The organism is Parvularcula lutaonensis, from assembly GCF_014651915.1.
Taxonomy (GTDB): Bacteria; Pseudomonadota; Alphaproteobacteria; order Caulobacterales; family Parvularculaceae; genus Parvularcula; species Parvularcula lutaonensis.
On sequence record NZ_BMXU01000001.1, the window covers coordinates 226,154 to 283,824 of the forward strand.

The following is a 57,671-nucleotide window of genomic DNA, read 5'->3' on the forward strand; positions in this document are numbered from 1 at the left end:
GTGGCGCGCCAACCGAATGGCAGACGCCTTTTCGCAAAGATGTCAGCGCGTTCGATGCCGAGAGCGGTGGCAGTACTGTTCGCGGCGAGGACGGCACCTGTCTTCGCGTCGGTGACGAAGGCTGCCACCGGAAGCGTCTCCAGATGCGCGTAAGCGCCATGTCCCATACCGCACCATCCCACAGCCGATGGTGGATAATGTCACAGAAAGGTTGCCCAGCCGTTGTCTCAGCATGCGGTCGGCGCGGTGGCCAAGGCGGGTTCCGGCCGCCGGAAGCTGATGGCTTCGGCAATGTGAACGCGCCGCAGGGCATCGGATCCCGAAAGATCGGCGAGGGTGCGGGCGACGCGAAGGATTCTCGTATAACCGCGGGCCGAGAGATTCAGCTGCTCGCAGGCGCGCCGGAGGAGCTGGAGTCCGTCGCCATCAGGCACGGCGATGGCGGCGATCTGTTTCTCATTCAGGTGCGCATTGATGGCGCCGCGCGCCTCCTGCACCTCACGGGCCCTGGCCACGCGGGCGGCGACGGTCGCGGTGTCTTCGCCCTCAGCGGGACTTGCAAGGTCGAGAGCGGAGACCGGCGGGGTTTCGATCGTGATATCCATGCGATCGAGGAAGGGGCCTGAAACGCGCGATTGGTATTTCGGCGCGCAACCCGCGCCGCGAATGCAGTTGGCACCACAGCGGCAGGGGTTCATGGCGGCCACGAGCTGGAAGCGCGCAGGATAGCGGACATGGGCGTTGGCCCTGGCGATGAGGATGTCCCCGGTTTCCAGCGGCTGACGGAGACTGTCTAGGACCTGGGCCGAGAATTCCGGCAGCTCATCGAGGAAGAGGACCCCGCGATGGGCGAGGGACGCCTCACCGGGCTTTGCCCGCATTCCGCCGCCGACCATGGCCGCCATAGAGGCGGAATGGTGCGGTGCACGGAAGGGACGGACCCGGCTGAGGGTGCCGTTCTCGATCAATCCGGCAACGGATTGGATCATCGACACCTCGAGCATCTCTTCGGGGGAGAGGGGCGGCAGGAGGCCGGGCAGGCGGGACGCGAGCATGCTCTTCCCGGAGCCCGGGGGACCGATCATCACCATGTTATGCCCGCCAGCGGCCGCGACTTCGAGGGCGCGGCGGGCGGTTTCCTGCCCCTTGACGTCGGCAAGGTCGGGAATGTCGGAGGGCTGGACCAGCTCCCCCGGCTTCGGTGCGGAGAGCACCTGCGTGCCTTTGAAGTGGTTGGCGAGCTGGATGATGCTGGCAGCAGCGATGATCTGCGCATCGCCGCCGGCCCAGGCCGCTTCGGCGCCGGAGCTTTCCGCGCAGATGAGGCCGAGGTCAAGGCTGTTCGCTGCGACGGCGGCGGGCAGGGCGCCTGTGGTCTTGGCAATCGAACCATCAAGGCCAAGCTCGCCGATCACGGCCATGCCCTCGACAGCGTCGCGAGGGATGGCCCCCATTTCGGCCATCAGGGCGAGGGCGATCGGGAGGTCGAAATGGCTGCCTTCCTTCCTGAGGTCGGCGGGGGCGAGGTTCACGGTGATCCGCTTGGGCGGCAGGCCCAGACCGATGGCCGAGAAGGCGGCGGAGATCCGGTCCTTGGCCTCGCTGACCGATTTGTCCGGCAAGCCGACGATGACAAAGGTGGGCTGGCCGCCGGTCAGGTGCGCCTGCACCGTGACAGGTCGGGCTTCGACGCCTTCAAAGGCGAAGCTGGTGACCTCAGCGACCATGCCGCTCCCTTCGTTCCCGCAAGACGCGTCGCAGGAACGAAAAAAGAACGCAAGGATCTTTTGCAGCTGAAAACAGTATAACTATCAGTCGAATGGCTTGCCGCTTGCAGATATTGCTTGACCATTGCGTCGCGCCGGGGTCGGGCAGGCCGTCATTTGCACCGGGTCGGCTTGCTGCGCGTTCCCATGCGATGTCGATCGCTGTCCCTAGCGTCCGAAGCCTGACAACCGTTCGGCTGTATCCGTGATTGCCTCGTAGTCCCGCGCGACTTCTTCTGCGAGAGCCTCTTCCAGAGGCCGGTTCTCCATCGCAAGTGTGAAAAGGTCCTTATACGCAGCAATGGCACCGGGAGAGTTGGCGGCGATCCGCTTCGCCATGTCGAGAACGGCTGCTTCGAGATCTCCGGCAGTGTTGTAGCTATAGTTGGCAAGGCCCCACGCTGCCGCTTCCCTGCCGGTAAATGTCCGTGCGGTGAAGGATAGCTCGCGAGCACGACGGATGCCGACGGCCGTGGGTAGCATCTGGCTCATCCCCCATGTCGGACGGATGCCGAACTTGGCATGGGTATCGCCGAACCTGGTGTCGTCCGTAGTCAGGATGAAATCGCAGTGGAGTGCGATCTCGAGAGCGCCGGTGAAGCAAGCGCCGTGGACCTGCGCGATGACCGGGACGCTCGTGCGCCTGACGGCTGCTGCGGCTTCGGCGGCGGGGCCATCGAAGACGCCGCCGACCCGACCGTGTTCGAGCGTCGCTTTCTGGAGGACCTTGAGGTCGACGCCGGCGGAGAATGCGCGGCCTGCGCCCTTGAGGATGATGACCCGCGCGGTGTTCGATGCTTCGGCGAGGGCGTTGACGAGCGCTTCGAGCATGGTCGGCGTGAAGGCGTTCATCGCATCGGGGCGATGGAGGGTGATGGTCGTGATACCGTCCTCGGTATCGGTCAGGATTTCACTCATCAGGTCCTCCGTACAGGGTCTAGCTGGTTTCCTTCTCGCACCAGTCCCAGAACATCTCGGCGACGTCATTGCCGCCAAACCGCTTGAGCTCGCGGATGCCGGTCGGGCTGGTGACATTGATTTCGGTCAGCATACCGCCGATTACGTCGATCCCGGTGAGGACGAGACGGCGCTCTTTCAGTGCGGGCGCGATGGTGGCGCAGATTTCAAGGTCGCGCTCGGTGAGCTCGGAAGGCTCGGCCCGTCCGCCGACATGCATGTTGCTTCGTGCTTCGCCATCCGCAGGGACACGGTTGATGGCGCCGACGGGCTCGCCGTCGAGGAGGATGACGCGCTTGTCGCCGCCGCGGACCTCCTTGAGATAGGCTTGCGCGATGATCGGCAGGCTCCGTGGCTGGCCAAGGAACATCTCCAGCAGCGAGCTGAAGTTCTCGTCGTCCGACCGGACACGGAAGACCCCTGCGCCGCCATTGCCATAGAGGGGCTTGAGAATGATGTCCTCGTGCTTGTCGCGGAAGGCGCGAATGGCTTCCTCGTCGGAGGTGACGAGGGTGGGGGGCATCAGCTCCGGATAGTCCATGACGAAGAGCTTCTCCGGCGCGCTTCGGATCTCTGCCGGGTCATTCAGCACCAGGACGTTTTCGGGAAGCTTTTCGAGGATATAGCAGGCGGTCATGTAGACCATGTCGAAGGGTGGGTCCTGGCGGATCAGGACGACGTCCATGCCTGCAAGATCGAGAATCTCCTCCTCGCCAAGGCGCACGTGATCGCCCTGCTCGTCCTTGAGGTCGAACAGGCGCCGGCCACGGGCGCTGACGTGGTTACCGTCAAGTCGCAAATGCTCCGGCTGGTACTCCCACAGGTCGTGGCCGCGCGCCTGTGCCGCGAGGGCAAGGGCGAAAGTGGTGTCCCCGCGGACCGTCAGGCTACGGAACGGATCGGTCTGGATGGCGATTTTCATGGCAGTCTCGCTAGTCGCGCGGTGAGAAGATAAGCCCGAAAAGCGAGCTGGCGACTGCAAGCCACGCGCCGGGCGGCGGCGGGACCTGCAGCACGAGGAAGAAATAGGCGATCGAAGCCGTGGAAAGGAACAAGCCGATCAGCAGCAGGACCCGGACGATCCTGTACATCACCGGGCGCGATCGCTGCGGCGCGGATCCCTGAGATAGATGACGTGGCTGACCACTTCCTTCACGCCGTCGATGGCCTGGGCCTGCCCCGTGACCCGGCGCAGCTCGTTCGGCCCTTGGGCGACGCCGAGGAGGTAGACCGTACCGCGGCTGACGAGCACGCGGTAATTGCCCGCCTTCACGCCTGTGTCGGCGATGAGGGCTGTCTCCAGCTTCTGGTCTATCCAGCCATCCTTCGTTCCTTGCCCGATGCTGGTCTTGGGCAGGACTTGCAGTTCGTTGATGACCTCGCGGACCTGCGGGATCTTGCGGGCTTTTTCTTCAATGATGATGGCGTCGCCTTCGGACCGGACCGTGCCGGTCAGGAGGAGACGGCCTTCGAAGATCGTCATGTCAATGTCGGAGGTATCTGCCTCGCGGTCGAAGAGGAGCTTCGTCTTGAGGTTCACGCTGGCGGCGGAATCATCGAGCCGGTCGCCTAGCGTGCGATTCTGCGCGCAGGCGGCAAGGAGCAGGACAGAAGCGACGAGAGCAATACGGCGCAGCATGGAAGGTTCTCCTTCGGAAGGCGCGCCTAACTTATGGAGCGTCGCCTCGGGTTCCAATGCCTTTTAGCGGAAGGCATCGCGGATATGCCTGATTCCCCGCGGGCTGACGGCAACAATGTCGTAACGCAACGGAAGATCGGTGCGCAGGGCTTTTCGAGCGAGGTAGGCATCGGCGGCCGCGCGGATGCGGGCGGCGTTTCGCGGGGTGACGGCGAGGCGGGCCTCTTCGAGGGTCCTGCGAAGCTTCACCTCGACGAAGACAAGCGTGCCGGCTTTGCGGGTGACGAGGTCGATCTCCCCGCCCCTGGCCACGAATCGCTGGGCGAGGAGCCGGTAGCCCTTCGCCACCAAGAAAAGGGCGGCAAGTGTCTCGGCGAGGCGTCCCGCCTTCTCGGCGCTACGCCTCCTTGAGCTCGAGGGCGCGGGCATAGCACTCCTTCTTGGGCTTGCCGGTGATTTCGGCGGCGGTTTTCGCGGCCTCGCGGACGCTTTCTGTCTTGAGGAGGCGGCGGAGGGTCTCGTCGAGGTCCGGGCCTTCAGCGGCGGAGGCCGGATGGATGATGAGGACGATCTCGCCTTTCGGCGCGGCCTTTTCATACTGCGCTGCGAGTTCGGCAGCGTCGCCTTCGGCGATCTCCTCATGCAGCTTGGTCAGCTCGCGGGCCACGGCCACGGTTCGGGGGCCGAGGGTCTCGGCCAGGGCGGCAAGGGTCGCGGCAAGGCGAGGGCCTGATTCGTAGAGCACGAGGGTTTCGGGGCGGCCTGACAGCTCTTCGAAGAAACTGCGAATCTGTCCGGGTCCTTTGGGCGGGAAACCGAGGAAGGTGAAACGGTCCGTGGGTGCGCCTGCGATGGAGAGAGCGGCCGTCAGGGCGCTCGGTCCGGGCAAGGCGTAGACCTTGTGGCCCGCGTCCCTCGCCTCGCGGACGATGCGGTAACCGGGGTCGGAGATGAGCGGCGTGCCTGCGTCGGACACAAGGACGATGGCAGCCCCCGAAGCGAGTTCGCTGAGGATCTGGGGGCGGACCTCGGCGGCGTTGTGTTCATGGTAGGGGAGAAGCGGCCGCTTGGGAATGCCAAGGACATTCAGTAGCTTGCCCGTGATGCGCGTGTCCTCGCAAAGGATGCGGTCGGCCTGCGCCAGGGCATCGATCACCCGCTTGGTGATGTCCCCCAGATTGCCGATCGGCGTCGCGGCGACATGAAGGCCCGGCTGCAGCTTTTTCTCCATAGGGCTTGGGGCTGCGCGGTTCAGGACGCTTCGTCAACGGCTTTGCCGGTGGTTGGGCAGGAGCGATGCCCGCCCTAGTGTGTTGTGACTGTCGCACAGGCCCGGTATGGCTTCAGGCAGGGAGTTCCTCCGATGATCAATGCGTTGCCCAAATTTTCGTTGAAACAAGCCGGTATTCTCGCCTGCGCGTTCATACTCGCAGCCTGCGAGACACTGCCGACCCGGACGTCAGAACCCGAGGAGCCGCCGGTGGCGACCGACGAACCGGTCGGCCTCGAAGCGCCGGTGACCTTGCCGGACATCGACGAGGACAGGGTCGTGCGCGTCGCGCTGCTGCTGCCTTTCGGCGATTCTTCCGAGAATATTCAGGACCTTGCCGATGCGATGCTGAAAGCCGCCCAGATGGTGGCCTTCGAAAGCGGCAATGACAGCTTCCTGCTCATTCCCGAAGACACCAAGGGCACGCCGGCCGGGGCGCGGGCCGCGGCGCGGAACGCGATCAATGGCGGTGCGGACATCATTCTCGGGCCGCTTCTCGCTTCGAGCGTGCAGGCAGTGTCCCAGGAAGCGCGGCGCCGGGACATCCCGGTGATCGCCTTCTCGACGGACCGGCGCGTGGCAGGGAATGGCACCTACCTGCTGAGCTTCCCGCCGGAGCCGGAGATCGAGCGCGTGACGTCCTACGCTCTCAGCCAGGGCTATGCCCGCTTCGGCCTTCTTGCGCCGCTCAACGAGTATGGCGCGCGGGTGGCGGACGCTTTCCACGAAGAGATCTACGAGGGCGGCGGCACGCTGGTCCATGAGGAGCGCTATGAGCGCAATGCCGATGCCATGCGCGAGCCCGCGCGGCGGCTGGCCCAGTATGCAGCGCCGGCATTTGTCCCCCAATACGTGACGCCGCGTGGTCCGCGCCCCGAGCAACAGGAGGACCGCTATGGTGCCCTGCCTGGATCGCAGCCGGAGCAGCAATACGACCAGTACGGACCGCTGCCGGGTACGCAGGAGCCGGAGGGCCCGCTCAACCGAGCCGACGTCCCGAGCGAGAGCTATGATCCGATTGAAGACGGCTTCCAGGCCGTGCTGCTGCCCGAGTTCGGGCGCCTTCTCCGGGCACTGGCACCGCTTCTTCCGTATAACGACGTCGATGTGCGCCAGATCAAGCTGCTCGGCGTGTCGGCGTGGAACAACCCTGGCCTGATCGGCGAGCCTGCGCTGGCCGGCGGCTGGTTTGCTGCTCCGGACCCCGAGCGTTCCAAGGGCTTCACCGCGCGCTACCGTGCAGCTTACGGCGAGAATCCTCCCCGGCTGGCCTCGCTCGCCTATGACGCGACCCTGATCGCGGCGCGTCTTGCGGAATCGGGCGCTCCGAACCCCTATTCACAGGCGATGCTGACCAACCCGAACGGCTTCATCGGTGCGGACGGCCTGTTCCGCCTGACTGAAGAAGGGGTCGTGGAACGCGGGCTCGCCGTGCTGGAGATCACCCGGAACGGCGTGCGCGTGATCGACCCGGCACCGCTGTCGTTCAAGCCCGATCCGTACGCGCCCCAGTATTGAGCAAGACGCCGGACCTCCCGATCCTCGGGCTTGTCCCGAGGGTCGCAACGCCGGTGGAGCCGGCGGATTTCCCGAAAACGATCCTCCGCTACCGCAATGACCGGGCGGCGGAGGAAGTGGGGCTTTGCGGCCTTTCGGACGACGAATGGATCAGGCATTTCGCGCGCTTCGATCCGCTTCCTGACAATCTCCAGCAGCCTCTCGCCCTCGGCTATCACGGCTATCAGTTCCGGGCGTACAATCCCGATATCGGCGACGGACGCGGCTTCCTGTTCGCGCAGCTTCGCGATGGGCGCGGGCGGCTCATGGACCTTGGCACCAAAGGGTCCGGCCGGACGCCGTATTCCCGCGACGGTGACGGGCGGCTGACGCTGAAAGGCGCGGTGCGCGAGGCGCTGGCGACGGAGATGCTGGAGGCGCTGGGCGTGCCGACGAGCCGTACCCTGAGCTTCGTCGAAACCGGCGAGCAGCTTGCGCGTCACGACGAGCCGTCGCCCACGCGTTCCGCGGTCCTCGTGCGGCTCAACCATGGCCATATCCGCTTCGGCTCGTTCGAGCGGCTGAGATACCTCGGAGATGATGAGGGGCTGAGGCTGCTCCTCGCCTATGCGGTGCGGGAGTTTTATCCCGACCTGGCAGGGGACGATGCGGCAGGCTTCCTGGTTGCCGTGAGCAAGCGGATGGCCGTGATGGCGGCACGCATCATGGCAGCGGGTTTCATCCATGGTGTTCTCAACACGGACAATATGAATGTCACGGGCGAAAGCTTCGATTATGGCCCGTGGAAGTTCGCGCCGACCGTGGAGGCGGGCTACACCGCGGCCTATTTTGACGAAGCGGGGCTCTATGCTTTCGGGCGGCAGCCCGAAGCGATCTACTGGAACCTCGCGGCCCTCGCCGATGCGCTGCGCCCGATCGCGGATGGCGAGCAACTGCGCGCGGCGCTGGGTGTCTATCCTGACGCCTACGGAAATGCCTTTGGCGAGGCGATCCTGAGAAGGCTTGGCGTGAAGGCGACGGAGCCGGAAGCGGACCAGAAATTCGCGAGCGATCTCTTTGTCTGGATGAACAAGGAGAAGCTGCCTTTCGAGCAGGTGTTCTTCGATCTGTTCGGCGGCAGCGCCGGGCAGGGGAAGCGGCTCCGCTCGCCGCTTTCGGCGCGCTACGGGGACCAGGAGATCATCCGTCGCCTCGATGCTTATGAGCCGGACCGACCCGGACGGGTCCAGCACCCAGCGTTCCGCACCGATCCGCCGACGCTGCTTGTCGATGACGTCGAGGCGGTGTGGGAGCCGATCGACCGGTGCGATGACTGGTCGGCTTTCGAGGAGAAGATTGCTGCGATCAGGCGCTATGGCGAGGCGCTTGACCTTCCTGCGGCGCATTGATTGTTGAACCTTCGCGCCCATTTCCCCAGACCGTGCCGATGACAGAAACACAGCTCACCGATCCGCTCGCGCTGGCAGAGGCCCTGATCGCCCGGCCGTCGGTAACGCCTGTGGATGCGGGCGCGCAGGACCTGCTGGAAACCTGGCTGACCAGGCTGGGCTTCGAGGTGCACCGGGTGACCTTTGGTGATGTCCCGAACCTCTATGCCCAGCGCGGTGAGGGGGGCCACAGGCTCTGCTTTGCCGGGCACACCGATGTCGTGCCGCCAGGGCAGATGGAAGCCTGGACGACGCCGCCTTTCGAGCCGTCGGTGGATGGCGGTATGCTGCGCGGGAGGGGGGCGTCGGACATGAAGGGCGCGATTGCCGCCTTCATCGCCGCCGTCGCGAAGACGTCCGACACGCCGCCCCTGGCGCTTCTCATAACCGGGGACGAAGAGGGGCCCGGCATTGATGGCACCAAGAAGATGCTCGGGTGGATGCAAGAGCAGGGCTATTCCTTCGATCACTGCCTCGTCGGGGAGCCGACGAGCCGCGAGGTCCTCGGCGACATGATGAAGATCGGGCGCCGCGGCTCCATGAATGCGACGGTCAGGGTCGAGGGGCGGCAGGGTCACGTGGCCTACCCCCATCGCGCGGACAATCCGCTACCCGCGGCCGCGCGGATCGCCAGTGCACTGACGACGCTGGAGCTCGATCTCGGCTATGAAAGCTTCCAGCCGAGCAATCTCGAGGTGACGGGTTGGGGGTCTGCGGAAACGGCAGAGAATGTCATTCCCGCCGAGGCCTGGGTGCGGTTCAATGTGCGCTTCAATCCGAACTGGACCGGGGAAACGCTTCTGGCGCATCTCGACAGGGTGATTGGCGAAGCTGCAGGCGGCGCGAAGTGGAGCTGGAACCCGCGGGTATCGGGAGAGGCGTTCCTCAACGACGATCCCGCGCTGGCCGGGCTCGTGGCGCGGGCCGTCCGTACCGTGACGGGCCGGGCGCCGGAGCTGTCCACCAGCGGCGGGACATCTGACGCACGGTTCATTGCCAAGGTTGCGCCTTGCGTCGAGTTCGGCCTTTCGGGGGCGACGATGCACCAGGTAGATGAGCAGGTGCCGGTGGCCGATGTCGACAAGCTGGCCGACATCTACGCCGAGATTCTTCGTCTGTATAAGGAAGGTCTGCTGTGATCTCTGGCGGCGATATTGCGAATGGTGTCCGGGCGGCCTTTGCCATGGCACGCGACGAAGAGGGCTGGCAGGACCGCTTCGATTTTTCTGCGGACCAGGTGTTCAAAAGCTTCTGGGCCATCGGATTGTCGCTGCCGGCGATCGTCCTGTCGGCCGAGGTTTCCCGGCAGGTGGCAGCCAGTGCACCGCCGGACCCCTTCACGACGTCGATCGCCTCGATCAGTCCTGCCACGCTGGCCGTCAGCCAGGTGTTGAGCTTCTCGGTCCTCTGGGCGGTCGAGCTCTGGATGCTGATGACGCTGGCCAAGCGTCGCAATATAGGCTGGAAGGTCAGCCCCCTGATCATCTCTTACAACTGGTCGAAGTTCCTGTTCGCGATGGTCGTGGCCCTTCCGCTGGGCGTTTCGATCCTGACCGGGGCCACGGCGCTCGGGACGTTGGGGTCGACCACGGGCCATGCGCTTCTCCTGTTCTTGCGCTGGGGAATTTTCAGGCGGACACTGGACCTGACGCCAATCGGCGTGATCGGGGTCCTGGCGCTTTTGATCCTCGCCTATTTCGTGATGTCGATGCTGTCGACCGGGCTGCTGGTCTTCTTCGGACTGATGGAGCTGCCGCAGGTTTCGTCGTGAACGCTCAGTAGACGGCCTTGACGAAATAGAGGCCCTGCGCCGGCGCGACCGGGCCGCAGCGAGAGCGGTCAGCAGCTTCGAGTGCGTCCTGCACATCGCCTTTTGACCAGCGTCCCGCGCCGACACGCTCCAGCGTGCCGACGATGCTGCGGACCTGGTTGTGCAGGAAGGATGGCGCGCGGAGCCGGAGCTGGATCTCGTCGGCCGAGCGCTCGACGGAGACCTCAGTGAGGGTCTTCACCGGGCTTTTCGATTGGCAGTGGGCCGAGCGAAAGGTCGTGAAGTCGTGAAGGCCGACGAAGACTTCTGCGGCATCAGCCATGGCCCTGTCGTCGAGCGCGTAGGGAACCTGCCAGGCCCTGCCCTGGTCGAGGGCGAGCGGCGCGCGGCGGGCGATAATCCGGTAGAGGTAGTGCCGCTCCTTCGCCGAGAACCGGGCGTGGAAATCGTCCGTCACCGGAGTAGCGGACAGGATCGCGACGGGAGCGGGGCGCATGAGGGCGTTGACCGCGTTCTGGACGGTGAAGCTGGCCACGGGCTTTTCGAGGTCGAGATGGGCGGTCATGCAAAGGGCGTGGACCCCGGCATCGGTCCTGCCTGCGCCGTAGCAGTGGGTTTTGCCGCCCGAGAACTTCGCCGCCGCGTCCTCGATGGTGGCCTGGACCGAGGGGGCGTTTTCCTGTCGCTGCCAGCCCGCGAAAGGCTGGCCGTCATATTCGATCTCGATACGGTGGCGGGTGGAGGGCTCCTCGCTCACGAGAGCACCGTCCCCGGATCGATCTTCGTGCCGCGCAGGAATTCGGCGGCGGGCTGGGCCGCCTTGCCCGAGCGTTGGACGCGCGTGATGAGGACTTCGTTGCCATCACCGCAGGTCACGGCGAGCCCGTGCTCGTCGGCGCCCGTCACAGTGCCCGGCGCGCCAGCGCCGGTACCGCCAAGCTTGCTCATCAGGAGCTTCATGCGGATGTTGCCGAACTCCGTATACGCCCCCGGGAACGGCGAAAGGCCGCGGATCTGGCAGTCGACTTCGTGGGCCGGCTTTTCCCAGTCAATCTTCGCATCCTCGGGCGTGATTTTCTTGGCGTAGGTGACGCCATCCTCGGATTGCGGTGTCGGCGCAATGCCGCCGCGTTCAAGGGCGGCCAGCGTACGGGGCAGGAGTCCTGCGCCGATCGGAGCGAGCTTGTCGTGGAGGGACTGGTAGGTCTCGTCCTCGGCAATCGGAACAGTTTCCGAGAGAAGAATTGGACCGGTGTCGAGGCCGGCCTCCATCTGCATGATCTGGACGCCCGTCACCTTGTCGCCCGCCATGATCGCCCGCTGGATCGGCGCCGCGCCGCGCCAGCGGGGGAGAAGGGAGGCGTGAATATTGAGGCAGCCGTGCTCCGGCAAGTCCAGGATCGCCTGGGGCAGGATCTGCCCATAGGCAACGACGATCGCGACATCGGGCTCCAGGGCTGCGAGGGCTTCGACTTCCGAGGGCGCTTTCATCGTCTCCGGGGTGCGCACTTCGAGGCCGTAGTCCGCAGCGAGCTCTCCGACAGGCGATGGCCGCAGCTTGTGTCCGCGTCCGCGCGGGCGTGGCGGCTGGGTGTAGACCGCGGCGACGTCGTGTCCTGACGCCACAAGCTCGGAGAGCGCCGGGACCGCGAAGTCCGGCGTGCCCATGAAGACAACGCGCAAGGGGAGTTACTCCGCGACAAGGGCAGCCGCGCTGCCCGCTTTTTCCTTCAGCTTCGCCTCGCGCTTCAGGCGCTTGAGGATGCGTTCGCGCTTGAGGCGCGAAAGATGGTCGATGAAGAGAATGCCTTCGAGGTGATCCATCTCGTGCTGGATGCAGGTGGCGAGAAGGCCCTCCGCCTTGAGGGTCTGCGGTTTGCCTTCGTAATCGAGGTACTCGACCGTGCAGGTCGCCGGGCGCTCGAGCTCTTCATAGGCATCAGGCACGGACAGGCACCCCTCTTCATAGGGCGCAGTCTCTTCGGCCGGGTCGATGATCCTAGGATTGACGAAGTAGCGCGGTTGCGGCTCCTCGTCCTTACCGGCGATATCCATCACGATGATCCGGAGCGGTTCCCCGACCTGGATCGCGGCAAGGCCGATACCCGGCGCGGCATACATCGTCTCCAGCATGTCATCCATGAGGGCGCGGATCTCGTCCGTCACCTCGGGGACTTCCTTGGAGACCTCGCGCAGGCGCGGGTCTGGAACGGTCAGGATCTCTCTAATGGCCATGGTCCTGAACTAAGAAGCTGACGCGCCGCGGTCAATCGGGCTCTTTGCCCCTGAACCTAACGGCAATCTAAGACTCTTCTGCAACCTATGCGTTTAGCGTCCTGCGGCACGTATCTCGCATTGCAGAAGGTTTGATGACATAAAGGCTTTGCGGGAGACAATATCACGTTTTCCGCGGGTGGTTGAAGACGAACGCGCTGGATCCCGCTGTGATGGCACACATTGTGAAACGCTTGCCGCAGCAGCTGGCCGAGATTGAAGTCGATGAGGCCATGGATGCAGCGTTTGAGCAATTGTCGGGGGCCGACAGGGTGATGAGCAACAGTAACCTCATGGTCTACGGAATACTGGGATTGGTGATCCTTCTGGTCATCATCGCGTTGTTCGTCGTTTATGGCCGTATCAACCGCAGCCGTAACGAATATGACGACGGCGAGGACCTCTTTGACCAGCGTTTCGGCGGTGGTGACGATCCTTTCGACCAGCAGGAAGAGGACTTCGCTTCGATCCGCATTACGCGAGAGCCGCAATACCAGGACCGGGAGCCCGGCCCGCTGGTGACCGAAGCGGAAGAGCCCTATGAACAGGCGATGTCCCGAACCGAGACGGTCCGGGAGCCCGCGGAGAATGTTGTCCCGCTTCGGAGCGCCGAGCCCGAGCCGCAGCCGATCCAGCGTGCCGAACCCGTGCAACAGCGCGAGCCCCTGCAGGTCGCGGCGAACGAGACTCCGGGCGAGTATGATTACGGAGCCGCTGGCGGCTATGCGGGTGATCGCGGCAATGACTGGCAGCGCGGCGGTTATGATGACCGCATGTCCTCCGGCCGGGGCAGCTATGAGGACGACGCGCCCTTCGTGGCCCCTTTCATCCGCGAATACATCGAAGAGAGCGAGCGTCGGCAGTCCCATCGCCTTGATGACCTGCGCGACGACATGCGCCGCCAGCTGAGCAGCATTCGCGAGGAGCAGTCGAGCCGGCTCGATCTCTTCCTCAGCTCCATCGAGCGCAAGCTGAACCGCACGAGCAGCCTGACAGGTGTCGGTGACGAGGAAGGGGCTTCGCTCCGCCGCCGGATCGACAGCCTGTCGGATGCGCTGGACCGGATGCAGAAGGTGCTGGAGCGCAATGGCGAGAGAATGAACGATCTCGGCCGAATGGTCGAAGACCGCCTGGCGGACATGGCGACGATGCGCAGCGAACTGCGCAACCTGCACGACGACGTCCTGAGCTTTGGCAATGATGTCGAGCAGAACACAGCCGCCATCGCCTCGATGCGCGAGCAGTTCGACCTGCTGAAGGAAGACTTCGGACGCCTCGAGCGCAGCTTTCTCGAGCGTGCGCAAAACGAGCAGGGCGTGAACATGCGCCTCGCGGACGTGGTTAGCGGCACGCTCGACGATGACGAGTACGAGTTGAACGCGAAGCTCTCCACCGGCGACGTCGCCGACTGCGTGATCTACCTGCGCGGCGGCCGGAGCAAGGTCGTCATCGACGGCAGCTTCCAAATCGACTGCTTCAACCGCCTGCCGTCCCGCGATGCGGTCCGGCGCAACCTGCCGCAGGCGAAGGCTGCCGAAGACGAGTTCCGCCGCACCGTCCTCAGGTCGATCTTTGCGTGTGCTGATCGTTTCATCATCAATGGCGAGACGGTGGATTCGGCGATCCTGTTCCTGCCGTCAGAAGCTGCGTACACGATACTTCACGACCGCTTCCCGGATCTTGTCCGCGACAGTCACCGCGCGCGGGTCTGGCTGACCTCTCCGTCGACGCTGATGGGAACGCTGAACCTGCTGCACAACGTCATGCCGGCCGAGGCGGGGCGCTATGATGACGATGCCGAAGAGGGCCCGTTCTATGCCGGTCCCGCGGACCATGACGACGAACCACGCCCGATCCGTGCACGGAAAGATTCCGAAGAGGATGAGCGCGCCGCCGCGATCGAACGACGCCTTCGCGAGCTTCGCGAAGAAGAAGAGGCGCTGGCCGAAGAGCTGGTCCGCCGCCGCGAAGAGGCACCCCGGCGCCGCTACCGCGCCGCAGGTGAACGGCCGCGCCGCGAGCAGCCCGAGGACGATTTCGAGACGCGCCTCGAGCGGTTCTCTTTCGACCTCGACGACGACGGCGTGACCTTCGAAGAAAATGACAGCCGCCGCGGCTTCAAGAACCGGGACGACGACCTGCGCTAGGCAAGGTCACCCCTTCCGATCACCGACGAATTGAGGCGGAACTGCCTCGAGACCCAGCATTTCATCGATGCTGGGTCTTCGTCTTATGACGTGGAAGCGGTCGCCATCGACAAGGACCTCGGGAACGAGGGGGCGGGAGTTGTACTGCGATGCCTGGACGGCGCCGTAGGCCCCTGCGGTGCCGAAGAGGAGGAGGTCTCCGGCTTCGGGCGCGGTCAGCTGGACTGCGGGATCGAACTGATCCGTGCTTTCACAGATCGGCCCGACCAGAGCGAAGGTAGCGCGTTCGCCGGCTTTCTCCTTGACCTCATGGACATGGTGCCTCGCGCCATAAAGGGCCGGACGCATCAGGTCGTTCATCCCTGCGTCGACGACCACGAACGATTTGGTCGTCTGGGTCTTGGTCAGGATGACCGAGGTCATCAGCATACCCGCATTACCCGCAATGACACGGCCTGGCTCCAGGATGAGCTGGACATCAAGATCGCTGGTGATTTTTACCAACGCCTCGGCATAGGCGGAGGGAAGGGGCGGGACGTCACCCTCTGCATAAGGAACGCCGAGGCCGCCACCGAGGTCGAGGCGGCGGATGTCGTGGCCACGCTCGCGCAACGCGACGACGAGGTCCTTCGCCCGCATCGCCGCGCGCTCAAACGGCGCCAGCGACGTGATCTGCGAGCCGATATGCAGATCGAGGCCGGAGGCTTCGAGACCCGGAAGCTCACGCGCCAGGTCATAGACCTCGAAGGCGCGGTCCCAGGGAATACCGAACTTGTCGTCTTTCTTGCCGGTGGAGATGCCGGGGTGGGTTTCGGCATCGACGTCGGGGTTGATGCGCAGGGCAACCGGTGCCGTCTTGCCAAGCCGCTGGGCGACATCGCTCAGCATACGAAGCTCTGCTTCGGACTCGACATTGAACTGCAAGATCCCGGCATGGAGGGCAGCTTCCAGTTCAGCGACAGTCTTTCCAACGCCGGAGAAGACAATCTGGTCCGGCGCCATGCCTGCCCGCAATGCGCGTTCGAGCTCTCCGCCAGAGACGACATCCGCGCCGAAGCCCTCCTGCCGCAGGAGCGAGAGGACGGCGAGGTTCGAGAGCGCCTTCACCGAGAAGGCCGTGACCGTCCCTTCGGGAAAGGGCTCGCGGAACACCCGCGCATGGCGGCGCAGGGTGGCTGCCGAGTAGACATAGACCGGCGTACCGACCTCTTCGGCTATGCGCGTCAGGGGCACATTCTCCGCATGGAGAATGCCGTCCTTGCGTTCAAAATGGTGCATCAGGCACTCCGGGCGTCAGCGCGCTCCTGCGGCGGCGGAGGGACTTCCAGCGGCGCGCGCTTGCCACAGGCGGCGAGGGCGGCGGCGAGAACGGCGAGGGCGAGGAGGCGTTTTTGCATTGCGGCGGCCTATCACGTGGCGCTGGGCCGATGAAGCGCCTAGGTGCGGTTGCAAAGGAGTGTGACCATGGATCGCGTGCTGTCCTACCTGCGGTCGCTGAAAGACCCTATGAAGCTGATCCAGCTGCTGATGATCATCGGCGGCCTGGGGGTGGCCTATACCCTGCTGGCAGCAGTGCAGAAGCCTTCGGAGCTGCGCAGGAGCGAGGACGAACCCGTCTATGTCGTGGGCGAGATGGAGAGCTTCGAGCGGACGTTCCCGCCCCAGGGACTGCCATCGCTGAAGCTCGAAGGCCCGGACGGCCCTGTGAACCTGACAGGCTATGCCGATGGCCGTCCGCTGGTCGTCAATCTCTGGGCGACGTGGTGCGCCCCCTGCATCGAGGAGCTGCCGTCCTTGGCAGCGCTTCAGGAACAGCTTGGCGACGAGGTCAGGGTGCTGGCGGTGGCGCAGGAAGGTGGCGACGGATCGCGCCAGCGCGCCATGCTGGAGCGCGTCGGCGCGGAAGACCTCGAGCTGCTGCTGGATCCGCGTCTGAGCTATGGCCGCAGTGTCAGTGACGAGCTGAGCCTGCCGATCACGATCCTCTACGACAGTCGGGGGCGCGAGGTCGGGCGGGTGACGAAGCCTGCCGACTGGGCTTCGCCCGAAGCCGTGCGGCTGGTCCGCGCGGTGGGGCAGGGCGCCCTCCCGCGCTAGCGGGCTAGCTGGATGATCTGGATGAGGTTGCCGCAGGTGTCATCGAACGTGGCCATGATGGCTTCGCCGACCTTCACCGGTGCCTGGGCGAAGGTGACCCCTTCGGCCTCCAACCGTTCCGCCTCAGCTTCGATGTCATCGACGCTGAACGCCGTCCAAGGTATGCCATCGGCTTTGAGCGCCTTCTGAAAGGCCCTGCCTGCGAGATGCTGGTTGGGCTCGAGCAGGAGCTCGACACCGTCCGGTTCTTCCGGGGACACGAGGGCCAGCCACCTGAACGCGCCCATCGGGATATCGTGCTTGACCTGAAAGCGCAGCTTCTCAGTGTAGAAAGCGAGTGCCCTAGCCTGGTCGTCGACCAGAATGCTTTTCGCGTACATCCTCACGGGCCTTCTCCCTCAATCCTCACGGCACGAAAGGACTAGAACCGGCCCTCGGCAAGGAGCTTGGACAGTGGCCGGAAGCTCTCGACCAGTTCTGCGTAGACCTTCCTCTTGAACGGCACGATGAGGTCCTTGATCTCGTCGAGATCGGCCCAGCGCCAGCGCTCGAACTCGGCGGGGCTATGGACATTCAGGTCAATTTCGCTGTCCTCTCCATCAAACAACATGACGACCCATTTCTGGCGCTGGCCGAGCCAGTCCTTCTTTCCGCGCCGGATATGGGGCGGGAAGTCATAGGCCAGCCAACCCGGTGTCGTGAGGAGGATGCGCGCTGTTTTCACGCCGGTTTCCTCGTGCAGTTCCCTGAAAGCTGCCTCTTCAACGCTCTCGCCCTCGTCGATGCCGCCCTGGGGCATCTGCCAGCGATGCGGGTTCACCTCCCGGGAGCCGGGAGCGGTGAGGCGCTCGCCCAGCCATACCTGGCCCTGCCGGTTGAACAGGCAGATGCCGACATTGGGACGGTATTTCTGAAGTTCCGGGATCTCTATCATCGCCCGGACGTGTCCACGATCGGCGCTATCGGTTCAACCCGGAAGCCGCCGCGAAAGAACGGCCTGGCGCCTCGCTGACGTCAATTTCGAGATAAGGCACCGCTGTCGTCGCCGCATTGCGCTTGTAAAGGACGAGGCCCGCGGGCAGCGCCGCGGAGAGGGCCATCAAGATCAGGAGAAGAAAGGCGGGCGAGACCACGCCAGCGAGCGTCTCAAACTGAAACACAACGTTTCCGCGAGCGAGCTTGGCCTCATACCGCTTCTGTGCGTCATTGAAAGGTCGCATCGGAACCCCTAAGCCTTGCGCCCAACCCAGAGACCTCAAGAGGCGCGTGATGGACGGTTCGACACCAGTAGAACAGAACAAGGTTAAGGAACCCGCCGAAGCCGCGAACGACGATAACGAAAAACGGATCGCTGCTGCCGAAGCCCGTGAGGAAGCGGCCGCGATGAAGGCCCGCGAGGAAGCCGCCAAGCGCTCCCGCCGCAAGATCTGGTCGCGCTCTCGTTCCACCGTGATCTCGAAGGTCATCGAAACGAAGAACAGGATCGGCGGCGACAAGGTCGCTTTCATCGAGCCCGAAGGTCGCGAAATCACCTACAAGGACACGGTCCGGGGCGCCTTTGCCCTCGGCAACGCGTTCTCGAAATTCACCAAGCGGGGCGAGAATGTCGGCGTCCTGCTGCCGACAAGTGCCGGTGGCCTGATCACCATCCTCGCGCTCCACGTCGATGGCCGCGTCCCGGCAATGCTGAACTTTACCGCCGGCGAGAAGGCGCTGTTCAGCGCCCTCGAAACCGCAGACATCAAGCACATCATCACCTCCTCGAAATTCATCGAGCTGGGTGGTCTCGAGCCTCTCGTCGATGCGCTGTCATCGAAGGCGGAGATCCATATCCTCGAGGAGATCAAGGAAAATCTCGGCACAGCTGACAAGATCCGTGCCGCGATCGGCGAGAAGTTCCCGCTGCTCGCACGGCGAAGTCTCAAACCCGACAGCACCGCCGTGATCCTCTTCACTTCGGGTACGGAGGGCAAGCCGAAGGGGGTCGTCCTGACCCATGCCAATCTTGTCGCCAATGTCGAGCAGGTGCGCAGCCACGTGCAACTCGAGCCCGAAGACATCTTCTTCAACCCGCTGCCGATCTTCCACTCTTACGGCCTGACCGGCGGCTCCCTCTTCCCCCTGATCGACGGCAAGCCGCAGGTCCCGTATCCCTCGCCGCTGCATGTCAAGATCATCCCTGAGCTGATCAAAAAGCATAAGGCGACGATCCTCTTCGGTACCGATACTTTCGTGACGCGCTACCTGAAGCAGGCCAAGGAGGGCGCGCTCGATACGTTGCGCTATGCGGTCTGCGGAGCGGAGAAAGTGCGCGACGAAACGCGGAACCTCGCAAGGCGGAAGTTCGGCTTCTCGGTTCTCGAAGGCTACGGCGCGACCGAAGCATCGCCGGTGATCGCCGTGAACCAGCCGGGTGATATCCGTCCGGGTACGGTTGGCAAGGTCCTGCCCGGCATAGAGTGCCGCCTCGAGCCTATCGAAGGGCTTTCGGGGGGTGGACGTCTCTTTGTCCGTGGACCGAACATCATGGCTGGTTACCTCGACCCCGAAACGAAGGAGCTGCGCGCCCCGGAAGGCGGCTGGCACGACACAGGCGATGTCGTGACGATCGACGGCGGAGGCTATGTGGCCATCCGTGGACGGGTCAAGCGCTTCGCGAAGATTTCGGGCGAGATGGTCAGCCTCGCCGTCGTGGAGAACTGCGCTTCAGTCGTCTGGCCCGATGCTGTCAGTGCAGCGATCATCATGCCCGACGACAAGAAGGGCGAGCAGATCATCCTGCTCACCGAAGAAGAAAACCCGAACCGCTCGGAGCTTCTCTCCTGGGCGCAGACCCATGGTGTGCCGGAACTGGCCGTGCCGAAACGCGTGCTGCATGTCGATGACATCCCGGTCCTTGGCACCGGCAAGGTCGACTACGTGACCCTCCAGCGCCGCGCCGAAGAACTTCTCGCCGAGGCCGAAGAACTCCAGCGTCAGGCTGCCGAATGAGGGATCGCAAGGAAAAACCGCTAGGCCTTCAGCTCGCCCGTGCGCTGGCGGAAGGCGTGGTCACGGCGGTGCTGTTCACCACGGCAGTGCTGGTCGCGGGCTCGATCCTTGGAATGCAGGACCGGCTCGCTGGCCCGAACACGGGCACGATCATCGCCATCTGTGGCGGACTGGGCCTGCTGCTTTCGGGGCGACTGACCATCTCCGCCTTCGACGAGCGCGGCTCCTGATCAGTCGACGGGCCTGACGAGGATTGTCGCCAATAACCCTATCCCGCCGACGATCGCCCAAAGGGGCAGGTCCATGGCGAGGTTCAGCGCACCGAGCGCCCCTTCCGTACCGAGCGGGTTGATCGCGACGCCGGGCAGGAGGTTGAAGATCTCGCGCGTCGTCCGCACCACGGGCTGGCCAGCCTCGAGCGACGACACAAGGTCCGCACCAACCAGCGCCAGCGCGAGCGCGATCATGATCCATGCGGTGAAACGCAAACTCTTCATTGGAAAACTCTCCACCCAGACCCACGAATAGCCGCCACGCGGCGGCTTGCCAATGGCCATGCCCTATGGCTATTGGAACGACCTTAAAGGACAGGTGGCCGAGTGGTCGAAGGCGCACGCCTGGAACGCGTGTAGGCGGGAAACCGTCTCGAGGGTTCGAATCCCTCTCTGTCCGCCATCCAGTTTCGAACCGGGCTTATGTAGCAAAAGCACCATATGCGATGCTTTATGTCATTGCAAGCGATGCCTACATATTCAGGCATGGAAATTGTCATCTCTAGCTTGGTTAAAGAGCGCAAGAACGTGCTCTCTCGCCTTCGCGACCACGAGGCCATCGTCGCTGACTTGCGCACCACCCTTAGCCATCTCGACGCCACACTTTTCCATCTAGGCCATTACCCTGACGGCGAACCCGCACCGAAGAAGCCAATGGCTGCTGGCTTGTTCTACCATGGCGAGCTGCCCCGGCTGATCCTGCGAATGCTCCGCCAGCACCCTAAGGGCCTTGGTCTCAAAACGATGGTCGAGATGATGAACGCGCAGAAGGGCTGGGCCGGCGATGATGAACGGTTCAATCGAGAGCTTCGCCTGAAGATCAGCAGGACGCTGGACCGGAAGCGGCTGAAGGGCATCGTGGAGCGGATTGGGGAGGATGCGATCGGCGTCTGGCGACTTGTTCCCCTTGCTGAGGACTGAGCTATCCTAGCGGTCGAACATCTGGAAGGCGTGGGAGTAGGCGACAGGGTGAAGGCGTTTCATAACAGCAGACGACGCGCCTTTCGGCGCGCCGTCAACACTCTTTAAGCTAACTACTTCCGTTTCTTACGGTCGTTATCGTTGGCAGGAACGATAATCGGCATCGACCTCGTGGACCTGATCAGCTTGCCCGTTTTCGGGCAGGTGCGCGTGAAACGAAAGATGAGCTTATGCCCCGGCGGCACCGGGGTGTACTTGGTACCCATAGTGGGTCTCCTTAGGAAAATCCGAAGGAGGGGCTGGACGCGATGGTCGGCGCGACGTATGAAGAGTCAACATGATCATGACTTCCAGCCCTCCTGCCGCTGGTTTACGGAAACGGCGCCCCTGCATGGGCGCCGTTTTTCGTTCTATTAACGTTCCGTTGCCAGAGTCGAGGGCATTCAATCGGACTTAGTTCGTGCTTTCACGGATAAGCCCCACATTTTGTGGTCTTAGCGCTGCCAGTAGCCCTTCCACTGACGGCTAACCGGGGCGGCAAGGCCGAGGGCCAGCACCGTGCGGGCCTGCGTGCCGTTGTCGTCGCGGCGGTGATCTTCGAGCCAAGCGGCGTGCGCTGCGTACTGGTGGAGATAGCCAGGGCTGACGAAATGATGCTGGCCTTGGACCATCCGACGAAGGCGCGAGAAGAACGACTCCGCTTGGTTCGTGCAGGCCCCATTGATCGAATAGCCTTGACCGTGGTCGATACGGGCCATCGGGAAGCGGGCTTCCAGCTCATCCCAGTGCGGAGCTTCATCGGCATGAAGCTCCGAACCCTTGGCGAGGCGGTCGAGCGCGAAGAGAACGCCCTTGGCTTCGGTGCGCTCGACCTTCGTGATGGTACGGCCTTGCTTCTCGCGCATGGCGATGACGACGCGGCGCTTGCCCGTCTGGTTTCGCTTCAGGCGTCGGTCGCGGCGGTTCTCTTTCAGGTTCGACGGGCGAACGTGGCCGCCGTGGTACTGGCCGTCGATCTCGACTGCGCCGCTCAGGATCAGGCCGCGCGTCTCGCTGGTCATCGTTTCGCGGAGCTTATGAGCGAGGACGAAGGCCGTCTTGTATTGAACATCCAGGTCCCGGCTGAGCTGCACGGCGGAAACGCCCTTCGCAGCGTTGGCAATGATCAGGATAGCGGCCAGCAGGTCCACGTAGTCGAGCTTCCGAGCGTGGAAGATCGTGCCCGAAGTCACGCTGAACTGGTGGTGACAGTTCTTGCACTTGAACTTGCGGCGTGTGCTGATCGTGTAGGCTTCGTCGTGGTCGCAACGCGGGCAAACCGCCTCGCCGCCCGTTTCCAGCCAACGGATTTTGCGGAACGTCTCGTACGCCTTGTCCTCGCCAGCCTTATAGATCGCCTTCAGCGAAAGGGTGCGGGATGCTGCGGAGAGGAGATGATGTTGCGTCACGTTTGTCACTATTTCCAATGCCTATGCACTGTATATAGTGGCATGATGCATCGCTATCAAGGGCGAATGTCATCGTTTATGCGATATTCGCACTTGCAGACGGTTTAGAACCTGCCTACCTCAAGGGCATGGAACAGTCTGACTGGGAAGCGAAGGTCAAGAACCTTCTAAAGGCCGAGCTGAAGCGCAAAGGGATCACCTATGCGCAACTTGCTGAGAAGCTGGCTGAGATTGGGGTCTCGGAATCAGAGCCCAATATCCGTAACAAGCTAGCTCGGGGTAAGTTTACGGCGGTGTTCTTAGTTCAATGCTTGGAAGCTATTGGAACAACCGACCTGCGTATATCCTAGCGGCTCTAGCGGCTGTTTGGTTGGCAGCGGCGCTGTCAGCCGGGGAACAGGATCGAGACCGCGCTCAATCCAAAACACGCGCCGAATACCCCGCCGATCACGAAGGCAGGAAAGGCGAACTTGCCACGGCCCTGTCGCCTCAAACCCCAACGCACGGCGAACAAGTAGCTCAGCAAGCCCAGTGGTGGGAGGAGCGCGATCTTCAGGCCCAAGAGCGCATGGCGCGATGGACCGTTTGGATCGGTGTTGCGACTTGGGTAGGCATAGCCTTGCTCTCCTGGACGCTCTGGGAAACGCGGAGAGTGACGGTCGAGACCAAACGAATTGGCGAGGCGCAGACCCGCGCCTACCTCTCGATCATAAAACCCAAAATCATCATCCATGATTACATGGTGTGGGGCGTCGTCGCCGACGTGGTGAACTCCGGCAATTCTCCGGCCAAAAATGTCGAGGTTAAGACTGGGCCGATGATGTTCGATGTGCACGGCAATCCGCTTTGCCGCATGGCCGGAGTTGGCCCGCCCGCTCTCCCCGATTTTGAAACTGACACCTCTAGACTTGGCAGCATCGCCGCCGGGACCAAGGGCCGAGGGGTGTGGTTCACCGGTGACTATGAAGGGCATCCGTTCGCCGAGGTCCCCGATTGGGCCAAAATGTACGTTGCCGCGAGCGTCCGCTATCAGACCGTATTCCAGCGCGGCGAAGAGGCAGAGCGCGAAGACTACCTTTTTGTATTCGAGGTTTCCGAAGGCCTGCCGGACATCGGGAAGGATGTTGTCGAGATCGAGGGCGTGGCGCTTCCCTACCTCAACGCAGACGGTTCGTTTCGTGAAGCTTCTACTCACTGACACCCCCTAAAAGTGGGGCTGTCAGACTCGCAATGCGAGCGATTGCTAACGCAATCGTTTGTGGTGCTTTTGCTACATAAGGCCGGGCAAAATGCGAAACGGTCGAGCAGATGCGGCTGTGAATATGGTATGCGCCCTCCCAAGACTGCTCTTGAAACGGTAGCTGCCAATGCATTTCGACCCCAAGGATATTGTCGAACACCTGCGCCACAACCTCGAGCGCTATCCCTACGGCAACGGCATCTCGGTTTTTCGCGAGCTTTTGCAGAACGCAGATGACGCGAAGGCGCATCAAGTTTCTTTGCACCTGCGACCCGGCTGGCCAGAGGCCTCGAACCCGCTCCTTCGGGGGCCTGGCCTTCTTCTCGTCAACGATGGTGAGTTCGATGAACGCTCGGCCACGGGCATGCAGACCTTCGGCGGTAGTGTGAAGGCACTCGATGACGCCTCCGTGGGGCGTTTCGGGCTCGGGCAGAAGTCGGTGTTCCATCTGTGCGATGCATTCGCCGTTGTTCCCGACGGCTTCGGCGCCCACGACGAGCCTTTCGTTGTGAACCCCTTCGAGGCCCTCGGACGCGAAGGCGACGACTGCCTCCGTTGGCCCAGGATCAATGATGAAGATGCGCGTCGCATCGCCTCGGAGGGCAAGCAACTCCTGGATGCGCGCCGCCGCCTGAACATGTGGTTTCCACTCAGGAGAGAGGGGCTTCGCCCAAAGCCGACGAGTAAGGGGATCATTGCTTCGGACATAGCCCCCGAAAGTCTCGCACCGCTCGCCGATGAGTGGCGGATTGCAGAGATGGTCGCTTCTCTGCGCCATGTGCGCCGCGTGGTGGTCGGGATTGGCCCGTCAAACGCCGAAATCGACCGTGGTACGGCACGCGCGATGATCGGTTACACCGCTCAACCGGGTGATCGCAGTTTCGGCGGTCCCTTGGGCAGGGGGATTGCCTGTCTTGGGCGCGAGCGTCGCGCCACGGACGACTTTCGCCGAGACCTTCGCGGGTCGCAAAACTGGCCGCGCAGCCGAAACCGTGATACCGACGAGGAAGCGCCACAGAAGGCGACCCCGCACGGCGCTGCGATCCTCGTCGTGGATCCCGAAGGCATGGGCCAACTTCTAGCCGACTGGGCAGTGCTGCTGCCGGTGACCGAAGCCTTTCCACCACAGGCGCATGACGGAATGGGCCGTCTGAAGCTGCTCCTCCACGGATGTTTCTTCGTAGACAGCGGCCGCAAGGCAGTGATCGGGCTCGATGAAGCAGGCCCGGCACCCACTGACCAAGCCCCTTTGGACGAGACAACGCTGCGCGCCGAGTGGAACCGCAGCGTTCGCGACCGCCTCGTCCTGCCGCTGATCCCGGCCGTCCTCTACGATGCGCTGCAAGAAGCGAAGGTTTCAGGCGAGGCGCTGGGCGCCGCCGTTAGGGCCCTCGCCGCGAGCGACTTCGGCCGCACCCATCGCGCGGCCATCGCAGCCCAGCATGCGCTCGCCAGAATTGTCGAGACAAGCAATGGAAATCTGCGCGTGCGCTGGCAACTTGTGGCGAGCACTGGCACGTTTCGGCCAATTCCTGCCCCCGATGCGCGTGGGCGTGTGGGGCTGGCGGATATCCTGCCAAATCTGACCGACTGGGCCACAGAACGAGGCGTTACGCTGGTTTGTGGCAGGGATGCGGTTCTGACGACGAAGGACCTCGTCTGGGAGGCCGACGAGATTGCGAAACTTCTCGAAGGGCTCGCGGCGGATTGCTTTTTGAGTGACACCCAGGTCCGGGTGCTGCGGGGTTTTTTGGAAACGGCCTGCACGAACCACGATCTGCGAGTTGCCGCATCGGGGCCGGTGCTCAAGCGACTACGCCAGGCGATGGCTTCGCCGCGCGCACTTGCACCGCATGAGCGCATAGCCAAGGTGCTCGAGGTCACTGCTCCTGATGGTGTCCTGCCTCTGCCTCCTGGCGCTTCCGAACGGTTCGTTCTGCGGGCGCTTGCCAGCGCGAAAGGGGCCCCAATCTGTCTGCCCCAGGAATGGTTGCCCGACGAAGTAAAGGGGGCAACCATTGGAGCACATGCGGTCCATTCGCTGATCGCCGCTCTGCAACCGCTGCTTGAGACGGATGGGCAGGCGGATTCAGCCAGTGCAGCAGCCCTCGCCATTCTGCGCCGCATCGAAAGCATTGAAGCCGCCTTGGAGCATCCAGAGTTGCCCGCGCTGCCGGTCGTCAAGGCTCTGGACGGGATCCGCACGCGTCGGCTGAGCCTCGCAGAGCTCTATGGGGCATCACGCGAACAGCGGCTCTTCCGTGACCATCCCCAAGCCCGCCGGCTTCTTGGGGTCGCTGCGAATGCGCTGCCAGAATCCGAGACATTCCTTCTGCCGAGCGCTGCCGCCAGTGCACTGCTGGACGCAAACGGCAGTGCGCCGACAAACGCCGTATTCAGATTGCATGATCTCGATGCCAGGGCCGTCTGCGCGCTCGTGCGCAAGGCCGAGGCGCTCGGTCCGCCGCAGGCCCGCGCCAACCTCCTGAATGCCATTTTCAGCAATGAACTGGAAAGTCGCGATGCCCTCCTCATGCTTGCAGCCGGGGATCGGCGTGCGCACGAAAACCGTTTCAGGCTCAATGCGTTGGGACAGAGCGCTCCGGCGCTGGACGCGCTGATCGCTCGACTCACGGCAAATTCGGAGCCAGTCATTTTGGTGCCGAGCGAGGTCATGGACACGCTCGACCGTGCCAAGGTGCGCCATCTCTCGATTGACACGCTGGAGGGCGCCTGGCTTGGTGACTTGCTCGTTCGCCATGCCGATGAACTGGCCACGCAGGGGCTTGATCACGCGGCCGTGGAGGCAATTCTTTGCGCTGGCATTCCCGACGAGCATCTGAAACAGCTGCCGATCTTCCCCACGCGGCAAGGCGGCTGGGCGCGACCGGACAGCGTTTACCGCCCGAACCCGGACTGGGCCGTCGCGAGAGGCATGACAGCCATTGTGCCGCTGCTTGGCGAATTCGAGGAACCGAGAGCACGGGAGCGTGCCGAAGCACTTGTCGAGCGCTGGTCACCCGAGGCGCAGATTGCCGTTTGTCTCGGCCAATCGGAACCCATTCGTTTTTCCACCGAGATCCTGGACGCTCTGGCGAGTATCGAAGCGCCAGATGCCGATCGCCTGCGCCGCGCGAAATGGCTGAGAGATCGCTCCGGCAACGCTTGGGCGCCGGAGGACGTGGTCGATCTCTCCGAAGATGTTCTGGTAGCTGCGCGCCGCGTGCTCGGTGACGATCTTCCGTTTCTTCCGGTGAGTGACATAGATCCGAGGATCCGGGAACACCAGGGCTTCGCGGACCTGCGGGAAAAGGGCGTTCTGCCCGACGACATGGGTTCCCTCGACCGGCTGCTCCTCATCATTGAGGAGGCAAGACCCGTCGCCTTTGTCGGCGGCGCAACAGATGAACTGGTGCAAGCGCTCGCCCAGCTGGCCGATGCCGGCGTCGACCTGCCGCTGCCTGGTTGGCCTCTGCTTGCCGCCGCGCTGCGGGTGCTTCCACCAGATGCCGGGGAAACCCCGGCGCGCATGCTCGAGGTTGTTACCCGTTTCAAGGCGGCAGACCGCGCACAGCATAGAGACGTTGCCAACTGGCTTAACGAGCTGGCTGAAATTGCAAAGCAACGCCACGGCACCAACGAGGCAGCCGCTGCTCGCGTTGCCTATAGTGCGGCATTCAAGATGGTGGCCTCGTGGCCCGTCTCCGAATTCCGGGCGATCATCGGTGGAGTTTTCGTGCCAACCGATGCAGGCAATTGGCGGCGGGGTGCGGAGGTGACTGCGCCTTGCGAAGGAATATCACGTGATTTTCTTCTTGCCGCCGACCTGGCCAAAGACTTGCCGCCCAACTCGGAACCCGCCGGACCTGAAGCAGGGCAGAGCGAAGGTGGCGAGGTCGACAAAGGCAACAATTCGAACAGGGAAGAGTGCGTCAAAAGCCTGGTGTCGCTTCTCAAGCGAATGCGGGCCCAGGTACCGGAGCCGGCCTTGGCTTTCTTTGCAGCCGTTGTTTCCGAGCGCGATCAGTTTGAGAGGATTGCAAGCGATTGCTTCGCCTTGCCGCATGCAACTATCCAATCGATTCTGAATCGTCTGGATGAAATCGCCGGCAGCCTCGCTGAAGGCGACAAGGGAACCTCCTACCGCTTCGCGTTGCTTCGGAAAAATGCTGGCCTGCACTTCACTCTCATCACTGGCGGCGAGGTGAAGATCATGGCGCTCGACGGAAATGTGCGCAGTGCCCCGAGCGAGATTGATCAACCGTTTCAGGTTCTGGGCACGGGGCATTTGGAGGCTGTCGCTGGGAACCGAGGCACGGTGATCCATGAGATCACCATTGCCGACCGTGAAGGGCGGATCACACTCAAGACGCTGGAGGACTTGACCCGGAATGTTGGGCCGCTGGTCTTGTGGCATTTCAAGCGCTGCGAAGACGCCATCCTCGAGGAGCTTCGGCAAGCGTTTCAGGTTGGACAAGCGACGGTCGAAGATGCCCGCGCGCGTCTCGAGGATCGGCTGCCACAAATCCTGGCTGAATTGAAGCCAGCCCCTGGGTCGAGGCTGCGTGAAGCCCTTGACCGCTACGAGACGCAAGAGCAGTCGATCCCTCCCGACAAGCGCGCAAAAGAACTGCCTGACGCGAAACGCGCTCTCTGGGATGAAGTCGCGTCCGAAGACTCCGCGACAGAATTGCTTGGTTTGATCCGCCAAGGTATCGAAAGTTACGGCTATGGCCCAGGACGGGTCGCGTTTGAACTTTTCCAGAACGCAGATGATGCAACCCTTCAGCACCCACCCGAAGGGCTGAGGGCGTTCAGGGTTGCATTCGAGAATGAGCGGATGCGCATTCTTCATTGGGGGCGGCTCATCAATCACCTCGGGCCATCTTCTGCGGAGGGAGAGCGCAGGGGCTGGCAGCGTGACTTGTTCAACATGTTGCTGATGAACCTGTCCGAGAAGCGCGAGGATGTGACTGGAAGATTCGGATTGGGGTTCAAGAGTGTCCATCTTATTGCATGCGAGGTGGAGATTGCTTCGGGGTTCATTGCCTGCAGGATAAAGGGCGGCATGCTCCCAGAGGTATGGGAGGGCGGGCAACAACACTCCCTTGATGCTAGCCGGAATGATCGACGCGCCACGATAATCTCTCTGAAGATAGATCCCGACCCCGAAAGAGAGGCGCAGGAAGCGCATGGAGTTTTCGCTCGCTGTGCGCGCTGGCTTCCGGTGACAGCGCGGGCGATCCGGGAAGTTCACCTCGGCGGTCACCGCTACGCTGCGCGCCTCAAAGAGACGGGCATGCAGGGGATCCGGCATGTCGTCTTCGAGGGTGTTGAGCCGGGCCAGGCGCTGGCACTGTCGCTGGACGACAATACGACGCTTTACCTGCCCCTCGATACTGATGGACCTCGATCGCTGCCCGAGGAAATGCCTAGGCTCTGGCTTCTCGCGCCGCTCGAAGAGGAAATTCGTGCCGGATGGCTTTTGAACTCGTACAGTTTCCGTGTCGATCCCGGGCGCGGCCGGCTTGCAGGAAGTGTTAAGGAGCGCGCAGAACTCTTCGAACGCCTGGGTAGAGCGCTCGGACATCGGCTGGTTGAACTTTTCGATCTTCTGGATCGTGACTGGGCCGGCTTTGCAGAGCCTGCCGGACTTTCCGAACGAAACGCCGCATCGGGACGGAAGCTGTTTCTTGAACGCCTCGTCAGTCTTTTCAAGGAGGATGTATCCCATGGTGGTGGGGACGACCGGCTTGAGACGAAGCTTCACCACGAAGGCGGGCTCAGACATCTCTTCTGCGAGCGCGAGGCCTTTCCGACCAGGCTGCCGGCACCCTTTGAACCTTTCCTGCGGGCCGATCAGGTGCGCTGGAAGCTCGCCGGCGGCCTCGTCGAGCCGGGCCGTGTAGAACGGCTCATCGGCTGGCGGTCGGTTGCCGATATCGCACAATCGGCGGTCAGCTCGGAGATGGCGACCGTGTTCGAGCACCTAGGCTTTCCCGCTCCACAGCGATTTGACGCGGCAATGCTCGTCAGCATGGAGATAGGTGCGGACAAACGGGCGGATCCTGAGAGCGCCGCACGGCTTGGGTCCTTCCTTGATCAGCCATTCGTCGAAGCCTTGGATTGGAAGGAGCGGCAGGAACTGCTCAAGGCGGCGGCTGGTGCGAAGTTCCTCATGGCGGATGGCCAATGGCGGGAGGCTCGTCTGGTGCCGCGGGATGCAGCGGATGCGGACGAAGAAGAGCGACGCATACTCGCCTTCGCTCCGAACGAGGACGTGGCCGACGATTCCTATTTCGGCGACGCCCTGTCCTTCTACCGTCTGGCTGCCCGTCAAAGCGGATATCAGCGCACCGCTGAAACCTTTGCCCGCTGGGCACATCAAGTCACGGAACCCGCTGCCCAGCGGGCGCTGCTCACCTATGTTGCCGAGGGCAGCCAAGGCGAACGACTCGGTAACCTATTGGCCACAAAGCGGCCGCACTGGCTGCCCGCCGAGGCGGAAGAATTCCGGCAAAGCGAGCTGGCAAAGGGGTTTGATGACGATGCACGAGGTCGCCTGATGCCCATCCTTTATCCATCTCTGAGGCGCATGATCGGTTCGGGCCGCTGGCTGTCGCCCGACCCGGGCTCCCCAGAGATCGGGAACACCCCGCCCGATCCGGCAGAAGAACTCGCCCGAATTCGCGACTGGTGGCTAAGAGATCACGTTGACCAGCGAGAAGACTATGACAATCGCATCTGGCCAAACGGGTTCAGGCCAGGGAGCTTGCGCGACCTGGAAGCCGAAGACAACCGGGTCGGGTGGTTCACCTTCTTTGCTCTTGGGATTTTCCGGACTCTGCCTTGGAACAATGAGGGTGCCCACAAAAGCTTCGTGGAATCCGCCGCCCGAGCGGGCTGGTGGGACGAGATGGCGACCGCCCGCCTGCCGGAAGACCCGACGCCATGGCTGAAGCGCCTGGAAGACTTTGCATCTCCCGCCGCTTGGAAAATCGATTTTCCGCAATGGCGCAGAACGATAGCCGATCTCTATGCCCTTGCCCGCTGGCTGCCGGATTACGCCGATGCCTTCCGGCTCCTGCCCAGGGTGGTGGAGCGCGAGGGACAGGTGGCGCTAAGCGATATCTGGCGCCTCAGCTACGCGCCCATCTGGCAGAGGCGCGGCCTGGAAGGGGCACCGCTGACGCAAAGCCTTGGACTCGGCGCGAACTGGATGATCCGCGAGGCGATCCGGCACGGCTTGTGGGGCGAAGACGAGGCTGCCCGGATGCACACTTATGCCTGGGCGGCGACGGGGCGCGTGCGTCGGCTGTTTGCGGAACGGCTTGGACACCCCTTGGGCGAGCGGGGAAACATGGACCTTTCGAGAGACATCTACAGTTTCGTCTCCCAACATCTCGGCCCGGATGTCACATTCCTGGGCGATCTGGACCTCCCGCTTCAGCTTTGGGAGAGTGGAGAAGACGACGCTACCGGACAGCCCGTGTACAGCGACGAGGCAAGGGGATGACCGATTTGCACGAGGATCGCCCCGTTCGCCACCCCCGCCATGGGGAGGGCCGGGTCGTCGCTGACCTTGGCGAAACCGTCGTCGTCCGCTTCGGCGCCGACATTGAACAAGTCGAACGCGACGAGCTGGTGGTGGTTCGCTCGCTTGCCGAAGCCGTGGCCCAGGGCGTGCCCGATAATCCGCTCGAGGTTCTCACCCGTGCGCAAGCACTGCTCATCCGCTCGGTCAACGACCAATGGGGCGTATTCTCGCGCTCACGCGTGCAGCTCCTGCCGCATCAGCTTTGGGTTTGCCGGCAGGTCACCCAGCACTGGCCGACGCGTTGGCTGGTGGCTGACGATGTCGGTCTTGGCAAGACGATCGAGGCAGGACTGATCCTGCTGCCGCTGATGGCCACAGGACGCATTCGGCGGCTCTTGATCCTCGCTCCGGCCCGTTTGGTCCCGCAATGGCGGGCTCGGCTGAAGTCCATGTTTGACATTCGCCTGCAGGAATACACGCGGGAGCAGGATCGCGGGAAGCTCTCCTTCTGGGACACGGCTTCGCAGGTCGTGGCCTCGTTTCATACGCTGCGTCAGCCCGCGGTCCGTGAACGTCTGCTGCAAGCCGAATCCTGGGACATGGTGATGGTGGACGAGGCACATCATTTCCAGGCGCAAGAACGCATTTCCACGCAGACATACGACCTGCTTCGTGAACTCCAGGAAAGGGACCGAATACAGTCGCTCGTGATGTTTACCGGCACGCCGCATCGTGGAAAGGATTTTGGGTTTCTGGCGCTCATGCGTCTCGTGCGGCCTGATCTTTTCGATCCCAAGAAGCCCGTGCAGGATCAACTCCCCCAGCTCCGCGAGGCAATGATCCGCAACAACAAGGCGCTGGTGACCGACCTTGAGGGCCGAAAGCTCTTTCAGCCCGTGCGCACCAAGACCGTGGACTATGCCTACACGCCTGCTGAGGCCAGGTTTTATGAGACGATGAGCGATTTCATTCTCGATGGCCGAGCCTATGCGTTGAGCCTGACGGGGCGCGAGCAGTCGGCACGGATGCTGTTGCTCATTGCCCTGCAGAAGCTGGCGGCAAGCTCGATTGCGGCGATCCGGAGCGCATTGGAACGTCGAAGGGCGATGCTTGCCGATGCCGCTGATCGAGTGTCGGAAAAAATGCTGGAGGAAACCGAAACACTTGACGAAGCCGCCGAGCAGGAGGAGGCCGCGCCAAGTCAGATCGCCCTCACGCTCATCCAGGGCGAGGTCGAACGGCTCGACGAACTCATCGCGTTGGCGCGTGAAATCAGAACGGAATCAAAGATTGAACGGCTCATCGAACTCATAGAGACTGAACTGCCGAAGAGCGAGCCGCTGCTACTGTTTACCGAGTACAAGGCGACGCAGGCTCTTGTGATCGCCGCGCTCGAAGCCCGTTTCGGACAGGGCTGCGCCGGTTTCATCAATGGTGATGAACGGTTGGCCATTCGCGAACCGGATGGCTCTGTCGACGTGCGCACACTTTCTCGCGAGGTCGCTGCTGACGAGTTCAATTGTGGTCGGACACGTTTTCTCGTTTCGACCGAAGCCGGAGGCGAGGGGATCGACTTGCAGGAGCGCTGCGCCAGCCTGGTACATGTCGATCTTCCCTGGAATCCTATGCGCCTGCACCAGCGCGTGGGGCGGCTCAATCGGTATGGGCAAAAGCGGGCGGTAAGCGTGTTTCTGCTCCGCAACCCGGCAACTGTCGAGGCCCGCATCTGGGCACTGCTGGAGGAAAAACTCGCCCGCATCCAGGCCGCGCTTTCTGCTTCGATGGAAGAGACTGAAGACATCGCGCAGCTCGTGATCGGTATGCAGGGCGGGCGCTTCTTCGACGAGATCTTTGCTGAAGGCGTGAACGACGTTGCCCGAAACCGAGGGGAAAGACTGGAGGAATGGTTCGATGCACGCACGGCTACATTTGGAGGGCGCGACGCGATAGAAACCGTTCGCTCGATGCTTGGTCAGGTTGCCCGGTTCGATTTTGGTGCGGTCGGTGGCAGCATGCCACAGACTGACCTACCCGATCTTGAGCCGTTCTTTCGGAACGCCATGATGCTGATGGGTCGGCGCGTCAAGCAAGGCGAGGACGGGCTATCGGTTGTCACGCCGGAAGAATGGAAGCACAGCCTTGATCTGAAGCCGCGTTACGGTGGGCTGAGCTTTGATCGCGCGCTGCCAGGAAACGAACGCATGATCCGTCTTCTCGGGATTGGCCATCCCCTTCTTGACCATGCACTCGAAGAGGCAGCTCGGCGGCCCGCTCTGATCGGTCGCATCAGGGGTCTTGAACGGCCCATCTTGCTTGCGGGTGTCGAGGACGAGGTCACGGGAACGGGGGGTAATGTGCACCGTATCGTCGTCGGGTTGCAAAGGCCTGGATCCGCTGGGCGAACTTGTTTCGCCGACTGGGAAGTGCTTGTTCAACTGAACAAATGTCGTTTTAAGGACGACTGGGCTGCGCCACTTTCGACGATGGAAGTCGCTGAGACACGAGCGTTGTTCGAGATCCTGCCTGATGCGATATCCACTCTGGGCCTGCCGTTTCGTCGGCCAAAGGCGATACCGCTTCTGAGCCTGCTCCCAGAACCTGGAAAATGAAATGTGTCTCGACTGCTGTTCGAGCAGACGATTTCCCCGATTAGCCACGGTGGAAAACGTTCGTCCCCAGTCCCGCCCCCTCCGCCACTGTGCTTTGCGGAATTTTTCTCTTTCCCGTCGCGCCCGAAATTTTCCCACTGTTTTCAAGGTTTACGCCGATGGGCTGTTCACTTTCGCCGGTGTAAAATTGTCAAAATCCGTCTCTCGGGGCCGATATTCTCTGAACCTGTTGACTGCGCGGATTTGGTGAATTTCCTGCAAGGCATTGAATGGCAACGAATAATGCGTAACGCAACCTGAACACTTCGATGCCGGTGGCGACTTCGGAGAAACGACTCGCATCGGACGTTCTCAGGCTAGGGCTCGCTCCAAACGGTTCTTCCTACGTTCCCAGTCTGGCATCACCTGATCGAGAAGCTCGAAAAACGCCGGGCCGTGATGCGGCTCCGCAATGTGGCAGAGTTCATGGGTGATCACGTAGTCGATGGCGTCGATCGGCGCTTGAATGAGGCGCAGGTTTAGCAGCAGCCGTCGGGCAGGTGACATGGAACCCCACCTCTGGCGGATTTGCCGAACGATCAGACCCCTTGGCCGAAACGCCTCGGGGTCTGGAAAAAACCCCAGGCAATGCTCGATCCGTTCCGGAAACTTGACGCGAGCGCGCTCACGATACCACGCTTCAACCAACGCCCGCGTCATATCGGGCCTGTCCGGTCGGTGCGTCTGCACGAGGATGAACCCCCGGATCAGCCTCACTCCGGCCTGAACATGCGGGACAACCCTCAGCCGATACTGGCGCCCGAGATAGAGATGCGTTTCACCGGAGACGAACCGGCGTTCGGGCGTGCGCGGCAGGAACTGCGCGAAATACCTCTGCTGCCGCAGCACCCAGGCCGCCCGCTTCCGCAGCCTTGCCTCGATCGCTTCCAGCGGCGCGTCCTCCGGGGCGGTTACTACCACAGAGGTATCGGGCTCCACGGCAATCTCCAGCGTCTTCCGCGGCCGCCGCACGATTTCATAGGCGATGTCGTGCGAGCCATAACGCAGACAGTAGCCTTGGCGTTTCATGCCGCGAACCTGGCCCTGGCGAGGTCCATGATCTTCAGCTCGATCTCGTCGAGCGTCTCGACCGGAAGTTCGATACCCTTCTCGTCGCGCAGGACGTCGAAGAAGTAGTCGTCGATTGCGTTGCGCAGATTGTTCTGGGCGACGTCGTTTGACCAGATGCCGACGATCAGGTGCGACTTGATGATCTCGATGATCGCGAGTGTGATGATCGCGACCTCGCTTTCGGGCACCTGCTCCCCGCCCTTCGTCTGCAGTTGCCCCTCGAGAATGCCGAAAAACGCTTGGGCGTCCTCGTTGCTCCGAATACTTTCAGGGACGTTGCGGTTGCGCTCCTTGCGCGCCACCTTGCTTGCCAGATCGACAACGCTGTTGAGGTAGTCACGTTCCGACAAGCGCTTCTCGCGGTAGTCGCGGATGGTCTCTTCGAGGAGCTCCGAGAACTGTTTGTAGAAGGTTGGATCCTCCTCCATTCGTTCGCTGATGACCCGGCGGGTCGCGCTGGCAATACGGTCTGCCCGGGAGGCCTCTGAGACGCTAGTCTCCTCGATGATCGCCTGCAAGGCATCGGGGTCGTTGATGTTCACGACTTCGATGATGGTTTCAGCCGGCATCGCCACGACGTGATCGTCGAGCAGTTTCTGGATCTTCGGCTCGAACTCGCGGACGTCAACGGTTTCCTGGTAGCGCAGCTGAACCGAGCGCTTGAGTTCCGAGAACTGCTTCCAGTCCCGCTTCAGCGCATCGATCTTTGGCTCGTCGAACACGTCATAGAGCTTGTCGGATGAAAGCGAGATGTGGAGGCAGCGACTGAAAGCCTTCAGGCGGGCGTAGAAGTCCTGTCGCAGAGCCTCATCGGCCAGCAGCTGCTCGAATTGCTCCATGTCCTTCTTGTTGCGCACGGGCTTGAACAGATCCCAGAGCTGGTCGTGAAGCTGCGGCAGCTTGCGGATTTCCTCCCTGATGTCGTGCACCGAGCCGGCAAGATCGGCCGGGTCATAGCCCTCGAAGGCGCTGTAAGTCGTCAGCGCCTTGTCGAGCTCTCCGAGGAGCCCCTCGTAGTCGATGATGAAGCCGAATTGCTTCTCCACGCCGTCCTCTTCATAGAGGCGGTTCACACGCGCGATGGCCTGCAGAAGATTGTGCTCCTTGAGAGACTTGCAGACGTAGAGAACGGTGTTGCGGGGCGCGTCGAAGCCGGTCAGCAGCTTTGAGACGACGATGAGGATTTCGGGGTCACCAGAACCCTTGAACGCCTCGATGATCTGCCGGTTGTATTCTTCCTCCGTTTTGTAGCGCTCCATCATTCGCGACCAGAATCGGCGGACGAGGTCCTTGGACTCCTGGTCGACCTCTTCGTTGCCTTCGTTTTCATCGGGCGGCGAGATGATGATTTCGCTCGTTACATGACCGATCTCGTCCAGAACCTCCTTGAACTTGACCGCCGCGGCCTTGGACGGAGCGACGAGTTGTGCCTTGAAGCCGGTGCCCTGCCAATGCTGGCGGAAATGCTCGGAGATATCGAATGCCTTGGCGCGGATCGCCTGATCCGTCTTGGCCAGCGCATCCATGCGCGAATACTTGCGTTTGAGGTCGGCTTTCTGGCTGTCGGTCAACCCCTCACTGATCTTTTCGAACCATTTGTCGATCACGCCGCCGGTTACCTGCTGTTCGACCATGCGGCCTTCATAAAGTAGAGGGACAACCGCGCCGTCTGCGACGGCCTCATCAATCTTGTAGTGGTGGATCAACCGGCCGAAGGTCGAGAGCGTGTTCTTTTCCTTCTTGAGCAAGGGTGTGCCCGTGAAGCCGAGGTAGCAGGCCTTTGGCAGCAGGCGGCGCATCTTGGTGGCAAACTGGCTGTGCCCGCCGTAGCGCCCGGTCTGGCTGCGATGGCTTTCGTCAACCAGGACAAAGATGTTCGGGTCATCGTCCGCGAAGTCGCTGCTTCGCAGCGCGGTGTCGAACTTGTTGATGATCGTCGTGACCAGCGGCGTCCGGTTGCGGATCAGATCCAGCAGGTTTGCGCCGCTGGTCGCCCGCACCGGCTCCATGTCGCAGGACTTGAATGTCGCCTTGATCTGCTTGTCGAGATCGTCGCGGTCGGTGACGATCAGGATGCGCGGGTTCTCGATACTCGGCTCGAGAGCAAGGGCGCGGCCCAGCATGACCATGGTCAGCGACTTGCCCGAGCCTTGTGTGTGCCAGATCACGCCGCCCTTGCGCGACCCATCCGGGTTGAACTGGCGAACCGTCTCGATGGCACGGCGAATGCCGAAGAACTGCTGATGTCGCGCAACCTTGCGCACGCCGCCGTCAAAGACCGTGAAGCGCCGGATGATGTCGAGCAGCCGTTCCGGCCGGCAAAGGGCATGGATGGTGCGATCCTGCGCGGTCATCTCCCGGGCGCCCTCCGCCGCCATCTCATCGAAATAGCGGCGCGCGGGCGCGAAATCGCCCGAAAAGATCGCAGTCTTTTCCGCCTCGCTCAGAGGGCGGTTGGCGATGCGGGCGATATCCTCGTCGCTGTCCTCTTCATCGCGCCAGGTCTGCCAGAACTTGCGCGGCGTCCCAACCGTGGCATAGCGCGCCTCGTTGCGGTTCATCGACATGAGCAACTGCGCGAAGTGGAAAAGCTGCGGGATGTTGTCCTCGTTCTGGTAGCCGATCAGCTGGCTATCCGCCTTCTTCAGGCTCTCGGTCGGCCGCTTGTTCTCGATCACCAGGACGGGGATACCGTTGACGAAGGCGACGATGTCGCACCGCTTTGTCTTGCTCGAGCCGGTGCGCTCGACCGAAAACTCGGCGGTAACGTGGAAGACGTTGTTCTCCGGGGTCTCCCAGTCGATGTAGCGGAAGGAATAGCTCTTGGAATCGCCGTCGATCGTCTTGGTGATCGTGGTGCCGAGGATCAGGGCGTCATAGATGTCCTGATTGGTGCCACGCAGACCCTTGAGCCGGTCCGGCGTGGGCTTGAGACGCCGCATCGCCTCGTGCGCGTCCTCGAGGTCGAAGGCGTATTCGCGGCCGCGATGGGTGAAGCGATTGATCTTCATCAGCTGCTCGGCCAGCACGTCGTCGAGCACCACGTTGCGCAGCCGCCCGCCGCGCAGGCGCAGCGCCTCTTCCTGGCTGAGCGGCGTGAATCCCAGCCCCACCAGCATCTGCATCGCGGGGATCTGCGACTGGTATTTCTCGGCGGCGTTGAAGGTCATGGGCTGGCTCCCGAGGCTGCAATTAACTTGCGACTCACGCCTCCTGTGCCTATATAGGGCTCAAAGGATTGGGCATTTCCCGGTCGACAAAGGGGTCCTGGAGCTTCCGGGCCCCTTTTGTTTTTCGTTGCTTCGCATGGGCTTAGGGGAAGCATTTGAGTCCTCCCAACTTTGGGCGGATGATTTCGAAGGCGCGGTTGGGCTGGCCGGGGCGCAACCGCGACAGTGCAATCGGCCGCGCCGTCAGATCGGCCAGCTGAAGCCCCGAGGAGTTCGCGGCCTTCGACACGAAGACTCGCTGGAAGTCGAAGCGGCTGAAGTCATGTCGGCGGTAACCCCAGTGGCTGTTGTTGGAAGCGATGCGGCGAAATTCGAGCTCGAGTTCCCGGTCCTCCTTCGCGCCCCGGCTCTCGAAGACGATGTGCACGGTCTTTCCATGCTGCCGTTCCCGGGTGAGCATCTCGTGCAGCCGTTCCATGCAGAAATGCATGGCGATCTCGTAGGGGTTCCAGGGATTGACGTATTTCGCCCGATGCGCCTCTTTGTCGATGACCGAAGCGAAGATCGTCATAGGCGCGGCCTCGATCAGGCCGTTGAGCCCGTCGAAGAACCGCTCCCGCAGCGCCCGATCGGTGCGCAAGATGCCAAAGGGGCCGAGGCTCTTGCGGATTTCGTGCTCGTGCAGCACGACCGAGTCGTGCCCCCAGATGTCGAACTTGAACTGCTGCATCGCGGGCACGATGGCGCCGTGATAATCGTCCTTGCGCATGACGCAAAAGACCAGCGCGAAGACGGGATACTGCGGGTCGATGCTGACCATCCCGTGATCGCCGCTTTCGTCGGCATAGACGATGAAATCGCAGTAGTCAGGCAACCGGCGCCTCCGTCCTGACCCGCCATTCCCCCGTCAGGAGCTTCTGCATCAGCCCGCGTTTCTGGCGGGTGAGGGCTTCGATTTCGGCGTCGATGAGGGTGAGTTCGGCGTTTGAGGTGTTTACAACCTCCGCGATGGCCGCCTGTTCATCCGGGTCCATCGGAAGACGCAACTTGCCTTCAAGGAACTGGCTGTTGGTCACGGCGATGGTGTTCTTTGCGCCTTTCTGAACGAGGGGGCGCAGGTAGTTCTTGGTGGCCACGGGCGACTCGAACAACGCGTCAAGGATCACGCCGAGCGCCTGGGTCCTGGGGGTGAACACGCCGTAGAGCGGCGAGACGATCACCTCACGGTCGATCTTGCTTTGCTTGATGATCCCGAGGGGGAAATCCCCCGTCGGGCTCTTCGTGTAAACGATGTCGCCGGGCAGGACGCGGTTGTAATGGTCCGTGCTGGCAGCCGAGAAGGACCGGCCGAGATGCTCGATCTGGTTCACCAGCCCCTTGTGGACGGAAACCGAATAGACCTCCTCCTTGCCGGTGGACTTGAGGCCGTGTTCATGCAGCACCTCGCTGAGCCGCACTTCGCGCCATTCGCCGGAAAAACCGGGCAGCCGCGCCTTGCCGGTAAACAGATGCGTGCGGAACCAGGTGCGCAGGCGCGCCTTGGCGGTGCGCAGCGTGGTGAGGGCCTCCAGCGCGGCGTCCCAGGTCCGCAGGATCTCGGCGATCTTGCGCTGTTCGGGGAGCGGGGGGAGAGGGATGGGCGTGGACTTCAATAACTCGGTATCAAGCCGCCCAGTCCCGTGTCCTGCACTATCGACGTGACGGAGAATGTCTTCTTTCCGTGCCGTCAACGCTATGGCTAGGAAATCTGGCTCGACGTTCGGTTTCGGGACCAGTGCTTTGATGTCCTGATTGAAGGCCACCGACCTATCGCAAATCGTAACTGGTAGGTCCTTGAATAACCCCATGCCCCGGACGAGCACCAAGACCGATCCCGGCGGAACGACGCGAACCGTCGCGGCCCCTTTTCCGGTAAGCGACAGCCCAACGCCGTTCAGGCGGATGCCCTTCATATCCTTGACCGTGACCCAAGGGATCGTGCCGCCCCAATAATCCTCTCGTGCCTTATTTGGCGTTCCACCGGAATGGATCGCCGCCACGTCTGAAATCGGCGCCGTTGTCCACCCCTCACGCATCAACACCCAGCTCCCGCAGATAGCCCGCCATCTTCGCCCGCACCTCCGCAAGCTCGGCCTCGATCCGGTCGATCTCTTTCTGCACCGCGGCCACGTCGATTTCCTCTTCCGGCTCGAAGGTGTCCACATAGCGGGGGATGTTGAGGTTGAAGCCGTTCTCGGCAATCTCCTCGGGGCTGGCGCGGTGCGAATAGCGCTCGACCTCGGCGCGCTCGCGATACGTCCGCACGATCTTCTCGATATGCGCGTCCTCCAGCAGGTTCTGCTTCTTGCCGGGGGTGAACTCGCGGCTGGCGTCGATGAAGAGCACGTCGCGCTCGCCCTCGCGCGCGCCGCCTTCCTCGCGCGCCCGGTCAAAGACCAGGATGGCGACGGGAATGCCGGTGGTGGTGAAGAGGTTGGCGGGCAGGCCGATGACGGCATCGAGCAGGTTTTCCTCGATGAGCTGCTGCCGGATGCGCCCCTCGGCCCCGCCGCGGAACAGCACGCCGTGCGGCACGATCACCGCCACCCGGCCCGACTGGCGCTTGGCGGTCTCGATCATGTGGGTGATGAAGGCATAATCGCCCTTGGATTTCGGCGGGATGCCGCGCCAGAACCGGCCCCAGGGGTCGGCCTCGGCATTCTCGTGCCCCCATTTGTCAAGGCTGAAGGGCGGGTTGGCCAGCACCACGTCGAAGCGCATCAGGTGATCGCCCTCGACCAGCGCGGGGCTATTGAGCGTGTCGCACCATTCGATGCGGGCGGCGTCGCGGGCGTGCAGGAACATGTTCATCCGCGCCAGCGCCCATGTGGCGCCGTTCACTTCCTGCCCGAAGAGGGCGTAGTTGTCCGAGCCGACCTCCTGGCTGGCCCAGATCAGGAGCGAGCCCGAGCCGCAGGCCGGGTCGCAGATGGTGTTGCCGGGCTTGGGCGCGGCGAGCTTGGCCAAGAGGCGCGAGACCGGCGCGGGGGTGTAGAACTCGCCCGCCTTCTTGCCGGCGTCGGAGGCGAATTTCGAGATCAGGTAGATGTAGCATTCGCCGATGATGTCCTCATTGACCCGGCTGGGGCGCAGGTCAAGCTCGGGCTTGGCGAAGTCCTCGAGCAGGTTCTTGAGGCGGCGGTTGCGGTCTTTCGGGCGGCCGAGATTGGCCTCGGAGTTGAAGTCGATATTGCGGAAGACGCCTTCGAGCTTGGCGCGGTTGGCGTCCTCGATCTTTTCCAGCGCGATGTTGATGAGCTCGCCGATATTGGGCTCGTTCCGCTGGTTGTAGAGGTCGTAGAAGCTGGCGCCCTCGGGCAGGATGAAACGTTCGCGTTCCAGCCGGCGGCGGATGCGGATTTCGTCCTCGCCATATTGCTTGCGGTAGGCTTCGGCGTGGTCGTTCCAGAGGTCCGAGATGTACTTCAGGAACAACATCACCAGGATGTAGTCCTTGTACTGTGCCGGATCGACGGCGCCGCGGAAGGTGTCGCAGGCGGCCCATGCGGCGTTGTTCACCTGGTCCTGGGTGATCTGGTCGGTCATCGGGCAATGTCCTTGTGTTCGGCGGTACAGGCGGCCTGCTGAAGAATGGCGCTCATGTATTGGGTGCGTCTTTCGGCGAGGTCCTGCAAGAGTTGCATTTCACGCGCCGCGAGTGCGCTGAGCGTGACGATCCGCCGTTGCGCGTGGAGATCCGGCACCGGGATGTCGAGGCGTTCCAGCGCACGCATTGGGATCATTCTGAGGCTCGTTCCCTGGGCCTCGGCCGCAAGTGCGCGTTGCGCGACTGGTTGATTGATGGCCCAGGCGAGGAATTCCGGCAAGATGCGCGCGCGGTCGGGGCGGATGACGACCAGCGGTACGATGACGGCGATGGGCTCGGGAAGGTCGTAGGGAATTGCGACCGCGGTGTTCGGCTCGCCGCGCGAACGAAACACCACCTCACCTCCGCTCACGAGGTATCGGTCGGGAAGCTCGCCCAAGTCGTATCGCTGCAGGTCCGCCGCCGGGATATCGCCACTGGCGCCCACGTCGCGCAACTGCAGCGCGGGAGTGCCGCCATCAGCCCGCGGCACGAGCCTGCCGCGCGCGGTGTATCCAGAGTGAATGTCAGATAGCTCGGAGAGCCGCATGCGGGATCCTCTGTTAAGTGATTTACAGAGGAATAGACGGGAATCTAGATTGAGTCAACTAAGATTAGTGCTGTAATGGAGTTACAGAGAAAATCGCAAGCGCTGCCTTTCCCACTCCACCGGAAACGGCTCCAGCAACCTCTCCAGCGTCACCTCCGGCCCCTGCCGCCCGTCCAAGATCGTCTCGGCGATATCCGGCGCGAGCAGCGTGAGGCGCAACGCGGGTCATGTAGGAGGGCGCGATTCCCTCGCACTCGGTCAGTTCAGAAATCGACGCGAAGTGGCCCGACTCGAGCATGCGCTTCCAGCGGAAGGCGCGGGCGAGCGCCTTGACGAGGGTGTTGTCGGTCCGGCGCTGAAGCGGCGCACCGTCGGGCAGCGGTACCTCCTTCCGCCCGCCGCGTTTGACCACGCGGAACGGAACATACAGCGTGATGGTGTCGGGTGTGGCTCTGGTGGTCATGCGACTTTCTCCCCGCCGCCGGCCAGCATCTCGCGCGCGAGGCCATGGAGCCCATCGACCCGCAGCCGGATGTCGAGCCCCTCGGTACTAATCCCAAGCGCGTCAATAGAAGCCAAGCCTGACGCATCAGCCGGGCCACTTTTCGGGGGCAGACCATGTCCACTACCGCAAGATCGAGGTCCAAATCATTTCTCCGGATCAGTCCTTAGACTGATATCAAGGGGGCGATGTCACAGTCACCCGGCAGTCTGCAGCGCTTCGCTGCCACCTTGTCCGCCCTCCACAACCACGTTCATGCTCCCGCCCGAAACCGAACCAACCTCAGCCGCCACATCGCCAGATCGCGAGCTTTTGCCGAACTCAGCACCGTCCATGGGGCGAAGTTCGCGTGAGAGTACTGAAGACCGGCCTTATAAGGCGTACGCTGACGACCTTCGCCCGTTGATGTGCCACTGCCATAAACTCTCAACAGGCCACCGCCCCAGCAGTGCAAAATACACATCCCGAACCTAGGCTCATCGCCCAACAGTTCGCCATTCTTTTCAGTCTTCCGGTGATGAAAAAGCTGTCCCGAAGCGCCCTAGCAAGATGTCGAGTTGCAACCGTGCCTTTTCCGCCTCTGCTCGATTGGTGATGAGCGATTGTTCGGTATCCAGAAGGTTTCGCCTGGTCTGGACCAACTCACGCAAGGTGACTGCGTGCTCTTGATGCCCGCTCTCGAGCCTGATCAAAGATTGCCTGATCGCGCCGGACCCGTCTCTGGCGAGTTTTTCTTGTAACGTAGCGTTCTCCGCCGCCGCGCGCAGCATGGCCACGCGCTGTTCACCGTCGAGCACCACGCGGCGGAGAGCAGCTTCCGCTGAGGCCGCGCGGGCTGATGCGGCGGCGGAGGTGGCTGCTCTTGCTCGTCCTCCGATGGGTATGGACACAGACGCCACAACCGCGGTTTCCCTGCCGCCGAACTCGTTGCTGAAACCAACGCTCAAAGTGGGATCAGGCAGGGTTTCGTATCGCTGACGTCGACGGAGCACCCTTCCGTATTCGGCTGTGACCCGAGCCAGTTCCGTGTCAATCAGGCGAACGCTCTCAGAAGCCGTGGCGGTGTGGCTGGTCAGATCGTCATCGACGTCTTCCAGATCACTGACGATCAGTGTCGGGAACGTACTGAAGAGCATTTTTTTCTGGCGCTCCGCGTTGAGCGCCATACGCAGGGCATCGGAACGAAGCTGGCTGGCGTAGGCCAGGGCGATCTCGGCGTCGACCTGCCGGCTGCCGCCGATTTCTGCTCCCGACAATTCCATACTAGCGAGCTGTTCGGCTTCCTCAGCGGCTTGCTGGAGGAGCTCCGCAAGTTGCTGATCGCGACGCCAGGCGGTCCAGAGGTCAACGAACCTCAGGGCCAGGTCCTGATATGCTTTTTCGTATTCCAGTCGGGCGCGGTCATATTCAAGACTGGCCAGCTGACGGTCGAGGCCCCTCTTGCCGGGGAGGCGAACCGTTCGACTGACATCCATTCGCCATTCGGAATATGTCGCGTCGGGCGCCATGCCGTTTTCAACGGTCCGTTCACCAACGCTTCCACTCAGGGCTACTTCATAGGGCCCCACTCTCCGGACCCGGGCGAGAGCCTCGGCTTCTTCCCGTTGGGCCTTGGCCTCCTCCAGGGCTGGGGACGTCACAATTGCCTCGGTAACAACGTCGCGAGAGGGGAATGCCGTTGCATTGGACGTCAGTGAAACGATCAGTGACGTCATCGCAATCCAGAATGGGGTTTTCATGACAAGATCCCGAATTCAAGCACGGGCTCGGTCCAGTAGGACAGGCCAGGTCTGTTGAGCTTCGCCTGCACCTCATCGAGGATCTGTGCCACGTTCCCTTCGTTCAGGACCAGCTGGAACATGCTGTTTTCTGCCATGCCCGAGACCTTTTCAGATGCGGATGTGAGGGCTGAGGGTTGGCCGTGACCAAGGATCGATATTTCCGAAAAACCACTTCCGCCTGCAGGACCTTCAAGAAGGATGTCCCGAACGTGCCGGCGAATGGATCGTGGACAGACGATCGTCAGCTTGCATAGGGATTTTGCCATTGGAGTTCCCTTTCCAGCTCGTCTGGAGCGGTTGAACCCAAGCCGAAACGCTTGAAGAGAGCGGGCAGGAGGAAGAGCGTGAGGAAGGTCGAGGAGGTCAGGCCACCGATGACCACGATGGCCAGTGGCTTTTGAATCTCCGCTCCCGGTCCGGTGGCGAACAACAAGGGCAGCAGGCCGAATGCACCTGTGGTGGCGGTCATCAGTACAGGGCGCAAACGCCTACGAGCCCCTATTTTCACGGTTTCCGCGATTCCATGCCCGCTAGCGAGCAGGTCGTTGAAGCACGACACCAGAACCAGTCCGTTCAAAACCGCGATGCCGAGCAGGGCTATGAACCCCATCGAGGCGGGTACGGAAAGATATTGGCCCGAAATCCACAGCGCGAGGATTCCTCCGACAAGGGCAAAGGGGATATTGAACAAGATGAGCATCGCCTGGCGCAAAGAGCGCAGGGTGATGAAAAGCACCGCGAAGATCAGGAGCAGAGCTACCGGAACCATCAACCCTAGTCGCCGGCTTGCGCGCTGCTGGTTCTCAAACTCCCCGCCCCATTCCAGCCTATAACCAGGTGGAAGCTCGAGAGAAGCGGTAATGGCCTGCCGAGCATCGCTCACAAAGCCGACTAGGTCGCGTCCGGAGACAAAGGCCTGGATGGCGGCGTAACGCGAAGCATTCTCGCGAATAGTGCTCGCCAGTCCTTCCTCGTACCCGATACTGGCCACGTCCTCGAGGGGGACGGAGCGACCGTCAGGCAGCGTAATCCGGATGGCTTTCAGGGCGTCGGCGGTCCCATCGAGGCCGGTTCGGAGGATCACTGGGGTCCGACGACCCGGTTCGATCACCTCGTCAAGGCGCGACCCCTCGATGGTGGCGCGCAGCTTGTCCTGGATAAGGCGCGTGTCGAGGCCCAGTTGTCCGGCCTTTGCATGATCCACTGTGACGGTCACATATTCGGCCAGGTCATCGGATGTGGTGAAGACCTCCGCGGCTCCCCGGACACCTGCCAGCAGCTGTTCAGCGCGGGTTGCCAGCGCGGCGAGTTGGTCGGGGTCAGCGCCGAAGATTTTGAGAGTGACGTCGCCGCGGGACCCGGTGAGCATTTCCGAGACCCGCATCTCGATCGGTTGGGTGAACGATGTTTCGATGCCAGGGTAATTGCTCATTACACTGCGCATTTCACCGACAAGCCAATCCGTATCCGGACCCCTCCAGCTACCCCGAGGAGCGAGCTTGAAGAACATATCGCTCTCGTTCAGGCCCATGGGGTCGAGGCCTATCTCATCCGATCCCACTCGGGAGATAATCTGCTCAACCTCGGGCACAGCTTCCAACAAGGCACGCTGCAGCATCAGGTCGTCATCTTCGCTTTGTTCGAGTGAGATGGAAGGAAGCGACGCCGCCTGCATCACGATGGTGCCTTCGTTCATGGTGGGCATGAAAGTCTTGCCTACTCCGAGATAGGCGAGTGCAGCGAGCACGGTGGAAACGCCAGCGATCCCGTAAATCATCACGGGGCGCTCCAGCACGCGTTCGAGCAGCATTCCGTAGCGCGGGGTCAACCATTGCATGAGGGCCGCTTCCCGCCCCTTTCCCGGCTGCAACACAAAGGAGGCCAGGACCGGAATGACGATTATCGCCAAGAGTACCGCCGATCCCAGTGCAAAGATGATGGTCGCCGCCACCGGCGCAAACAGCTTTCCTTCAAGCCCCTCGAGGGTCAAAAGCGGTGAGAAGACGAGACAGATAATCAGCGTTCCAGCGAGCGTCGGGGCAGCCACATCAGAGGCTGCATTGAAGATGGCATGGAGCCGGGTCACGGAACCCTGTTTCAGCCGTTCGACTGCATTCTCGGTGACGACAATGGCGCTATCGACGATCATCCCGATGGCGATGGCCAAACCACCGAGACTCATGAGGTTGGCTGACATCCCAAAGACCTGCATCAGGAGGAAAGTGGCAAAGGCCGACAGCGGCATGACCAACGTCACGACCAGCGATGCCCGCAAATCGTTGAGGAACAGTCCCAGCAGGGCGATCACCAGTACCGATGCAATGACTAGCGCGACAAGTACCGTGCCCGTTGCTTTTTCGATCAGGTCTGACCGGTTGTAGAAGACATTGATGGAGACACCCTCCGGAAGGGAAGGTGCCAGCTCCGCCAAGCGTTCTTCCACACCGGAGACTACCCTTCGCGCATCGGCGCCGCGCAGGGCCACCACGATACCTTCGACGGTCTCACCCTCGCCATTGTGGGTCACGGAACCGTAGCGTGTCAGGGAAGAATGGGAGACCCTTGCGACATCTCCCAGACGCACCGGACCCTGGTCCGTGTTGCGGACGACCAGACGCTCAAATGTCGCTGGCGATTGGAGCGCCCCGACGCTTCGGACAATGAGCGATTCCTCCCCGGACGATACGCGTCCTGCGCCGTCATTGCTGTTGTTGCTGGTCACGGCATTGCGAAGGTCTTCCAGACTGACTCCCGCGGCCATCATGGCCGCATCGTCCGGCCTGATTTCCACCGCCCTGACGCGCCCACCGAGGGCATTGACATCGGCTACGCCGGGCACGGTCCGGAGCGCCGGGCGGATCACCCAGTCCAGCAGAGAGCGCCGTTCTTCTAGGCTCGCACCATCACCATCGATGGTGAACATGAAGAGCTCAGACAAGGCGGTTGATATCGGAGCCATCCCGCCTTCGACCGTGGTCGGGAGTTGTGGCGTGACGGCGTTCACGCGCTCAGCCACTTGTTGCCTGGCCCAATAGATATCAGTGCCGGGACGGAAATCGATGGTGATATCCGCGATGGCGTATTTGGTCCGCGCTCGCATAACGTCTTGGCCTGGGATTCCGAGCAGTTCCCGTTCAAGCGCGCGTACCACCCGGGCCTCCACCTCGGCGGGGGTCATGCCTGGCGCCTTCATGATAATCTTGACCTGGGGAGGCGCAATTTCCGGGAAGGCGTCAATCGGCAGGCGGAGGGCAGCCCAGGTTCCTGCGACGGCAAGGCCAAGGGCCATGGCCACCACAAAAGCACGCTGCGCTAGTGAAAAGGCGATCAGGCGCTGCAACACAGGCTCAGGACCTCTCAGCCAGATTCTTGAGGGCGGCCGTCCCTGACGCGGCCACCTGGGCGCCCGCGGGTATGTCGCCGGAAATGACGACGGTGTCTGCATTGCGCGCGACGATGTGGACCGGCTTCACATCGAAGCCGTCGTCGGACCGGATGAAGATGGATGGTCGGCCATCGATCCGGGTCACAGCGCGGGCGGGGACCTTCATCGCAGCGTCCGGCGCGGGAATGGCGATCCGAACCTTGATGAGGCTGCCCACGGGAGACGAGCTTTCTTCGGGCAAGCTGATCCAGACTTCACGCGAACGGGTTTCGCCACCGACGACAGGGCTGACGGCTTCGACGTGGCCAACCAAAAGGTTCTCGCCCAACTCGGCATCGCTTCCGATGGGGATCTCCGCCAGTGTCGAGGCTGGGACCGGAACCTTCACCAGGCGACGATTGTTTTTCGCGATCAGGGCCACGGCGTCGTCAGCGGCGACGGCCTGACCGGGTACGAAGGGGAACGCCGTGACCACGCCTGCATGGGGAGCCAAGAGAATGACCTGCCGTGCGCCGGAGCCTCGCTTTGTCTGGCGAAGCTGGCGGCGAAGCGCTTCGCGCCGTTGGGACGCTTCCTCGGCATCGTGGTGCGCCTCTTCGGCTTGGGCGAGGGAGACCAGGCCCAGCTTGAGGAGTTTGTCCGATCGTTCTGCCAGCGAAGCGCGGTGTTCCGCCATGAGGGTCGCGGCCTCCAGCTCAGCCACAGCCGCGGGGTAGGCGCTGCTCTCCAAGGCCAAGATTGGCTCGCCCGTCTTGATCGGCTTCCCAGGGGCAGTGAGAAGCTCGGTGACGACTCCGGCGAACGGTGTGGCTACAGCCGCGACCGCGTCCGGGGCCGCGTCCACCATACCGATGGCCTCGATCTGAGCCTGTTCAGCGGGTTCAGCAGTGACCGTCGCCACACCGTGGGCGCGGGCTGCCTGCTCGGAAATCATGACCTTATACGTCCCGGATGCGGTGTCGCCCGAGGCCGCGAGGGCCATAGACAGCGACAGCACTATGAACAGACCAGCCATTTGAAGTGCTCCCTCGGAAAGGACGCGCCTAGCATGGAATTCTGACCTTATCCTGACGTCCCGCAGGCGGGGGCAACGGGCCACACCCTAGCCGGAGAAGATGATTTCGATCGCTGATCGCTGGGGGAAGACACTCTGGATCTCGCCGCCGTGGGCCTCGACGATGCGGCTGGCGATGGCGAGTCCCAGGCCGGTGCCGCTTTTCGTTGACTCGTCCATGCGCTTGCCGCGCGCAAGCAGGCTACTCAAGCGGTCCGGCGGAATGCCGGGGCCGTCGTCATAGATGACAATACGCCTTCCGGGGCCCGCTTCAATCGTGACGCTCCCGCCTTCGGGGGTGGCCTCGAGGGCATTGATGGTGAGCGTACGGATAGCGGTGGAGAGCGCTTCTTCCAGACCCGTCATGGACCCAGCACCCAGATCCCGAAGCGCCACATCCTTCCCGCGATGCACGGCATAGGGCGCAAGATCGCCGACAACTGACGCGGCGATCTCTCCCAGATCGACCCACTGCGCGGTGTCAGCAGCTTGGGCGGACTGGCTGCGGGAGAGCAGAAGAAGCTGGTCGATCAATCCCGCGAGGGATTGAATATTCGCTTTCATCCGGCTGCCCCAAGGCTCGTCGACCTGATCGAGTTCCAGCTCCATGATCGCAAGTGGGGTCTTGAGTTCATGGGCAGCGTCTTGGGCGAACTCCTCCTGAAGCTCCGCGTGACGTTTCAGACGGATCGAAAGGTCGGACAGGGACTGGGCGAATGGAGCGATTTCGCTCGGCAACCCATCGGCTTGGGGAAGATAGACATCAAGGCGCTGGGCAGAGGCGGTGGCCTTCTCTGTTTCCTTGCGCAGGTGGTTGGTGACGCTCCTCAGCACGATGGCGGCGCAGAGACCGAATGTCGTTGTAAAGATCAGTATAGGGACAATAACGTGATCGGAGATCTCCCGCCAAGCGACCATGAGGGGAGGGGGTGAAGCCGACAACAGGCCATAATGATGGGCCACGAAGACCGCCATCACCACGCCGCTGATCAGACCTGCAAGCAGGAGTCCAATGGTCAGCTGCAGTTGGATCGAGCGTCTCACGGCGCTTCCACGGTGAGCATGTAGCCGACGCCTCGCACCGTGTGTATGCGATGCGGCGCACCGCCTGCCTGAAGCCGTCGGCGGAGCCGTGACGCGACAGCCTCGAGCGCATTGGGCGTGACCGGCTCGGCCAGCCCGTAGAGCCGATCCTCCAATTGTTTGCGGCTGCAAACGCGACCGGGACGCTTCAGTAGCGGTTCGAGAAAGTCCGCTTCCTTGATGCCTATGGAAAGCGGCGTGCCCTGATAGAGGACCTCCCGACTGTTGAGGTCAAGCACCAGATCCTCATGTTCCACCCTGGGTTCCTGACGGGTTCCCGGTCGGCGCGCCAGAGCGCGTAACCGTGCGGCAATCTCGTCGGGGTCGGCAGGCTTGCCCAGATAGTCATCCGCCCCGGCATCGAGACCCAGGACGCGATCCTGAAGGGTGCTCCGCGCGGTCAACATCAGCACGGGCGGGCGTGTTGCGGGCAAGCTTTTGATCCATTCGGCCCCATCCCCGTCGGGCATTCCGAGGTCCAGGATCAGGGCTTCATACGTGCAGGTCTCGAGCATGGTGCTGGCTTCGGCAAGGGTTGTGGCGATCTCCGCGCTGATTCCCCGCCGACCGATGGCATCCTTCAACAGGACTGCAAACTTCGGGTTGTCCTCAATGATGAGCGTTCTCAAGGCCCAGTATCCTTCCAAGCCTAATATCACCGATCAGGCTGACGCCATGCTGACAGACCCGTCCATCGTAACTTTCTGGAGGTGTCGCGCCGGAAAAGCAAAGGAGCAATGTCACATGAACGGGGTCAGGCCACCTGAGGTGACCCCAGATTTGTACGGGTCTGCCCCCAGTTTCTGATCCGGTTGGATCGCAGTTTTTTCGGGCATCTTGGACCTTGGAATGCAGGATCAGATGCCGAGGAAAAGATACACCGAGGAGCAAATCGCGTTTGCTCTGAGCACCGGCGCTTCCTGGTCCAACCCTGGGCAGCGAAAGCGGCCCTGTCCCCGCGGCGTGGCTGCCGACACTTCGGATCCTGGTCTTGAAAGGCATCAGACCTTGCGGCACCGGCTATGCGGCTAAGGCGCTCCGTATCGGGAGGAAAGTCGATAGGGGAAGCGAGCGCCCGGTCTTCTTCTTGAGCCTTGGGTCATGGAGAAATCATTATCCCGATTGGGGCGCGTGCTGACTATCGAAGAGCAGCGGGAGGTTTACCGCAACACCCATCAGCCGAGGAAGGTCGACTGGCCCGATTGGTAGACCGAGTATGGAGAGGGGCCGCTCTCTTATGTCGCTACGTCTGGATGTTTCCAGCAGGAGACTTTGGAGCAGTAAGAGATGCCAGGTGACGTGACCCCAGCTGGCGGTAGAGTTTTCCGGGTCGTGGGCTTGAGCTTGAGGTGCGCGGCAACGGCCAGACCTACCATGTCCATCTGCACGCGCGCGGGGCACCCTGCCGTGGCAGTTCTATCAGGCGCCGATCGAGGCTGTCGCCGACTGGCGCGTCGTGCGCATACCCTTCGACGCCTTCTGCCCGCGCGGATCCGTAGAATCGCGGTGGTGGCCTATGGCCGCGATCACGAGGCCGATCTGGCCATGCGCCGACTGGGGTGGTACTGACCGCGCGGCCCGATCGTCGCGGCGCCCGCGCCGCAACCTACCCACTTCGAGCGCGCCCCTCGCACCGCATTCGGCTAGCGCAACAACAAGCAGGACGCCATGACCGAGCCGACCCGGAAATCCGTTGCCCCCGGCATCGTCGGCACCGGCGCGGCGGTGAAGACCGCGCAGGTGCCGCTGCCCGAGCGCGAGGACACGCCCGCACGCCGGGCGCGCCGGTGGCCGTGGCTTATAGGGCTGGTCGTGATTCTCGCCGGTGCGGGGGTGGCCTTCATGCGCAGCGGCGGTGGAGGGCCGGCCGTGCCGGTCGAGGTTCTTGTGCCGGCGCTGGCTGAGCGGGTGCTGATCGTCTCGGGCCGGACCGAAAGCGCGCTCACCGCGGATCTGACCAGCCCCGTGGCGGGCACCGTTCTCGCGGTCCTCGCCGAGGAGGGTCAAAAGGTTGCCCAGAGCGCCGAGCTGGTTCGCTTCGATGACGGCAGACCGCGCGCCGCACTCCGGCAGGCGGTGGCGGCGTTGGATGCCGCGATCCTGCGCCGACAGCAGGCAGAGGACGACGCCCGGCGCGCCGAGGAACTGGGTGCGGTCCTGCCGAAGGTCGAACGCGACCGCGCCGAGAAGGCGCTGGCTCAGGCCCGTGCCGAGGAGGAGCGCCTTGCGGCCACGGTCGAACAGGCGCGCCTTGCGCTGGCCGACTACAGCATTCGCGCCCCCTTTGCCGGCACTGTCCTGAGCCGCGCCGTTGATCCGGGTGAGACGGTCCAGCCCGGCCGGCTTCTCCTGCGGCTCGCCGATCTCGGCAAGCTGCGCGTGAGTGTCGAGGTGGATGAAGCTCTCGCCGCCGCCGTCAGCCCCGGCCAGCGAGCGGTTGTCGAGCTTGCGGGGAGGGATGCACCGCTACGGGGACGCGTTGCCTGGGTCGCGCCCGAAGCCGATGCCGTCACCGGAACGGTGCCGGTGCGTATCGCCTTCGAGACGATGCCCGAGGACGCGCAGGTGGGCCTGACGGCAGTGGTGAACATCACCGTTGCACAAAGCGCGGCGGCACTGACAGTGCCGCGCTCGGCGCTCGTCGAGGGGCCAGCGGTCTTCGTGCTGCGCGACGGGCGGGCGGTGAAAACCCCGGTCAAGATCATCGACTGGCCGGCGGAGCGGGTGGAGATCACGGGCGGGCTGGCAGCGGGCGATATGGTCATCCTGAACCCCGAGGGCCTCGCCGACGGGCAGGAGGTGCGCACCGCGCCGATGCCGGGCGGGGCGGGCTGAGCCATGCTCTACGGGGCCAAGATGGCGTGGCGGCATCTGGGGTCCGCGCCGGGGCAGACCGCGCTTCTGGTCGCGGGTGTAGCCGCGGCGGTGTTCATCTTCATTTTCATGAGCGCGCTGATCGGCGGGCTGGCGGAGCTTCTGGTCATGCGCACGCTCGGCAATCAGGCCGATGTCACCGTCGCGGCCCCGGACCCGCCGCTCCCCGTGCTCGTGCCCGTACAGGGGCGCCACGTCCTCGCCGCAAGGCAGGCCTCGACTAGCCCCAGCCTCGGACTCGCGGCGCCGCGCGCCTGGGAGGCAACACTTGCCGCCTTTCCCGGAGTGCAAGTGGTGGCGCCGAAGCTCCTGGGCAGCGGTGTGCTGATCCGGGGCGAGGTCACGCGGCCGGTGACGCTGAGCGGGCTGGAGCCGGGGCGCGAGAGCGCGATCATTCGCTTCGATCGTGCCATGTTGGCGGGCACAGCGGCGCTTGCGGCAGGCGAGGTGCTGATCGGCGAGAAGCTAGCGCGCGATCTGGGGCTTTCGGTGGGCCGGGCGGTCACCTTCCGCGCCGACAACGGCAACAGCGTGACACTGACGGTAAGCGGCATCTTCCGCCTCGGCCTCGGCCAGCTCGACGAGGCGGCCGCCTTCGTGCCCATGAGCACCGCGCAGGCGGTGCTGGAGCGGCCGGGCCGTGTCTCGGTGATCGAACTGAAGCTTGACGACCTGTATGCCGCGCCCGCGGTGGCCGCGCGCATTGCCGCCTCCACCGGGCTGGACGTGACGCCCTGGACCGAGACCAACGCCCAGCTTTTCGAGGCGCTGCGCGCGCAGGGCAACACCGGACTGATCCTCAAGGTCTTTGCCATGATCACCGTGGTCATCGGCATCGCCTCGGCGCTGATGCTGACCACCTTCCGCCGGCGCGGCGAGATCGGCATCATGCGGGCCTTCGGCGCCACCCGGCGCTTCATCCTCTATGTCTTCGTGCTGGAGGGCGCGCTGATCGGGCTGGCTGGCGGGCTCGCCGGGGCGCTTCTGGCGGCAGCGGCCCTGTCGCCCTTCCCGCCAATCGAGGAGGTGCAGACCGGCCAGCTTCCGGTCGATCTCGGGCAGGGCTCGATCGGGCTCGCCATCTGGCTGACCACGCTGGGTGCGACGCTGGCCGCGCTGTTGCCCGCGCGTGCGGCGGCGCGGCTCGATCCCGTCGAGGCGATCCAGCAATGAGCGGGCTGCTTCTCGAGGTGCGCGAGGTGCACAAGGTTTATGGCGAGGGCGCCACGGCCACCCATGTGCTGAAGGGCGTGAGCTTTGCCATCGACCGGGGCGAGATGGTGGCGCTGATCGGGGCATCGGGCTCGGGCAAGAGCACGCTTCTCAACATCCTCGGCACGCTGTCGCGGCCCACCTCGGGCGAGGTGGCGATGCTGGGCGAGGATCTCACCCGAGCCGACGACGTCACGTTGACCGAGTTTCGCAACCGCCATATTGGCTTTGTCTTCCAGTTCCACCACCTGCTGCCCGACTTCACCGCACTTGAAAACGTGATGTTCCCCTCGGCCGTGCGCGCGGGGCGCGAGCGGGCGCAGGCGCGGGCACGCGCGGCAACGCTCCTCGCGCAGGTGGGGCTGTCGGAGCGGGCGGATTTTCGCGCCACGCAGCTTTCGGGCGGGCAGAAGCAGCGGGTGGCGATCGCGCGGGCGCTGATGAACGAACCCGAACTCATCCTCGCCGACGAGCCGACCGGCAACCTCGACCGCCAAAACGCCATGCAGGTCATGGACCTGCTGGAGCGCATCAACCGCGAGAGCGGCACGGGCTTTCTGATCTCGACCCATGACGAGCAGATCGCCGCGCGCTGCAGCCGCCGCATCGTGATCAGCGACGGGGTGATCGCGGCGGACAGACACTCCGACCGCTGAAATGCTTCGCGGGAGTCTTCGACGAAGAGTGACCCGCCCGCCGGCGCGGGCCCTGTCAGCGGAACTCGGCTTGCCGCGGAGGCAGGCGTCGCGTCCAGCGATGGCCAAAAGATCTCCCTTCAAGGACTTCGAGACAAGCCCCGAAGCATGCTCCCGCGCGGCCGCGCTCCCGGCGCCCCGATGGCATCTGGTGCCGCGCGGGAGGCCCATGCATCAACCAATGCGTGGGTCTCGGTCGGAAAGTGACTCGTTGAGGCTGGCCATGGTGCCCGACCGGCCTGTTCTATTCTGCCGGTGTGGGCGCGACACGGCTTTCGCCAAGGCGCAGCGAGGCGGACTTGCCGAATACGATCCGGTTCACGCCCAAGGCGAAAGCCACTGTCGAGAAGAAAGTCACCGCCATGAAATGGATGTAGTGCATCGTGATGATCCCCGCATCGTTCAGCCAGAACGTGTACAGAGCGTAGAGTCCGACACCGAAGACGACACCGGCCATCGCCGCGCGGTAGTCGACATTGTTGAAGAGCAGCGCCAGTGCGAAGGCGGAGAGCACCGGCATCGAGCCGAGGCCGTAGAGTTCCTGCAGCAGATTGATGAGGCTTTCCGCATTCTGATAAACGGGGACGAGAGCGAGCGCCGCGACCGTCATGACAAGCGAGAAAATGGTTGAAACACGCGGCACGTTCACGTCCGGGTTGATGTAGCGCTGGTGGATATCGACCACATAGAGCGCCGCCACGGAATTGAGCAGCGAGTTGAATGTCGTCAGGACCGCGGCGGCCATCATGGCTGCGAAGGCACCTGAAAGATAGGGCGGGAGGATATCGCCGACGAGCGTCCCGAACGCGGCGTCGTTGATGTCGCCATAGAGCTTGAAGGCAACGACACCGGGCACGACCACGATCACAGGTACGATCAGCAGGCGGATCGCCGCCGCGGCCATGATGCCTTTCTGTGCTTCCCTGATGCTCGGTGCCGCCATCGCCCGCTGGGTGATCGTCTGGTTGGTCGACCAGTAATAGACCTGAATGAGGATCATTCCCGTGAGGAGCGTCGGCCAGGGAATGGGCGAATCTGGCCCGCCGACCATCGAAAGCCGCTCGACCGGGACGCCTGTCACGATGTCGAAGTCAACGGCCTTGAGCGCCAGGTAAACGACGACGAGTGCAAGGCTCAGCAATCCGATGCCGCTGAACGTATCCGAAACGGCCACGGCCCGGAGGCCACCGAGGATCGCATAAGCCGCGCCCACGACTGCGAAGAAGAGCGCGATGAGCATCAGCGGCACATCGGTGTTGAACATCGTCTTCATGAAAAGCGACCCGCCATAAAGCGCAGCAGGCAGGAAGATCAAAGCAGAGCCCAGCATGAAGATGATGGAGATCAGTGCACGGATGTGGGGATTGTTGTAGCGCCGCTCCAGCAGTTCTGTCGTCGTTGTGCAGTTGTTCCGGTAGTAGACCGGTATGAAAACGAAGGCGAGGATGAAGAGCCCTGCGACAGCCGCAAGCTCCCACCAGGCCAGCAGCAACATCTGGTTACCGTTCATTCCGACGAGTTGGTCGGTCGAGAGATTGGTCAGCGTGATCGACCCGGCGACGAAGAACCAGGGAAGGCCGTTGCCTGCGAGGAAGTAGTCATGGGCGGAATTCTCCTCGATCGCAGAACCCCGCGCCCTGCCGCCGCTGCACTGCCACCAGGTCAAAAGGCCGATAAGGGCGGTCAGCCCGAAAAAAACGCCGATCTGTATCGGATCGAGTGCCAAGCCCTGCTCTTGCAATGTATCCTCCGTCGGCGCTCTCGGATCGGCACCTGATCGTCAGGACCCTATTTTCGTTTTTCAACTGCGTATAGGAGAGAATCGGCTGCCTCTCGTCTTGAGACCCGACGGCGACGATTGCCATGAGAAGATGCCATGACCGAAGCGTCCTACTTCACGCTCGCCTCCGAAACCACGCAGTTCAGCCTGTTGGCGACGAAGGGCGAGCGCCCGCGGATCATTCATTGGGGCGCGGCGATGCCGGGTGTCGAGCCGTCGGAACTCGACCTGCTTGGAACGCGGCAATGGGTGTTCGGCGGTCCGAATGTGGACCTCCAGCCTTCCTTGATGAACGAGCTCGGCGCCGCGCTCGGCAGCCCCTCCGGTTTTCTGGCCCATAGGGCGAGCGAGGCTTGGGCCAGCGTCTTCAGGACGTCGGAAGTCGTGCAGGTCTCGCCGCGGGAGCTGCGCATCCGGACGCTTGACGAGGCCACCTCGATCAGCGCGGTCCATGACATCGTTCTTCATGAGGAAAGCGATGTCCTTGCAATCCGCTGCACGGTGACGAATGAAGGCGATACCAAGCTTACCGTCGATTGGAGCGCGGTTTGTGTGCTTCCCATCGAACAGTCGATGACTCGCCTCATGGGCTTCACTGGTCGCTGGGCGAACGAGTTCCAGACCGAGCGTATCGAACGCTTCACCGGCAGCTATCTCCGCGAGAACCGTGCGGGCCGGACGAGCCATGACTGCTTTCCCGGTATCATCGCCCTCGAACCCGGCGCGGGTGAGCAAGGGGGGCGCTGCAAGGGCTTTCACCTGGCATGGAGCGGGAACAGCAGGCTGCGTGTCGATCAGCATTCCGATGGTAGGGCTTCGGTGCAGATGGGCGAGCTTTTCCTGCCCGGCGAAATGACACTGAAGCCGGGCGAGTCCTACGAGTCACCGCAGCTTCTCGCATCTTGTTCGGACGCGGGACTCAACGGGTTGTCCCAGCGGTTCCACCGCCATGTTGACCGGGTGGTT

Annotated in this window: 48 protein-coding genes, 1 tRNA gene and 1 pseudogene (2 of these 50 running past the window's edge); 18 read left to right on the forward strand and 32 right to left on the reverse strand. The window is 62.9% G+C overall.

From position 1 onward, the window contains the following. From IE053_RS01050 to rsmI, 8 genes are all read right to left on the reverse strand, one after another. Positions 1–167, reverse strand: the start of a protein-coding gene (locus tag IE053_RS01050; RefSeq protein ID WP_189570612.1) for a response regulator. It extends 1,666 nt beyond the left edge of the window; only the first 167 of its 1,833 coding nucleotides appear in the window; it begins with the start codon at positions 165–167; its stop codon lies off the left edge, out of view. A gap of 60 nt (positions 168–227) precedes the next feature. Further along, positions 228–1,727 (reverse strand): YifB family Mg chelatase-like AAA ATPase, encoded by a 1,500-nt coding sequence (locus tag IE053_RS01055; protein ID WP_189570614.1) that lies wholly within the window; start codon positions 1,725–1,727, stop codon positions 228–230. 207 nt (positions 1,728–1,934) lie between these two features. Next, positions 1,935–2,684: an enoyl-CoA hydratase/isomerase family protein gene (locus IE053_RS01060; RefSeq protein WP_189570616.1), complete on the reverse strand. Its 750-nt coding sequence runs from the start codon at positions 2,682–2,684 to the stop codon at positions 1,935–1,937. 19 nt (positions 2,685–2,703) lie between these two features. Further along, positions 2,704–3,645, reverse strand: a complete 942-nt coding sequence (gshB, locus tag IE053_RS01065) for a glutathione synthase (protein ID WP_189570618.1) — start codon at positions 3,643–3,645, stop codon at positions 2,704–2,706. Between the two features lie 10 nt (positions 3,646–3,655). Further along, entirely contained in the window at positions 3,656–3,814 is a 159-nt protein-coding gene (locus IE053_RS01070) for a hypothetical protein (protein ID WP_189570620.1), read from the reverse strand. Continuing rightward, positions 3,814–4,362 (reverse strand): BON domain-containing protein, encoded by a 549-nt coding sequence (locus IE053_RS01075; protein ID WP_189570622.1) that lies wholly within the window; start codon positions 4,360–4,362, stop codon positions 3,814–3,816. Before IE053_RS01075 ends, IE053_RS01070 begins: the two co-directional genes overlap by 1 nt. Positions 4,363–4,425: 63 nt before the next feature. Beyond that, positions 4,426–4,791, reverse strand: coding sequence for a YraN family protein (locus IE053_RS01080; RefSeq protein WP_189570624.1), 366 nt, complete (start codon positions 4,789–4,791; stop codon positions 4,426–4,428). Further along, positions 4,760–5,593 (reverse strand): 16S rRNA (cytidine(1402)-2'-O)-methyltransferase, encoded by an 834-nt coding sequence (gene rsmI, locus IE053_RS01085; protein ID WP_189570626.1) that lies wholly within the window; start codon positions 5,591–5,593, stop codon positions 4,760–4,762. Before rsmI ends, IE053_RS01080 begins: the two co-directional genes overlap by 32 nt. Before the next feature lie 132 nt (positions 5,594–5,725). Between rsmI and IE053_RS01090 the strand changes: the two genes are divergently transcribed. From IE053_RS01090 to IE053_RS01105, 4 genes are read left to right on the forward strand one after another with little or no spacing between them, the layout of a single operon-like run. Then, positions 5,726–7,150 (forward strand): penicillin-binding protein activator, encoded by a 1,425-nt coding sequence (locus IE053_RS01090; RefSeq protein ID WP_189570627.1) that lies wholly within the window; start codon positions 5,726–5,728, stop codon positions 7,148–7,150. Then, positions 7,147–8,538, forward strand: a complete 1,392-nt coding sequence (locus tag IE053_RS01095) for a protein adenylyltransferase SelO family protein (protein ID WP_189570629.1) — start codon at positions 7,147–7,149, stop codon at positions 8,536–8,538. Before IE053_RS01090 ends, IE053_RS01095 begins: the two co-directional genes overlap by 4 nt. A 38-nt stretch (positions 8,539–8,576) precedes the next feature. Beyond that, positions 8,577–9,716, forward strand: a complete 1,140-nt coding sequence (gene dapE, locus IE053_RS01100; RefSeq protein ID WP_189570631.1) for a succinyl-diaminopimelate desuccinylase — start codon at positions 8,577–8,579, stop codon at positions 9,714–9,716. After that, entirely contained in the window at positions 9,713–10,348 is a 636-nt protein-coding gene (locus IE053_RS01105) for a hypothetical protein (RefSeq protein WP_189570633.1), read from the forward strand. The genes dapE and IE053_RS01105 overlap by 4 nt, the downstream gene beginning before the upstream one ends. 4 nt (positions 10,349–10,352) lie before the next feature. Here IE053_RS01105 and truA read toward each other — a convergent pair whose 3' ends face one another. Genes truA through def form a run of 3 tightly spaced genes read right to left on the reverse strand, consistent with a single transcriptional unit; the run spans position 10,353 to position 12,583 of the window. Next, a complete protein-coding gene (truA, locus tag IE053_RS01110; RefSeq protein ID WP_189570635.1) occupies positions 10,353–11,105 on the reverse strand; it encodes a tRNA pseudouridine(38-40) synthase TruA in 753 nt (250 codons plus the stop codon). Beyond that, positions 11,102–12,031: a methionyl-tRNA formyltransferase gene (gene fmt / locus IE053_RS01115; protein WP_189570637.1), complete on the reverse strand. Its 930-nt coding sequence runs from the start codon at positions 12,029–12,031 to the stop codon at positions 11,102–11,104. Before fmt ends, truA begins: the two co-directional genes overlap by 4 nt. Before the next feature lie 6 nt (positions 12,032–12,037). Beyond that, on the reverse strand, positions 12,038–12,583 hold the full coding sequence (def, locus tag IE053_RS01120) for a peptide deformylase (RefSeq protein WP_189570639.1): 546 nt from the start codon (positions 12,581–12,583) through the stop codon (positions 12,038–12,040). A 212-nt stretch (positions 12,584–12,795) separates the two neighbouring features. On the opposite strand from def, the gene rmuC reads away from it, so the two are divergent. Beyond that, the gene (rmuC, locus tag IE053_RS01125) at positions 12,796–14,769 is read left to right on the forward strand and encodes a DNA recombination protein RmuC (RefSeq protein WP_189570641.1); all 1,974 of its coding nucleotides are present in this window, start codon (positions 12,796–12,798) and stop codon (positions 14,767–14,769) included. Between the two features lie 6 nt (positions 14,770–14,775). Here rmuC and lysA read toward each other — a convergent pair whose 3' ends face one another. Both lysA and lptM read right to left on the reverse strand, forming a co-directional pair. Further along, positions 14,776–16,047, reverse strand: coding sequence for a diaminopimelate decarboxylase (lysA, locus tag IE053_RS01130; RefSeq protein WP_189570643.1), 1,272 nt, complete (start codon positions 16,045–16,047; stop codon positions 14,776–14,778). Continuing rightward, on the reverse strand, positions 16,047–16,166 hold the full coding sequence (lptM, locus tag IE053_RS14720) for an LPS translocon maturation chaperone LptM (RefSeq protein WP_444544087.1): 120 nt from the start codon (positions 16,164–16,166) through the stop codon (positions 16,047–16,049). Before lptM ends, lysA begins: the two co-directional genes overlap by 1 nt. 67 nt (positions 16,167–16,233) lie before the next feature. Between lptM and IE053_RS01135 the strand changes: the two genes are divergently transcribed. After that, entirely contained in the window at positions 16,234–16,866 is a 633-nt protein-coding gene (locus IE053_RS01135) for a TlpA family protein disulfide reductase (RefSeq protein ID WP_189570645.1), read from the forward strand. Here IE053_RS01135 and IE053_RS01140 read toward each other — a convergent pair. From IE053_RS01140 to IE053_RS01150, 3 genes are read right to left on the reverse strand one after another with little or no spacing between them, the layout of a single operon-like run. Next, positions 16,863–17,252, reverse strand: coding sequence for a VOC family protein (locus tag IE053_RS01140; RefSeq protein WP_189570647.1), 390 nt, complete (start codon positions 17,250–17,252; stop codon positions 16,863–16,865). The two genes, IE053_RS01135 and IE053_RS01140, sit on opposite strands and share 4 nt — an antisense overlap. 35 nt (positions 17,253–17,287) lie before the next feature. Next, on the reverse strand, positions 17,288–17,800 hold the full coding sequence (locus IE053_RS01145; RefSeq protein ID WP_189570649.1) for an RNA pyrophosphohydrolase: 513 nt from the start codon (positions 17,798–17,800) through the stop codon (positions 17,288–17,290). 25 nt (positions 17,801–17,825) lie between these two features. After that, on the reverse strand, positions 17,826–18,026 hold the full coding sequence (locus IE053_RS01150) for a hypothetical protein (protein ID WP_189570651.1): 201 nt from the start codon (positions 18,024–18,026) through the stop codon (positions 17,826–17,828). Positions 18,027–18,135: 109 nt separating this feature from the next. Here IE053_RS01150 and IE053_RS01155 point away from each other — a divergent pair, with 109 nt between their 5' ends. Together IE053_RS01155 and IE053_RS01160 are read left to right on the forward strand one after the other, a co-directional pair. Then, positions 18,136–19,857, forward strand: coding sequence for an AMP-binding protein (locus IE053_RS01155; protein ID WP_229786006.1), 1,722 nt, complete (start codon positions 18,136–18,138; stop codon positions 19,855–19,857). Continuing rightward, complete coding sequence (locus tag IE053_RS01160; protein ID WP_189570653.1) at positions 19,854–20,087, forward strand: hypothetical protein; 234 nt, start codon at positions 19,854–19,856, stop codon at positions 20,085–20,087. The genes IE053_RS01155 and IE053_RS01160 overlap by 4 nt, the downstream gene beginning before the upstream one ends. On the opposite strand, the gene IE053_RS01165 is transcribed toward IE053_RS01160, so the two are convergent. After that, positions 20,088–20,414 carry a hypothetical protein gene (locus IE053_RS01165; protein ID WP_189570655.1) on the reverse strand — a complete coding sequence of 109 codons (327 nt, stop codon included), beginning with the start codon at positions 20,412–20,414 and terminating at the stop codon, positions 20,088–20,090. Between the two features lie 28 nt (positions 20,415–20,442). On the opposite strand from IE053_RS01165, the gene IE053_RS01170 reads away from it, so the two are divergent. Both IE053_RS01170 and IE053_RS01175 read left to right on the forward strand, forming a co-directional pair. Further along, positions 20,443–20,532: transfer RNA gene (locus IE053_RS01170), tRNA-Ser, on the forward strand. Positions 20,533–20,657: 125 nt separating this feature from the next. Beyond that, complete coding sequence (locus IE053_RS01175; RefSeq protein WP_189570657.1) at positions 20,658–21,050, forward strand: hypothetical protein; 393 nt, start codon at positions 20,658–20,660, stop codon at positions 21,048–21,050. Positions 21,051–21,544: 494 nt separating this feature from the next. Here the strand turns inward: IE053_RS01175 and IE053_RS01180 are convergent, their stop codons facing one another. Continuing rightward, on the reverse strand, positions 21,545–22,498 hold the full coding sequence (locus IE053_RS01180; RefSeq protein WP_189570659.1) for an IS1595 family transposase: 954 nt from the start codon (positions 22,496–22,498) through the stop codon (positions 21,545–21,547). Between the two features lie 128 nt (positions 22,499–22,626). Between IE053_RS01180 and IE053_RS01185 the strand changes: the two genes are divergently transcribed. From IE053_RS01185 to IE053_RS01200, 4 genes are all read left to right on the forward strand, one after another. Then, the gene (locus IE053_RS01185; RefSeq protein ID WP_189570660.1) at positions 22,627–22,848 is read left to right on the forward strand and encodes a DUF6471 domain-containing protein; all 222 of its coding nucleotides are present in this window, start codon (positions 22,627–22,629) and stop codon (positions 22,846–22,848) included. A 20-nt stretch (positions 22,849–22,868) separates the two neighbouring features. After that, a complete protein-coding gene (locus IE053_RS01190; RefSeq protein ID WP_189570662.1) occupies positions 22,869–23,696 on the forward strand; it encodes a hypothetical protein in 828 nt (275 codons plus the stop codon). A 169-nt stretch (positions 23,697–23,865) separates the two neighbouring features. Continuing rightward, on the forward strand, positions 23,866–31,254 hold the full coding sequence (locus IE053_RS01195; RefSeq protein ID WP_189570664.1) for a sacsin N-terminal ATP-binding-like domain-containing protein: 7,389 nt from the start codon (positions 23,866–23,868) through the stop codon (positions 31,252–31,254). After that, on the forward strand, positions 31,251–33,884 hold the full coding sequence (locus tag IE053_RS01200) for a DEAD/DEAH box helicase (RefSeq protein ID WP_189570666.1): 2,634 nt from the start codon (positions 31,251–31,253) through the stop codon (positions 33,882–33,884). The genes IE053_RS01195 and IE053_RS01200 overlap by 4 nt, the downstream gene beginning before the upstream one ends. A gap of 351 nt (positions 33,885–34,235) precedes the next feature. Here the strand turns inward: IE053_RS01200 and IE053_RS01205 are convergent, their stop codons facing one another. From IE053_RS01205 to IE053_RS01265, 13 genes and pseudogenes are all read right to left on the reverse strand, one after another. After that, a complete protein-coding gene (locus IE053_RS01205) occupies positions 34,236–34,952 on the reverse strand; it encodes a M48 family metallopeptidase (protein WP_189570668.1) in 717 nt (238 codons plus the stop codon). Continuing rightward, on the reverse strand, positions 34,949–38,164 hold the full coding sequence (locus IE053_RS01210) for a type I restriction endonuclease subunit R (RefSeq protein WP_189570670.1): 3,216 nt from the start codon (positions 38,162–38,164) through the stop codon (positions 34,949–34,951). Before IE053_RS01210 ends, IE053_RS01205 begins: the two co-directional genes overlap by 4 nt. Positions 38,165–38,306: 142 nt before the next feature. Beyond that, a complete protein-coding gene (locus IE053_RS01215) occupies positions 38,307–39,038 on the reverse strand; it encodes a DUF3800 domain-containing protein (protein ID WP_189570672.1) in 732 nt (243 codons plus the stop codon). Further along, a complete protein-coding gene (locus IE053_RS01220) occupies positions 39,031–40,239 on the reverse strand; it encodes a restriction endonuclease subunit S (protein ID WP_229786116.1) in 1,209 nt (402 codons plus the stop codon). The genes IE053_RS01215 and IE053_RS01220 overlap by 8 nt, the downstream gene beginning before the upstream one ends. Beyond that, positions 40,232–41,749 carry a type I restriction-modification system subunit M gene (locus tag IE053_RS01225; protein ID WP_189570676.1) on the reverse strand — a complete coding sequence of 506 codons (1,518 nt, stop codon included), beginning with the start codon at positions 41,747–41,749 and terminating at the stop codon, positions 40,232–40,234. The genes IE053_RS01220 and IE053_RS01225 overlap by 8 nt, the downstream gene beginning before the upstream one ends. Beyond that, positions 41,746–42,339, reverse strand: a complete 594-nt coding sequence (locus IE053_RS01230; protein WP_189570678.1) for a restriction endonuclease subunit S domain-containing protein — start codon at positions 42,337–42,339, stop codon at positions 41,746–41,748. The genes IE053_RS01225 and IE053_RS01230 overlap by 4 nt, the downstream gene beginning before the upstream one ends. 81 nt (positions 42,340–42,420) lie before the next feature. Continuing rightward, positions 42,421–42,802: pseudogene (locus tag IE053_RS01235) on the reverse strand (hypothetical protein). Between the two features lie 542 nt (positions 42,803–43,344). Continuing rightward, positions 43,345–44,580: a TolC family protein gene (locus IE053_RS01240; RefSeq protein ID WP_189570680.1), complete on the reverse strand. Its 1,236-nt coding sequence runs from the start codon at positions 44,578–44,580 to the stop codon at positions 43,345–43,347. After that, the gene (locus tag IE053_RS01245) at positions 44,577–44,888 is read right to left on the reverse strand and encodes a DUF3240 family protein (protein WP_189570682.1); all 312 of its coding nucleotides are present in this window, start codon (positions 44,886–44,888) and stop codon (positions 44,577–44,579) included. The genes IE053_RS01240 and IE053_RS01245 overlap by 4 nt, the downstream gene beginning before the upstream one ends. Then, complete coding sequence (locus IE053_RS01250) at positions 44,864–47,965, reverse strand: efflux RND transporter permease subunit (protein WP_189570684.1); 3,102 nt, start codon at positions 47,963–47,965, stop codon at positions 44,864–44,866. Before IE053_RS01250 ends, IE053_RS01245 begins: the two co-directional genes overlap by 25 nt. Positions 47,966–47,969: 4 nt before the next feature. Beyond that, complete coding sequence (locus tag IE053_RS01255) at positions 47,970–49,022, reverse strand: efflux RND transporter periplasmic adaptor subunit (protein ID WP_189570686.1); 1,053 nt, start codon at positions 49,020–49,022, stop codon at positions 47,970–47,972. 87 nt (positions 49,023–49,109) lie between these two features. Further along, positions 49,110–50,105 (reverse strand): sensor histidine kinase, encoded by a 996-nt coding sequence (locus IE053_RS01260; protein WP_189570687.1) that lies wholly within the window; start codon positions 50,103–50,105, stop codon positions 49,110–49,112. Beyond that, positions 50,102–50,773, reverse strand: a complete 672-nt coding sequence (locus tag IE053_RS01265; RefSeq protein ID WP_189570689.1) for a response regulator transcription factor — start codon at positions 50,771–50,773, stop codon at positions 50,102–50,104. Before IE053_RS01265 ends, IE053_RS01260 begins: the two co-directional genes overlap by 4 nt. A 1,039-nt stretch (positions 50,774–51,812) precedes the next feature. Here IE053_RS01265 and IE053_RS01270 point away from each other — a divergent pair. The 3 genes from IE053_RS01270 to IE053_RS01280 are packed head-to-tail and all read left to right on the forward strand — an operon-like array spanning position 51,813 to position 54,886. Beyond that, the gene (locus tag IE053_RS01270) at positions 51,813–52,979 is read left to right on the forward strand and encodes an efflux RND transporter periplasmic adaptor subunit (protein WP_189570691.1); all 1,167 of its coding nucleotides are present in this window, start codon (positions 51,813–51,815) and stop codon (positions 52,977–52,979) included. A gap of 3 nt (positions 52,980–52,982) precedes the next feature. Continuing rightward, positions 52,983–54,191, forward strand: a complete 1,209-nt coding sequence (locus IE053_RS01275; protein WP_189570693.1) for an ABC transporter permease — start codon at positions 52,983–52,985, stop codon at positions 54,189–54,191. Further along, positions 54,188–54,886, forward strand: coding sequence for an ABC transporter ATP-binding protein (locus IE053_RS01280; RefSeq protein ID WP_189570695.1), 699 nt, complete (start codon positions 54,188–54,190; stop codon positions 54,884–54,886). The genes IE053_RS01275 and IE053_RS01280 overlap by 4 nt, the downstream gene beginning before the upstream one ends. 283 nt (positions 54,887–55,169) lie before the next feature. On the opposite strand, the gene IE053_RS01285 is transcribed toward IE053_RS01280, so the two are convergent. Continuing rightward, entirely contained in the window at positions 55,170–56,651 is a 1,482-nt protein-coding gene (locus tag IE053_RS01285) for an SLC5 family protein (protein ID WP_189570697.1), read from the reverse strand. Positions 56,652–56,801: 150 nt separating this feature from the next. Here IE053_RS01285 and IE053_RS01290 point away from each other — a divergent pair, with 150 nt between their 5' ends. Next, positions 56,802–57,671, forward strand: the beginning of a protein-coding gene (locus tag IE053_RS01290) for an alpha-galactosidase (RefSeq protein ID WP_189570699.1). Its footprint extends 1,296 nt past the window's final position; 870 of the gene's 2,166 nt are visible here — the first part of the coding sequence; its start codon is at positions 56,802–56,804; its stop codon lies beyond the right edge, outside the window.

Bases quoted from the DNA above. Each gene is read 5' to 3' on its own strand.
- def (WP_189570639.1), bottom strand. From the start codon at position 12,583: ATGGCCATTAGAGAGATCCTGACCGTTCCAGACCCGCGCCTGCGCGAG.
- IE053_RS01230 (WP_189570678.1), bottom strand. From the start codon at position 42,339: ATGCGGCTCTCCGAGCTATCTGACATTCACTCTGGATACACCGCGCGC.
- dapE (WP_189570631.1), top strand. From the start codon at position 8,577: ATGACAGAAACACAGCTCACCGATCCGCTCGCGCTGGCAGAGGCCCTG.
- IE053_RS01055 (WP_189570614.1), bottom strand. From the start codon at position 1,727: ATGGTCGCTGAGGTCACCAGCTTCGCCTTTGAAGGCGTCGAAGCCCGA.
- IE053_RS01165 (WP_189570655.1), bottom strand. From the start codon at position 20,414: ATGGCCATTGGCAAGCCGCCGCGTGGCGGCTATTCGTGGGTCTGGGTG.
- gshB (WP_189570618.1), bottom strand. From the start codon at position 3,645: ATGAAAATCGCCATCCAGACCGATCCGTTCCGTAGCCTGACGGTCCGC.
- rmuC (WP_189570641.1), top strand. From the start codon at position 12,796: ATGGCACACATTGTGAAACGCTTGCCGCAGCAGCTGGCCGAGATTGAA.
- IE053_RS01080 (WP_189570624.1), bottom strand. From the start codon at position 4,791: ATGCCCGCGCCCTCGAGCTCAAGGAGGCGTAGCGCCGAGAAGGCGGGA.
- rsmI (WP_189570626.1), bottom strand. From the start codon at position 5,593: ATGGAGAAAAAGCTGCAGCCGGGCCTTCATGTCGCCGCGACGCCGATC.
- IE053_RS01205 (WP_189570668.1), bottom strand. From the start codon at position 34,952: ATGAAACGCCAAGGCTACTGTCTGCGTTATGGCTCGCACGACATCGCC.
- IE053_RS01240 (WP_189570680.1), bottom strand. From the start codon at position 44,580: ATGAAAACCCCATTCTGGATTGCGATGACGTCACTGATCGTTTCACTG.
- lysA (WP_189570643.1), bottom strand. From the start codon at position 16,047: ATGCACCATTTTGAACGCAAGGACGGCATTCTCCATGCGGAGAATGTG.
- IE053_RS01195 (WP_189570664.1), top strand. From the start codon at position 23,866: ATGCATTTCGACCCCAAGGATATTGTCGAACACCTGCGCCACAACCTC.
- lptM (WP_444544087.1), bottom strand. From the start codon at position 16,166: ATGCAAAAACGCCTCCTCGCCCTCGCCGTTCTCGCCGCCGCCCTCGCC.
- IE053_RS01060 (WP_189570616.1), bottom strand. From the start codon at position 2,684: ATGAGTGAAATCCTGACCGATACCGAGGACGGTATCACGACCATCACC.
- IE053_RS01245 (WP_189570682.1), bottom strand. From the start codon at position 44,888: ATGGCAAAATCCCTATGCAAGCTGACGATCGTCTGTCCACGATCCATT.
- IE053_RS01210 (WP_189570670.1), bottom strand. From the start codon at position 38,164: ATGACCTTCAACGCCGCCGAGAAATACCAGTCGCAGATCCCCGCGATG.
- IE053_RS01090 (WP_189570627.1), top strand. From the start codon at position 5,726: ATGATCAATGCGTTGCCCAAATTTTCGTTGAAACAAGCCGGTATTCTC.
- IE053_RS01135 (WP_189570645.1), top strand. From the start codon at position 16,234: ATGGATCGCGTGCTGTCCTACCTGCGGTCGCTGAAAGACCCTATGAAG.
- IE053_RS01275 (WP_189570693.1), top strand. From the start codon at position 52,983: ATGCTCTACGGGGCCAAGATGGCGTGGCGGCATCTGGGGTCCGCGCCG.
- IE053_RS01160 (WP_189570653.1), top strand. From the start codon at position 19,854: ATGAGGGATCGCAAGGAAAAACCGCTAGGCCTTCAGCTCGCCCGTGCG.
- IE053_RS01270 (WP_189570691.1), top strand. From the start codon at position 51,813: ATGACCGAGCCGACCCGGAAATCCGTTGCCCCCGGCATCGTCGGCACC.
- IE053_RS01070 (WP_189570620.1), bottom strand. From the start codon at position 3,814: ATGTACAGGATCGTCCGGGTCCTGCTGCTGATCGGCTTGTTCCTTTCC.
- IE053_RS01255 (WP_189570686.1), bottom strand. From the start codon at position 49,022: ATGGCTGGTCTGTTCATAGTGCTGTCGCTGTCTATGGCCCTCGCGGCC.
- IE053_RS01145 (WP_189570649.1), bottom strand. From the start codon at position 17,800: ATGATAGAGATCCCGGAACTTCAGAAATACCGTCCCAATGTCGGCATC.
- IE053_RS01155 (WP_229786006.1), top strand. From the start codon at position 18,136: ATGGACGGTTCGACACCAGTAGAACAGAACAAGGTTAAGGAACCCGCC.
- IE053_RS01075 (WP_189570622.1), bottom strand. From the start codon at position 4,362: ATGCTGCGCCGTATTGCTCTCGTCGCTTCTGTCCTGCTCCTTGCCGCC.
- IE053_RS01200 (WP_189570666.1), top strand. From the start codon at position 31,251: ATGACCGATTTGCACGAGGATCGCCCCGTTCGCCACCCCCGCCATGGG.
- IE053_RS01225 (WP_189570676.1), bottom strand. From the start codon at position 41,749: ATGACCGACCAGATCACCCAGGACCAGGTGAACAACGCCGCATGGGCC.
- IE053_RS01220 (WP_229786116.1), bottom strand. From the start codon at position 40,239: ATGCGTGAGGGGTGGACAACGGCGCCGATTTCAGACGTGGCGGCGATC.
- IE053_RS01280 (WP_189570695.1), top strand. From the start codon at position 54,188: ATGAGCGGGCTGCTTCTCGAGGTGCGCGAGGTGCACAAGGTTTATGGC.
- IE053_RS01185 (WP_189570660.1), top strand. From the start codon at position 22,627: ATGGAACAGTCTGACTGGGAAGCGAAGGTCAAGAACCTTCTAAAGGCC.